This window comes from Mycobacterium sp. IDR2000157661 (genome assembly GCF_022317005.1).
In the GTDB taxonomy this organism is placed as follows: domain Bacteria; phylum Actinomycetota; class Actinomycetes; order Mycobacteriales; family Mycobacteriaceae; genus Mycobacterium.
Map to the genome: position 1 here is coordinate 57,672 of NZ_CP081005.1, position 57,671 is coordinate 115,342.

Genomic DNA, 57,671 nt, shown 5'->3' on the forward strand with positions numbered 1-57,671 from the left:
CGCCGCCCAGGTGTCGGCCACCTCGCTGGAGCGCGAAACCGTCGACCCGCGCCGCCGGATGTCGGCCGCCGCACACATGTACAACCACGCCGTCGCGGCCGCCGCAGAACAGCTCCTCACCCCCGCCGAGCACGCCGCGCTCGACCGTCGCGCCGAGGAAACACTGCCCGGCCTCACCTCGGCCGCGGCGTGGCCGGTGCTGCGCCAGCACCTGGCGCTGATCGCCGCCAACGGCTACAACCCGCTCAAGCGGCTCGCCGCTGTCGTGCGCGCAGGAGACTTCGACGACGCCGCCGACCCCGCCGCGGTGATCGACTGGCGACTCGATCCGTCGGGCTCGCATTCCGGCGGCACAGGTCCGCTGCCGTGGCTGCCCGCCATCCCCTCACGGCTGCGCGACGACCCGCACTGGGGTCCGTACCTGAGCCGCCGCGCCCACCTGATCCGCGAACTCGACACCGCCGTGCGGGCCGAAGTCGCGACGTGGACGACGGCCACCGCACCCCGATGGGCGCGCCCCATCGTCGGCTCCGACGCCACGCTGGCCGCCGATCTCGCCGTCTACCGGGCAGCCACCGACATCGATGACGCCGACACCCGCATCGCCGGAACCGAGCAGTATCCCGCCCGCCTCCGCGCCGCCCAACGCGGCCTGGAGAAGCGGGCCGCCGCCGTCGTCGGCGCCCAGATCGGCCACCGCCGCTACAACACTCTGGTCGACTCCATCAACCCGCACATCCGCAAAGACCCGTTCTGGCCCCAATTAGCCACCCACCTCGCCGAGGCCTCCCGCACCGGCGTCAACATCCGACAGCTCGTCCTCAAAACGGCCGCCGAGCGCCCACTGCCCGACGAACTTCCCGCCGCAGCCCTGTGGTGGCGACTGTGCGGAACACTGTCGCCGGCCATCGTCGAAACCGCCCACAACGGGCTGCGCCCAGACTGGCTACCCGACCTGCACACCATGTTCGGCAGCGCCCTGGCCGAGACGATCGCCGCCGACCCGGCATTCCCCGCGCTGGTGTCGGCCATCGCCACCGCAGACCCCCAGCGATGGCAACCACTGGAGCTGCTGCAGGTCGCCGCCGAGCACCTGGCCGACGCTGACGCACACCTGACACACCACCTACGCCCCGACGAGTACGCCCGCCTGCTCACCTACTCCATCGACCTGTTCACCACCGACGCCCCCTACGACCACGACATCCCAACACCCGAGCAGCCGCCGCTGACCGACGAGGAATACGAAGAACTCCAGCACCTGCACCCCGACCCCCAGCGCCCCCATCCGGTGTCCGACCCACTCGTTCTCACCGACGCGCTGGCCGACTCAGACGTGCTCGCCGCCGCGCTCGGCTTTCACGACGATCTGCCCGCCGACCCCGGCGAGGACCTGTGGCTGACCCCGCCCGAGGACCAACACGTCGTCGCCGAGGACTACCTCGACTTCGATTCCCTGTCCGCCACGCGACCCGCCCCGGCTGCCGCGCTGGCCGCCGCCCAGGCCGACGTACGCGCCCTGCGGCAGCGCTACGAGGCCGCCCAGGCCGACTACGAGAGACTCGCCACCCAGGTGCAGTCCACCCTCGGCGGCCCCGCCGTCGCGGCCGCCGGCCCCCGGATCGTGGAGCTGCGCGCCCGCGCCGACGCCGACCGCCCCTACCTTGCCGAGATCGAATCCGTCATCGACCGCTGGCACGACGACGACGAGACCTACACCAGCAACCTGGCCCTCATCGACGCCGCCCAACAGGAATACGACACACTGCGCGCCAACCCCGACAGCGACCCACTCGACGTCGCGTCAGCCGCCCGGCACCTCAACTGGCTCAAGGAGATGGTGCTGCCCATGCAGACACCCGCCGAACGCTGGTACCCGGCACTGCGGGAAGCCACCGAGCGCCGCGAAGCCGCCGCCGGGGGCCCAGAGCACGTCGTCACCCACGCCGATGTGGACGCGCTACTGACGCAATGCCGCGCCGAGGACACCAGGCTCCTCAGCGCCCGCCGTGCCGAACTACGCCGCCTGCTCGACCAACTGCTCACCGCCGAATCCGCCGCCGCCCGCGCCTTCGCCGAGGCCCAGCTGCGCACCGCCGATCACATCATCGAACAGCTCCCCACGATGACGACCGAACTGCGGGTACTCGCCGCCGCCGGCCACAACACCTTCCAGCCCCCGCTGCACCTCAACCCCGAGGCGCTGGCCCAGCTGTCCCCCTTCGCGGCGTCGGCGCTGGAATCCGTGGCGGCCAACCCCTTCGCCATCACTCCCGTAACCGCCAGCGACCGCGCCGAACTCATCGCGCAGATGGCGGCGCTCGCCGACGCCGCCACGGCCAGCGACCGCCGCATCGTCTGGTCAACTGCCGCCGACGCCCCCAACGACCCCGACACCGCAGCACTGCACGCCGAGATGGTCGACGCCGCCACACTTCGCCTCGACCCCGCCACCACAACACCAGGCACCATCGTCGTGGTCGATCACGCCCAGCGGTTGACTCCCACCGAGATCGCCGCGCTCGCCGACAACGCGGTGAGTACAGACGCCCGCCTGGTGCTCATCGACACCGACACCCGCCAATGGACGCCCGCACCGTCGGCGCCGCTGCTGCGACTGCTCAACAAAGACCTGCCCTGGTCGCGCACGCTCAGCGTCGACTCCACCGTCCGCAGCCACACCGGTCCCCCGTCGCAGCCCCCCGACCTGCAGGCCGCACTCACCCAAGCCAGCGACCTCGACCCACAACAGCGCACCCCCGAAATCACCGCCGCCCTCGCCGAATATGAACGCCTCATCCAGAACCACCGCAGCGCCCACGGTGTCCACGACCGGCTGCAGAACATGAGCGGCGACGCCGACCGCTCCCTCAGCGACCGACACGCCGAGTGAACACGTTGGAGGGTGACGTTGGGATGTGGGAGAACCACTTGGCTTTCGCACTCGGCAACACACGGTCCTAGTCGACGCGCAGGTCGTCCTTCGGCCCGAAATGCAGCAATTATGTCGCAGAATTGACTGCACATGCGTCGCTTGGACCAGCACACCACGCCCGGCGGGTTCATACGGCCCGAAATCCTCGCTCCACCACCCCGAGCGGTGTTTGATAACCGGTAATCAGGGAATGCAGCCGCCGCGCGGCACGAGCAAGATGTGAGGGACGAGTTTGCCTGGGCAATGGCTCATCGACGCGACCGCCGCCCTGGGCGACACTTGCAAGAAGAAACTCGCCGGCCCCGGTGAACCGGAAGCGGCCATTCGCGCACCGATCGAAGAACTCCTAGCCGCCGCTGGCCAGCACCTGTCTCTGACCGTCGTCCCACACGACGAGGTTCGCGACAACGACCGCGGAGTGCGACCCGACTACGCGATCAGTGTCAACGGCGCCATCACCGGCTATGTCGAAATAAAGAAGCCCGGCGCCAACCTCGACCCCGAATCGTTCACCGGGCACAACCTCACACAATGGCAACGTCAACGCGACTTGCCCAACCTCATCTACACCAACGGCACCGAATGGCGCCTCTACCGCGACAACGAACAGGTCGGCGACCCCGTCCACCTCACCGGAGGCACCTTACGCGCTGCCGGATCCAAACTGACCTGCGGCGACAACTTCGAACACCTCCTCAACGATTTCCTGCGGTGGAAACCCGCACCGATCACCGGCGTCATCGCGCTCGTCAAGGCCGTCGCTCCACTGTGCCGCCTCCTGCGCGGCGAGGTGCTCGACCAGTTGGACGACGAGAAACGTGCGATCGCTGCAGGTGCCCGCGAAAGCGAACAACCGTTCCATGGCCTCGCCCGCGACTGGCGCGCCCTCCTGTTCCCAACCGCTGGCGACGAGGTATTCGCCGACGGCTACGCGCAGGCCGTCACCTTCGCGTTATTGCTGGCCAGAACCGAAAACATTGACCTGGAAAACGCCGGCGGCCTACACAACGTCGGCGTTAAACTCGCCGGCCAGCACTCCCTGATGTCACGCGCACTGCAGCTGCTCACCGACTACGTTGCAGCCGATTTCAAAGTCACCCTCGACCTGCTCGTGCGCGTGGTCGGTGCCGTCGACTGGCCTAAGGTCCGTGCCGGAAACCGCGACACCTACCTGCACCTGTACGAACGTTTCCTCGAGGAGTACGACCCGGACCTACGCCGACTGTCAGGCTCCTACTACACACCTCACCAGGTCATTGAGCAGATGGTGCGCCTCGCCGAAGACGTACTCGTCGAACGCCTCCACCGACCCGACGGATTCGCCGATCCCACCGTAGTCGTGGCCGATCCTGCCGCAGGCACCGGCGGATACCTTCAGCAGGTCATCGAGCACGTGGCCAAACGAGTCGAACACCGCGACGGCCAGGGCGCGGTCGCAGGAGCCGTCAGCGACCTCGCGGCACGTCTTTACGGATTCGAACTCCAAATGGGACCGTTCGCCGTTGCAGAACTACGCGTCACTGACCTGCTCGCCGACGTCGGCGCCAGCCTCCCCGAGCGCGGCCTCGGCCTGTTCGTCACCGACACTCTCGATGACCCCTACGCCGAGCAGACCCAGCTCGGCTCCGGTCTGGAGTTGATCAGCCGCTCCCGTTCGCGGGCAGCCAAGGTCAAGGCCAAGACGCAAGTGACTGTTGTTATCGGCAATCCGCCGTACCGCGAACGTGCCGAAGGAATGGGCCGCTGGATCGAAAACGGCAGCGGCGCAGACCCATATAAGCCGCTCGACGACTTCCGCGCGCCCGGCAACGGCCGCGCCGAATTCGTTCTGAAAAATCTTTACGTCTACTTCTGGCGCTGGGGAACATGGAAAGTGTTCGACGCCAACGCAAATCTTCCCGGCGGCGACGTCGGAATCGTCTGCTACATCTCCACGTCCGGATACCTGCGCGGTCCGGGCTTCAAAGGCATGCGAGAGTACCTGCGCCGCAACACCTCCGAAGGCTGGATCATCGATGTGTCCCCCGAAGGGCAACGGCCTGAGGTCGCTACGCGCATCTTCCCCGGCGTTCAACAGCCTCTGGCCATCGCGCTATTCACTAGGACACCCGACTGCGACGGTGACATCCCAGCCACCATCCACTACACGGCAGTTCACGGCCGTCGAGCCGACAAGTACCAAGCGCTCGCCGACCTCACACTGACCGGACTGCACTGGCGCCAAGCCCGCACCAACTGGCAGGCCCCCTTCACCCCTTCTGCCGACACCGACTGGGACGACTACCCAGCCCTCAACGACCTCTTCCCGTGGACAGCCCCCGGTGTCAAACCGAACCGAAAATGGATCTACGCGCCCGACCAAGGAACACTGCGCCAACGACTCAAGACCCTCATCGCCGAAACCGACCCGCGCCGCAAGGCCGAACTGTTCAAGGAAACCGACACCTCACACCTCGACACTCGCACTCAGCCCCTCGGCCCCGACTCCGAACCTCATACCGACCGGCCATTCGCATCCGAGAAGGTCAGTCATGCCGCGAAAGCGGTCATCCTGCGTAGCGGCTACCGATTCCTTGATCGGCAATGGATTATCGCCGATCGGCGGCTTATCGACCGCTCCCGCCCCGAACTCTGGGCTGCGCGCCTGCCCAACCAAATCTTCACCATCGAACTCCACTCGAAACCAATCACCAACGGCCCCGGCGTGGTTTTCAGCTCACTCATCCCCGACAACGACCACTTCCGAGGTAGCCACGGCGGCCGCACTCTGCCGCTCTACCACCCAGGCGGCCGGCCCAATCTCGCCAGTGGACTTCTCGGCGCCCTCTCAACGATCACGGGTGCGGTCGTCACGGCAGAAGACCTGATCGCCTACGTCGCCGGCGTCGCCGCGCATCCCGCCTACACCGATGAGTTCGTCGACGAACTCACCACGCCAGGTATCCGGATTCCAATTACCACCGACGCCAGCCTTTTTCAGCGTGCTATCGAGCTGGGTCGCGAAATCGTCTGGCTTCACACCTACGGCGACCGATTCGCCGAAGGCCGCCGTGGAATCCGCTATGCGTCCGGCGACCCCCGCCGCATCACGAACCAGACCGCCGTTTCCACCATCCCGACGACCATCACCTACGACGCCGAAACCGCCACCGTGCACATCGGATCAGGAACATTCGGCCCTGTCCCACAAGAGGTGTGGGATTACACAATCGACGATAAGCCAGTCGTCAACGCATGGTTCAACTACCGCAAAGCCAACCCGACCGGCCGTAGAACCAGCCCGCTCGATGAAATCAACGCGACGACTTGGCCCGCTGAATGGAACGGCGAGCTCATCGACCTGCTTACCGTGCTCGCCCGGCTTGTGGAACTGCATCCCGCCCAGGCCGAACTGCTGCACGACATTCTCGATCGCCCCGTCGCCAGCTACGCCGACCTCGCCTCCGCCGGTGTCACTTGGCCCACCACCAGCACGGACGCGCAACGCAGACCCGACTACACCACCAAAACCGATCACGAAGAAACCGGACCAGGACAACTCGGCTTCACATTCGGTACCGGGGAATAATGCGTCAGTCTGATCGGCGATCTCGGGTAGCCCCGCTCGCTCTTAAAGCGCAGCTCGCCCCAGCTCGAGGCATCTTAGGCTAGCAAGGTGGGATGTACTCCCACTCCACGCGGCGCGGCCCCAGGCTGATGGCCCGCACCGTGCCTTCGCGGGCGAGGCTTCGTAGATGGCGGTAGATGCCCGCGCCCGAGTCCTGAGAGGAGCGTGGGCGGCGCACGACGTGCCAGGTGCCGTGGCACTCCAGCACTTCCAGACTGCGGTTGCGGCGTGGGGCCAGACAGACCAGCTCGCAGCCGAGGTCCAGTCGCTCGGTGTGCCACGGCAGCATTCTGGCCAGCGTCGCGCTGCTGATCGGGTGGCCGGCCTGCCGGAGCAGCTCCAGCAGCTGAGCCCGCAGTTGGTAGGTCTCGGCCCTGGTCACGGTGTCTGCGTCCCTGCTGTGGCGGCATCGACGTCGAACAGGGGCTGTTGCACCGGCAGTGGCCGGTTCGACCACACCACAACCGCAGGTCCGGCCTGCACAGTCAGCGTGGCCTGTGCCCAACCGGGCGGGGCCGTCATGTCGCCTTCGGTGTGGTCCACTCGGACCACCGCCGCCGCTTTGGTTTTGGTCAACGCCGACAGCACCACGTCGGGGCCGGGGCGAAAGGCCGCACCCGGGTCGGCACCCTGGGCTCCGAACAGGTTCGCCCGCAGATCGGCGTAGAAGCACACGCCGCGATGGCCGCCGTGAGCTTCGACGACCTTGACCGCAGGCAGGCATTCCAGCGTGATCTCCCTCAGGCGCTGCGCCAGCGACTCCATCTGCTCGATGTCAGTGCCCGGTTCAGTGTGCTGGCGGCGACGTCGCGTCCCTCGCCATTGTGGGCGCAGCCGTGCAGGTCCGTCGGCGCTTTGGCTCAGCACCACCCACACCCGGCGGGCCGCCTCCAGCTCATCGGCGCCGAGGTGGGAACCGCTACCGCGGGCGGTGTCGAACTCGATGCGGCTGAGCGGGGTCAACGCGCACACACGGCGCAGCTCATGGGGTCGGTCGCGCAGCACCCTCCAGAAGGTCACGATGTCCCGGCTGGTGTCGTTGATGGTTTCGGCCTGGCTGGGGGGCTTGTGCAGCAGCACCTCCAGGCCCCCGGACTGCAGCTGCACATAGTGGGTGTGTGCGGGCAGCATTCCGGCGATCCGGGCGGCGGCCTCCTGAGCACCGGCTGTGCGCTCAGCCAGCGGGGAGACCACTGCGGTGTCTAATCTCATTGGGCCACGGCACTATCGGCGGTGGACTCGCAGCCCAGTGCGGCTCCGGGTCGGGGCTGGCGCCGCTCGTCGGTGCTCTGCCGCACCGGTATCAGTAGCGCCAGGCCACGGCGAATGCTGCCGTCCTTGCGCTTGCCGGTGGGGGTGCTGAGCCCCTTCAGCCACCCGCCCGGGCTCGCCTTGTCGTAGTCGATGAGCGCAGCAAGGGCCACCACCAGCGCCATCAGTTCGTAGCGGTCGGTCTGCTGCAGGCTGTGCCACAGCTCATCCGGGCTCAGATCGTGAACATCTCCGACCACCCCAAGGGCTTGGCGGTACAACCGCTGGCATTCGTTGACCCGCGCCTCGCTGAGTGAGTACACCAGCGGCAGTGTCCCCTCCCCCAGAAGGTGACGCAGTTGATCGGCCACTGCCGAGCGCTCCAGCAGCAGCCCCGCCCGCACCACCGCCTCGTCGGGCCAGTAGTCGCCGACGCGGCGGTGCGGATCGCTTTCGCGCCAACCGTCGGATTCGAACTCCTCACGGTGGCGGCCCAGCACGGTCAGCACGGCGCGCGGATGCACACCGTAGAAGCTGGCGACATCGGCCAAGTGATGTGGGCGTGGACGGCGTTGGGGGGCAACGTCATCGAGGACGTCCACGATCCGGCTCAACGCGTTGCGCTTGCGCCGCTCGCGCTCCTTCTGGTGGTACTTGGCCTGCAGCAGGCGGTCGGCTTCGGTGCGCAGCGGACCGCCGCGGCCGGAGCCGTAGTCGCTGTCGTCGTCCATCACACCTGCCCCTCTCGTGCGCCGCGATACACCTTCGGATTGATCAGTGCAGACCAGGAAACCGGTTGCAGGCCAACGAAACCGCGTGCGCCTCCGCGCCACGGTCGGCGCGCCAACCGAACGGGTGATTCGAACACCCAGTGATACAGCTGCTGGGTCTTGCGGGTGTTGCCCCACGGTGCGCAGCACCCACGGGCGCGGTGAACGTCAACGAGCACCGCGGCACCCAGCCAGCCCTGCTGGGCGGTATGGAAGTCCATGCAGTGCAGGCCTTGTCGCCTGCCCAGCGCGACGCCGGCGCGGTCGAGGCGAGCACCGGCGTAGATCAGGACCGGGCCCCGGTAGGTCGTGGTGTCGGTGCGGTTCTCCACGTTCTTGCCGCCGGCCTCGGTCGGCACCATCAGCATCGACGCCCACGGTCGGCGCAGCGTCAGCCCCATCGCATGACCCGGCTGAGCCACCGGATCCTGGGGGGCTTGCGCGTAATCGCAGAGCACACTGCCGATGCCGCCGGGGTCCAGTGTCGCGCAGGAGCATTCAGGCCCGTGACCCGCGCAGCGATCGCGAAGGCTCAGCAATTCCTCGCTGCGGCCCGCCAGACGCACCGCGAAGTGCACGGCGGCCGACCACCGCTGCCGGTCGGTGCGCTGGCCGCCCTGCGCCGTGTCACCGAATACGTCGTCAGCGTCGAGCGCGTGGGCGATCTGGCGAAACGCCGCAGTGTAGTCGTGCGGCCAGGCGGTGTCGCCGAGTCGGTGAGCAGCCAGGGCCGGGGCGGTCACCGCGGTTCCCCGATCGGCTGCAGGCAGGCTGTGCGCCGCGTCGCCTGATGCGCCGAGACCAGTGCAGCCAATTCCGTGACGTGCCCGCTCATCGCGGGCAGCAGACGCGCCAGTGCGTCCGCGGTCGTGTCCGTGCCCCGCCGCCGTCGGCGAAACACCGTCGGGCCGGTGGCGCCCGGGGTGACAGCCTCGAAGCCGTCGGCGTGGACGTTGGTGATCTGCCAGCCGTAGTCGTCGGTCAAGGTCATCGCCGACCAGTACGCGCGCCGCACCTCGGCGCAGGGCTGCTCACCCACCACCGACGGCAGGTGCCAGGGCTGGCGTGCATCGTCGGGATGCGCTCTGCCAGCGGGCATGTGCAGCCGCAGCCTCGCGTCGACGCGGCGCAGGACGGCGGCGCGGTCCTCGGGGCACAGGTCGCCCAGCTCGGCCAACAGTCGGCCGACGTGGACCTGTAAGACGGGTTCGGTACCGCCGTCACATCCGGCTCGCACGGTGTGCCGCCGGCCCGCGCCATCGCGGACAGACCATCCCTGCGGGCCGAACTGCTCGATCACCCATCCGTGATTAACCAGCCTCGACATCGCCCAGTACAGGCGGTCTGCGAGACGGTTCGGCTCGCCCGTCGCAGTGGCGTCGCGGTCGATGATCTGCGCGGTGTGCGTCGTCACGGTGGTCTCCTCTGTCTCGCGCTGTGGTGTTCTCAGGACGTCGGTGACGGCAGATCGGGCATGTCCTCGTCGGTCCGCCAGTTCCACACCGGCAGTCCGGCGATCGGGGGCGCATCACCATCGGATTCGCCGGCAGGGCGGTCGATGAATGCGGCTATCGCCGGGGTGGTGTCGGTGAAAATCAGGGAGGCCAGCGCTATCGCGCTCCCGTTGTAGGACAACACTTTCCGAAACGATCGCTGTTCGTCGATGGCGGTGCTGAGCAGGGTGCGGTCGGCGTCGCCGGTGAACGGTAGCCAGTTGCGGTCGGTCGTCATCAGCGACAGCTGTTCGACGTTGGCATGTCCGGCCCGCGAAACCCAGAAGGTGCAGATCGCCAGTAGCCGCACCTCGCCCGCTTCGGCCATGTGCCAGACTTCGAGTTCGGTGGCGAAGCGTCTGGTGAGCCTGCGGTACAGGTGTTCATCGAGGAACCAGGGGTGCCCCGGCTGGTGGCGTACCTGCATTTTGAATCCATGACCGGCTGGCTCGATTGCTTTGATTTCGCCCACCCCGATCAGCAGTCTGGTGGTCTTTCCCGGCTGACGTCGCGCCGGAGCCCACGCCCTGATCCGGCGTTGCTCGATTTCGGTCTTGCGGTCGGCCGAGAACGGTTCGGGCACAAACAAAGACGTGGACAGTGGGTTCTTGCGGACGAGTTTGCCGTCCACAGCCGCCAGCAGACGGCGGTGAACGACCGCCCAGGACCGGTGCCCGGCGAAAGCCGGATGCCAACTGGTCAGTTCCGCCTCGTCCCACAAGTAGTGCAACACACCACGCAGCGATAGCTTGCTGCCGTCAGTCGCGACCGTGTTCGGCTGCGAATCAGAAGGTTCAGGGGCAGCACGACTTCCGGCCTTCGACAGTGAAAACCCCAGCCGCAGTGCCGTTGTCCCGTCGGCAGGGTTGTCGACGATTGACCGCTCGGCAACAACTGCGTAACCGGAAAGCTCGCCGGGAGGCAGCCAGGAACGACACCGATGGTCATGCGCGGCCCCGGTTCCGGGCATCCGTTTGACGATGAGGTCGTGTCCGGCGGCGGCGATGTACATCTCAACCCCGGGGGACCGGCACAAGCACAGCGGCCGCAGCCGCGCAGCTTTGGCCCGACTGAGTACCTGCTGGGCCGCCGCAGCGTGCACATCCTCAACCCGGCTGCCGGCGACCTCAAACACGCGCGGTATCGGCATGCTCATCGCCGCTCACCTGCCTGTCGAAATACATTGCTGCCTAACCACTCTCATGCGATAGCCCCTTCTAGCCCTGCGGTGGGTTCCCGCGACGCCCGGCAGACGGGGGCGGCTCATCCGAGCGGCCCCGACCGTCGGCAGAGCCTCGACTGGGTGAGGCGTCACGCCCCGGTGCGGGCGCGCTGCCGCCCGCCCGTCGCGGGCTCGAGGGGGCAGGGCGCGAGCCCGATCCCGCGCCCGACGACGGTCCCGATCCCCCGCCCGACGACGGTGTTGGCGGCGGCGTTGACCGGCGCCCGGATGCGTTGTCGTCGCGCGTGTTCCGTTGATTGGCCACCGCTTTGGAGGCCACGACCGCCCCAGCGACGGCCGGGGCTGCCGGCCCCGCCAGGGCCCCAGCTGTCCCGGCCGCCGTGGCGGCGGCACCGCCGCCCGCTGCGCCGGCCCCTGCGCTGGCGGCCGGGGCGGCGGTCGCCACCCGGGCCCCGGCGGCACCCGCCCCGCTGGCCGTGCTGGTCGCCGCGGCCGGGACGGGACTGCTGGCCGGAGTCGATGCCGGTGTCGGAGCGCCGCGTGCCGCCGCGCCGTTGCCCGGCCGAGGCGCCGGCCCGCGTGATCCCGCATCACCGGAGGGTGCCGGTGGGTGCGGACGTCGACCCGGACCTGCCTGCGGTCCACAGCTTCCTGCATCGCTGGTCTGCTGAGAACGGGGCCAGCGGGTGTCGTCGCGGCTCATGCGGCGGAGATCGCGGGAGGTGGCCCGCATCGCCGCGGCTTGCCCTACCGGGCCCATCCCGAGCTGCATGGTGCGTTTGGCGATCGTCATCGGGCCGGGAAGCCCCTGGTCGCCGAATCCCCGCAGCAGCGCCCGGAATCCGAACACCGCGGCGGCGGTGATCAGCAGCATCACGATCATCTTCATGATCGGATGCTCGATGTTCATGCCCGGCAACGAGTTTCCGGTGACATGAGACATGATCACCAGCACGACCCCGAAGGCCGCTGTGGCGAACAACATCTCCACGCCGTGCACCAGAAGTTTGACCGCGGTGCGTTTGGCGTACTGCCGCTGCGGGCCCGGAGCCACCGCCACGGCCGAGGCCGGGATCAGCACCAGGATGTGCCAGAAGGTCAGGAATCCGATGCGGATGACCTCACATCCCATGTAGCACAACAACAGCAGCAGCACCAGCACGATGCAGTTCATGAAGAACATCAGCCCGACTGTTTCGCCGCTGAGCTGGCGGGCGTGGGCCACGGCCTCCAGGCGGCCGCACTGCTCCATGGCCTGCACCGGCCCGCTGGCGGCACCTGCGACCGCGGCCGCCGGTCCGCCGACTGCGCTGCCGCGATTCAGTGCGGCGTTCCAGGCCTCGGCGCATCCGGTGTAGTTGTCGATGACCTCACCGAAGTTGGCGATCTGGATGGGATGGCGCACCAACACCGTGGCCATCCACTGCGACAGCACCGTGGTCTGGGAATCGACGTTGCCGCCGCCCAGTGACCCGTTGTTGCCGACGCCGAGGGAAATCTGGAATCCCAGCGACCGTGCGACGGCCAGCAGGCCGTGCTCGCCCACCAGCTCGTCGATCGGGTCGCGCAGGAACACCCAGATCAACAACAGCACCAGATAGGCGCTGACCATCACCGCAGCCCCGGTGGCGAAACCCTTCCAGTAGCAGAGGATTCCGCCGACGACCAGACACAGCACCACGGCCAGCGGGAAGATGTTGTAGGTCTGCACGAAATGTGCCAGGGCTGCGGCGATCGGCGCGGCCAGTGCCCCCAGCCAGCCCAGCCACACTGAACCCAGCGCGAACTTGATGAACCAGATGCCCAGTGCGCACACCACGACCAGGAAGCCGCAGCACAGACCCAGAAGTGTCGCTAGTTGGCTGTAGGTCAGTGCGATCTGCACGCGGTCGGCCAGCCCCGGCACCCACGACGACGGGTCGAGCATGCTCACGTCGCTGCCCTGCTCCTTGACCGCATCGAGCATGGACACGGTGCCGATGAAGTACGAGCCGATGGGCTGACCGGTGGTGTCGGTGATCCCGGTCCAGCCCACGGCGTTGGCGAACCCTGCGGCACTGGCCCGCGGCGCGGTCACCAGGGCGGTCAGCGCCGCGGCCCACAGCATCTGCACCATCAGCCACGCCCGGCGCAGGCCGGGACGGGTGTAGCGCCAGGCGACGTACGCGGTCAGCATGGCAGGGTGTCCGCGGCCGGGGACAGAGCTCTGGTGTCGAACGCGGCCACCCGCTGCTGCTGCACCGGGGGCAGCATGTCCACCAGTCCGGCCCGGCCGAACTCATCGATCATGTAGGCGTAGCCGTGGCCCTCGACCGTGCGCAGATCGAGCACCTCGGGATACTCCTCGGGGTCGATGCCGATGGCCTTGAACTCCGCCCGAGCCTGGTCACGTTCGATGGGTTTGAACGGGGTGATGATCCGCGTCGGCAGGTCTTTGGTGGGGATGCCGGCGAAGTGCTCGACATGCTGTGAGATCGCGATCAGCCCGTAGCGTTCTTTGCGGCCCTGGGTGATCAGCCGCACCGCGTCCTCCTGCCCGACTGGGGAGGAAAAGTAGGTGCGGGCCTCCTCCGCGACGAACCAGCCGAACCCTCCCGGCCGCCGGTTGGGCCCGGTGTAGGCCTCGCGGGTGACTGCGGCGATCATTCCGTAAATGGCGAAACCAGCTCTGGCACGCGCACTTTGGCGCCGGTACTGATGCAGGTCCTCGGTCTGGGCGGTGGTCGGCAGCTCCAGCTCGGAGGTCAGCCACACGACCGCATCCTTTTCCGCGATCGGCGGCACGGGAAGGGACTCATCGAACATCGCCCGCAGGTAGTCGATGTTGGCCCACATGTCGAGCTTGGCGGTCAACTCGCTGTACTCGCGAGCCTGTTGGCCCCGCAGATCGTTGAGGTAGCGCACCAGCCCGCCCATGCTTTCGGCCACCCGCTGGTCGGGGCGCAGCAAAAACCTGAACTGGCGGGCGATTTCGCCGTCGGGCTCAACACCCATCATCGGCAGCAGGTGATCCAGCGTCCGCTCGACGGCGATCTCGCGACGAAAGATTCGCAGACCGTCCATCGACACATCACCGCGGGTCGGGTTGATGTAGACCACCCGATCCCCCAGATGCGCCAGGGCGGGCTCCCATTCCCGATTGGTGCCGGGGTCAACGATCGAGCACTGGCTGTTGCGGGCGATCAGCTCGGTGACCACTCGCTTGGCGCCCTGCGACTTTCCGCCCCCGGGCGGGCCGAAGAACAGCACCCCGGGCGCACCGCGACGCTGCGCAGCGCCCTCCGGATCCAGCAGCACTGGACTCGGCCGACGGGTAGCCATGTTGCGGGCGAACAGGATTCCGGTCTCGTTGCCCAACTCGTTGGACACCAGAGGAGAGAACCGCGCCCACTCCGTGGTGGTGGTGGGCTGGTCGAACTGACTGCGGGGGCAGCGTTCCTCACTGCCGGGCAGACCGGTCTGCCACAGCCCGATCTGGGCGCCGCCGCCCCAGCGGCTCAACGTGGTGTCGAGCTCCTCGGCGAAGTGCGTTTGCATCTGCTGGGCGGCATGATCGAGCGCGGCCCGATTGTTGGCGCCCACGGCGACAACCGTCGACGCGCAGACCTCGCGCTCCAGCTTGCTGGCCCGCAGTTTGGCGTTGTATTCCTCGCCGGCGGCGTACCGCTCGGCCAGGTCGGTGTTGCTGGCCCGCACCGACCCTCGCTGGAAGGCCTGGTCATCGAGATTGCGTTGGGCGCGGTCGATGCGGTTGAGCGCCCGTTCAGCCGAGCGGGTGGTGATGTGCTGAAACCAGTCGACCTCGACGTCGCTGTCGACATCGACGTCGTAGAGCGACAGCAGATACTCCGCACGCGGATACACCAGACCCGCTCGAGGAAGCTGGGCCACAGCGAGCATGCTCTGATAGCTCGCTGGTTGACGGTGGCGCCGGATGACCACCACCGCCGCCAGAGACGGCACGATGCGCCGCCACCAAGACCGATGCTGACGACGGGCGAGCTGGTCGCCGCAGTCGAACTCGGCGGGCATCAACGCCTCAAAGTCGGTGCGAGTCAACCGATCCGGGCCACCCGGCTCGTGGGGGAACGGCTCAGACACCGCCCCCAGCGACCAGCGGCGGCGATACCACCAGTGAATCTGGCGTGGCGTGGCAGGTCGGGCGTTGAACTGTCGCGGGATCTTCGTCAGCAGCTTGTCGACCATCTCGCGGTAGCCGGCCAGCGACTGCGGATCGTCGGGGTCGCGCCCGGCGACCACCGTCGCCACCTTGGCCAAACCACCCACCCCGCTGCGGCCTTCCATCCCGGCATCGACCGGGATCCGCAATCCGAAGACCTGCTCGTAGAACGGTTCGATCTGAACGAACTGCTCCCAGTCACGCACCTCCTGAATCCAGCCCGGATGGCTGTCGTATCCAGCGAGCATGCGCCGCAACAGTTGTCGCGGATTGATGCGCACATTGGCGCCCCACAGCAGCATGCCCGACGGCAGCTGGCGCACCAGAGGACGATGTCCTCGCGAGACGGCGTCCTTGCGGTCGTAGGACATCATGCCGCCTGGCTGACCATCGACCAGGAACTCCGCATACACGCCGCCGGGGGTGAAGATCAGGTTGTCGATCACCTCATCCGGTGGAGACAGCCACGCATCGCGTCGACCGTCGACACCGGCGGTGTGGTGGGTGTGCACCAGTCCCTCCAGCATCCACACGATGCGGTAGAGCGGGCTGGGCCGCGACACCGGCATCTGCCGAGCCAGGAAGGTGAGCCCGGCGGTCAGCGCCGCGCCGAACAGGAAGATCGCGACCGCGTGCCCGGAGTCCAGCCAGTGGCGGGTGGCCCACACCGTCGCCGCCGACCCGAGCAGGAACGTCGCCCCATCCCAGATGCGCCACGGCGCGAACCACAGCCGGGTGTTGTCGTCGATGTGCGACAGGTAGATGGGAAAGTCGCGCACATCGGCGTAGACCCGCGCTCGGCGTGGCCTGTCTGCGTCCTCAGACACCGGGGCTCCTCGGGGATTGCTGCGGTCAGCGGCGATCTCGTCAGCCGAACTGGCCGGAGGTGATTCCGCCGCCGTGCTTGTCGACGGTGCCCTTCAGGCTCACCGCCAGGCCGACACCGCCGAGAATGATGGCCGCGATGGCGATACCGCCGAGCACCTTGCCCGCCGCCGCACCGAACCCGCGGGCCAGGGAGAACGCTCCCGCCACACCCCCGACACAGATGGCGATGATCGCCAACGGCACCTGCAGGGCCTGCCACAGCGAGGGAATGGCGGTGATGAGGTCACCGGCCGCCAATGCCGTCTCGGTCATGATGTGTGTTCCTTCCAGTTGTGTGGATGTTTCAGTTCGGGGTCTGGGCGCTGCGCCAGTCGGTGTCCACCGTGGCCGGCACCAGCGCGTCGTCGGTGGACACCGCCGGAGCGAAATCGATCGCCGCCACCAACCAGCGGCCACCCACCCCGGTCAGCGTCAGCGGATAGCTCAATTCCGTTGGGGCGTACTGCGAAGTCACCGCCGTGACCGAGGCCAGCACGCGCACCGTCTGCCCGTCGGCCGGTGTCGTCGGCGGCGGTGAGACGGCGGTGATCGCCGACACCGTGATGCTCTGATAGGCCCCCGGAACGCCCAGCAGCTTCGACTCAGCGGTCACATAGCGCTCCACCTGCCCGTCGCCGGTCAGGTAGGCGGTCAGGAACCCCGAGGCCACCGAGTAGGCCGGGTCGGATTCACTCAGTGTGGTCGGATAGCTCAGCGGCAAGTCCGCGCCGGCGCCGGGCCCGCTGATGCGGGCGGGCAGCGACGCCGCCCGCGGACCGTAACGGGACCACAGCACCGGCACCCGGTACAGCGCCCGCTGCGGGCTGGCCGACTCGTAGGGCCGCTGCGTGACACCGACTACCACCGAGAACACTTCTGCGTCAGCGTCTTTGCCCGCCAGGCCCGCATACGTGACCGCCACCACCGTGGGGGTGTTGATCACCACCGCCGGGGTGGACGGAAGCTGCAGGTTGGCGTGGTCGACCGTGACGAACTGGTTCAGGCTGGCCACATCGGACTGGCTGGCCGTCAGCCACACCGACACATAGTCCTGGGCGAAGGCGCTGACCACCGCCGACTTGTTCACCACTTCCCGCGACGGGGTGACCAGATCAGGTGGTGACCCGAACAGGAACTGCCACACCAGATTCAGGCCCGCCAGCGCCGCCAGGCCCAGCACCAGCGGCTTGCCCGCGGCGCTCACCGCCTGCTTGGCGCGCTGCAGCCGCCGCTGCCACGTCCTGCTCATCTGCATTGCGGGTCGTCCCTTCGATTCACAGCGGCTCGTGGCCGATGATCTTCAACCTCTTGATCGCGAACGCGGCATCGACCGGATCGGACTCCGGTTGACCGCCCAGCGGGGAACCCGGCAGCGGCGCCAGCGTCAGCGGAGGCGCAGGGAGGTTGACGCCCCCCGGCGTCGGCGTGGGAGGTGTCCCCGGCTCGGGCTGGGCCGGTGGCCGTGAGGTCTGCCGGATCAAAATCTTGATCTTGGAGGCCAGCACCCGCTTGATCGGCTGCACCGCCTCACCGTGGACGTTCTTGGTCTCCTGCGTCACCAGCGTTCTGTCGGTGTCGTTGAACAGGTATTGGACAGTGGTCACCACCCGGTACTGCTCCCACTGCGACGCCCCGCTGGCGTCCTTGCCGACCCATCCGGGGGTGAGCGAGATCGCGGTGATCATGTAGGTCTTCGACAGATCGATCTCGATCACCTGACCGTCGGCGCCGCCGCGCACGCACACGAACGCGCTGTGCGGATCGGACCCGGCCATCGTCTGCGCCGACGTGGATCCCGCCGCGCACGATCCCGCCGCGTCGGCGCTGTAGAGCAGCGGACGATCCGTCGACTCGGCGGCCACCGGCTTCGGTGTCGCGGTGCGCGGCGGCGGCGCGGCACCCGGGTCGGTGACCGAGGCGGCGGTCGGCCGGTCGGGTTTCTCGGAGCCATAGACGGCCACCGCGCCGACGATCGCCACCAGGACCGCGACCAACCCGGCAGCGGCGAAGCCCATCGCGACCTTGCCGTCGAACCGGCGTGGACGCTGCGGTTCGTCGGGCTCGTCGCTGTCGAGCGGAACGTCTACCAGGTCGCGCGGTGGGCCCTGCTGCCCATCCTCGTCGGGATCGGCGTAATCATCGAAAGGCTCACCGTCGCTGCCGTATTCGTCGTCCTCGTCGCCGTACTCATCGTCGTACTGCTCGGCGTCGGCGGCCTCGTAGTCGGCCTGAGCGCCCTCGGGCAAGTCGAATGCGGGCGCATCCGGGTACAGGCTGGCGGGGTCCTCGCTAGCCGCCAGCTGCTGAGTCCACTGCTCGTTGGTCAACGTCATGACTGGCCTCCGTGAGGGTTGACGCGGTGATGCAGGCTCGCCGCACCGGGGGAACTGATCCGTCGGCGCTGTCGGGGACCGGCCAACCAGCTCCGTCGGCGACCCGCGGTGTCGGCGGGGACCGTCGGCGGCCCCACCAGCGTCGACGGCCACAGCGCCGAACCTCCGACAGCGCGGAACCCGGCCGCTGTCGACGTGTTCACCAATGACTGACCTGGGTGGGCACCTCCGCGCCCCGGGACCGGAACGCCCGCACCGCCGTGGCGGCGCCGAATCCTGCCCACTAATGCGTGAATTGCGCTGATTACAAACACAAAAGTGGCAGCGGCCAGCGTTGCCCCCGTCAAGAGGGAGACATTTGCCAGTCCCAGAGCTACGCTGTCCAACATGTTTTTTATGGTGACAGACGAGACATAGAAAGACAACACGTAAACAAATGTTGTTCAAGCCGAGTGTGGACCGATACGACGAGTTGCGCCGCGAGTGGATCGCCGAGCACTCCGGAATCTTCACGATGCAGATACGCCGGGCCGAACTGCTGAACCGGCGCATCCGCCGACGCCACCGCGAGACCGCCGGCGCCCGCCCCAACCCCTACGACGACCACGCCACCCACCCGTTGCTGAGCCGGGGCGCCAAGACGCTTGAAGCCAAGCTCGAGCTGGCCATCGTGATCGTCGTCGCCCTCGCGGCACCACTGGGTTGGCCCGCGGGCCGGTTCATCTACCAGCGCATCGAGACGTTGATCCCCGACCGGTTGCGCTCCTACCCCATCCCGGCGCTGCTGATTGCCGCAGCGGTGCTCGGTGCGGTGACGACCCTGCTGTATGACCCCGGCCGGGGACTCACGAGCGCGGTCCTGGCGCCCTGGCTGATGGCGCAGCTTCCGGCCGCCGCCCTGACCGCAGCTGTCTACGGCATCCTCAACGGCTGGCTGGCCATCGACGGCTCCACCGCGTGGTGGCCACTGACCCCCCCAGCGCCGTCGGTGGAGCTACCGGCCACGCTGCTGCCCGACGACCTGACCGCACCCTCACTGTTCGAGACCGGCCCCGTGGCCGACCCCATCGACCGCACCCCACCCGGCGCCGGATCGGTGCGTTCGCTGCCGCGATCCTCGCGGCTGCTCACCACTGCGCTGGTGGTCAATGTGGCGGGCATCATCTGGACCCTGGCAGCCGTCGGTGTCGGCGTGAAAACCGCTGTCGTGGAATCGCTGACGCCATCGAGCACCATCGGCGCCACCCACTCGGGCTGAGCCCTCACCCACTGCGGGTGCCGGTCGTCACCGTTTGTCGGCGGTCGACTCGGGTTGTCGCTGAACGGAACTCACAGCTCGCTGTCGTAGCGGGTGTCCGACCACAGCCGCCGCACCAGTCCCGCCGCACGCGAATACTGTTTGGCGCCAGGACGTTCCTGCTCACTGGTGCGTGCCAGGATTTCCCTGATCGCCATGTCGTAGCGATGCAGGAACTCCGACCAGTCCGGAATCTCCACGCACGTGCCCACGCCACCGCGCACCAGCAGGCGGGCGTGCTCGCGATCGGGGGGCAGCAGCTCCTGCCAGCGCAGCGTCGCCCCCAGGTCGCTGCTGAGGTTCTTGTGGGCGTCGGCCTGCGCGAAGCCCTGACTGCGCCGGTTGGTCAGACCCGACCAGTTCTCGGCGGCCGTCAACAGCTCCTCCTCACGGGCACCGAACATGATGACCGCGGCCCCGAAGATGTCGCGTAACTCGTTGGCATAGGTCTGCCCGTACACGGTGTCCAGAGATGAGGACGCCTGCACCGCGGCCATGAAGTTGATCCCCAGGCCACGACCCTCCCCGACGATCCTGCGCAGCGAGGGAATCGGAGCGGTGTTCGGTAACTCGTCGACGATCATCAACAGCCGGTGCATCGGCTCGCGCGCCGAGGTCTTCTCCCGCCACCGCCGCACCAGCGAATCCAGCAGGGTGACCGCCGAGCCGGCCACCGTGCCGTCGGCGGGGGCCAGCACATACAGCGTGGCCTGCGGATCATCGAGAAAATCCGGGGTGAACGGCTGCGCGCCCGGGCGCTGCACCAGTGAGGTCCGCAGCCACGGCGTGATCGCCTTACGCATGGTGATGGCCACCGAATCCCGTTGCCGGGGGTCCATTTCCATGATCCGCAGCATGCCCATCGACAGGGTGGGGTACTGATGGCAGATCGCGGCGGCCTGCGCCCAGCCCGGTTCGCTGGTGTTCTTCGGGTCAATGTTGTCCACCCCGGTCAGCACCCAGTCCATGCCCTTGCGGTTGCCCTGCGGGCTGGCCGCGAACAGAAACGCCGCCAGCGGACCGGCCGCCTGCGACTCCCACACCCCGCCGTCGGAGACCTGATCGGCGCCGGAGCCCAGGCCCACGGTGGCCATCTGCATGATCGTCTCGGCCACCGTCAACGCCTCGTAGGGGCTGTCGATGGTCACCGTCGGGTCATAGACGTTGGCCACAATGCCGTCGGGATACACCGGGGAACTCAGCGGCCGCAGATCCAGCAGTGCCCGCGGTCCCCACCGGCGCTGCATCACGTTCTGCATCAGATCGTCCTTGGACGACACCACCACCGCCGGTCCGCCCCACAGCACCGCCGCCGGCGCCAGGATGCGCCGCGACTTACCGGTGTCCGACGGGGCCGACACCAAAACCATTGGGGCACTGCGTGGCACGAACAACTGCTCCTGCTTGCCGACCATCCGGCGGCCGAAGCCGCAGTAGGTGGTGGGCGTGGGGGTGAACGTGGAAGCCTCACGCACCGCAGGGCTAGCCACAGCGCCGCCCCTCCGCCGGCCCGTCGGTGTCGACCGCGGTGCGAACCGCCGCCACGACCGCATCACGATGACCGGCGTCGCAGGTCAGTGTGCGCACGACCGAGCGGCCAAGGACCCCTGCTGACGCCGCACACCGCAGCGCCGCCTGCGCCCAGCCCGGGCGCTGCACGTCCTCGGGGTCGTCGTTGTCCAGCGCCGCCCGCACCCATGCGATCCCCCGCCCATTGCCCAGTGGAGACGCCGCGAACAGCAGCGCGGCCAGCGGACGGACCGCCTGCACTTGCCAGTAATCAGCGGGCCGGTCACGGCCCAGGCCGGGCCGGCCCACCCCGAGCAGGACTTCCGCCGCGACGATCGCCGCGTATGCACTGTCCACATCGACGGTCGGGTCACCGGAACACATGCCCGAATCCTGGCAGACCAATACAGCGCCAGTCAATACGTGAACACTGACAGAACACCGTCACACGTGGGGTTGGGCCCGCCGCCGTTCCTCGGATTCGCGCAGCCAGTCCGACGCCCGCGCAGCGTTGGCCCGCATTTCTGGCGGCAACGCCTGCTGATGCCCGTAGTGCACGTCCTCAGCGGTCAGCAGGGTCAACATGTCCGCGTCGAGGTCGGTGCCCAGATCGGGGTCGGACAGGTCGGCGCCGCTGAGGCCCAGCGAGCTCACGATGCGGCTGTTGCGGTTCAACTGCGCCTTCTCCACCACCGTGCGCACGAATCGCCCGTTGCCCAGCCCGTCGATCACCCGGATCACATCACCTTCGGTGCTGGTGATCTGGGCGTTGTAGTACTGCGCAAAACTGGGCCGCAGCGACTGCAGCGCATCCGGTGCGAAGGTGTCACCGTTTTTGGCGGCGATCCCTTCCATGATCGCAATCAGCTGATCCGGGCTGTATGAGGTGTACTCGATGAGGGTGGCGAAACGCGACCGTAGACCGTCGTTGGCGGCCAGCACGCGCTGACTGGCCATCGGATAGCCGGCCGCGATGACCACCATGTCGTCGCGGTGGTTCTCCATGAACGGGACCAGGGTGCTGATGATGGCCTGACCGTAGGGGTCACCCGATCCGTAGCCGGTGTGGATGAGATCACCGAACTCGTCGATGAACACCGTGGCGCCCACACCGGTTTCGAGCTGCTCGCGGGTGTTGTTCTCGGTGTCGCCGACGTGGCGGCCGATCAGCTTGTCACGGCGGGTCTCATAGACGTCGGGTCGGCGCAGCAGCCCCAGTCCGCAGAAGATGTGGGCGATCACCCGCGCCGAGACCGTCTTGCCGACGCCGGGCGGACCCATCATCAGCAGGTGCCGCGACACCGGGGACGTCGGTAACCCCTTGCGCTGCCGGAGGACTCGTGCGATGGAGTCGTGGCGCAGTTCGGCGATGCGGGTCTTGACCTCCTCGAGGCCGACCATCGCCTCCAACTCCGCTTCGGCTTCAGCCAGCAGGGTCTTCGCCGAACGGGCCGACTCCTGGGCGGCCCGTTCCTCGGGGCTGGTCTCGGTGGAGGGGTCCCAGCGATCGGTGCGTGTCTCGATCGTCTGCGGGTCGGTGATCTGCAGTCCGAACGTGGGGTCCGACAGCGCGGTCTGGGCACGCTCGAAGTCGGGCCACTGCACGCGGATGTTGGTCAGCAGTGTTCGGGCTTCCTCGTCCTCGCCCTGATGGCGCAGCACCAGTGCCCGACAGAATAGCGCGTCGCGGGTCAGGTCGTCGCTGGCCTGCTGGGCACTGGGCTTCCACCCCGTGGCCGTGTCGTCGGCGGGAGGGTTGACCACCCGCTCGACGGCTTCCAGGGCCCGGTCGGTCAGCCCCAACGACGCCGCCGCCCACGCCTCCTGCAGGCTCGCGGCCCGACGCAGATGCGGATCGCCATGCCACTGTCGGCAGTTGCTCACCGCGACCAGGACATCAGGCCAGCGCTTGGTGGCCGTGGCCAGCACCGACCGCACATAGCCCACCGCAGGTGTCGTCGGAAGCGGGCGCAGCGTGTCGTCGGCGCCTTGCCAGTTCTGCTGCCGAAGCAGTGCCGCGGCGTAGGCCAACCGGGCGGTGGTGGCGTCCACAATCGGCATCCGCACATAGTCGATGTCGAAGTGCGCTCCCAGATCGGCGGGCCGGTGCTGAATCCGCAGCAGCCCGTCACCGAGGCGGTCGGCGTGGGTGGCCAGTCGCTGCAGCACCTGCATCGAGCGCTCCCCCGTGGCATAGCGGCCCAGCCAGGCGTCGGCCAGCTCCGGGTTGTCCCCGGTGGCCAGCACGAACACCTGCGCAGCCCGTTCCGGCGAACTGTTGAGCACCTTCATCGCGGCCCGCAGCGCCTGCAGTGAACGGTCATCGATCACGGCTGAAGCGCTCCCGTCCGCAGATGTGTCAAGAACTGCGCTTCATTGCGCGGGCGCATCACCGACAGCCGCACCCCGCGCACCGCCGGAGTTCCGATCACCAGTTCATCCGGGGATTCCTGCACGATCGTCACATCAGCGTCGGAGTCCACCGACCCCACCGTCACCAGACTGTGCCCCCGCTCACCGGCCGTCAACGCCAGCCCCTCGCCGTCGGCAACGATGACCGTCGGCGCCCGCACCGGGTCACGGTCACCGGCCAGGCTGATCCGATAGTCGTTGTCGCACAACGGTCGCCACACATCGGGACGATCACTGTGGATCAGGATCACCGCGCCGGCGGCGCTGGTCCGCAGCAGCAGCGGAATCACCACCGACAAGTCGGCGTTGATCGACACCCGGGTCGCGCGCAGCGGATCGGTCAGCGGCATCAGGAACGGGACTCCGGTGACGGTCATGCCGAACATCGGCCCCGACGGACCCACCGGAATCTTGAGGTCGGCGCCGTCGCCCAGCAGACGCGGCGACATCTGCAGATGCAACGCCCTGTCTCCCAACGGCAACGACGCCAGCAGGGAATCGAGGGCCTGACCCGACACCGGCTGCAGCGCCAGCAGCGGAGGGTGGGGCAACGGGGCGTCGGTGTGGAACCGCACCAGCCCGGCCACGCGGGAGTTGCCAGCGGAGTCACCGAACAACCGCACGGTGGTGACGGTGCGGTGTGCCCGCACCGTCCACAGGTCGTTGAGCATCTTGGTGTTCAGGTCACGCCCGGCGATGCGGTAGGTGGTCACGTAGTCGGCGTCGGCGTCCAGATTCGACCAATTCTCCTGCACGCGAGCGAGATCGGTCTCGTTGAGCAGGGCAGTGATCGCTGCGCTCATCTGCGGCGCGGTGCAGGTGACCGCGCGGCAGCCCGCCCGCAGCACCGCCTGGCGCACCCGCTCGGTGGCCGCCGCGGCGGCCGCAGCGGCATCGCCGCGATACAGCATCGCCGCCAGGCAAGCCTGCGGGCACAGCCGCAGCACCAGCCAGGAGCGGCGGTCACCTACAGCGGCGCGGTCGCCGACGATCTCGGCGTACTTGGGGGTGTAGCTGCCGTCGGCGGCCACCCGGCTGCCCACCTGCACCACGTCCACCGAGTGCAGCTCCAGACCAGCGAACTGGCTCAGCCGCGACTGGATCGCCTCCAACGGGATCGTGTCGATGGTCGCTGCTCCCGTCGGCACCAGCACCGTGGGCGAAAACGCGCGACCGCGCAGGGCGATCATGGTGACCGCGTACTGGCCGTCCCAGATCATCCCCACCGGCCCCGCACCGGGCATGTCCACGGTGAACGGTTCGGGGATACGGGTGCGGGCCCGCCGCGCACTCTCGCGGCGCCGGAAGTACACGAACCGCCCCCACCGGGCCAGCCAGCCGGCCACCGTCGCACCGTTGTAACTGACCGTCACCACCAGCAGCACCACAACCAGGACCAGTGCAATCAGCCACCACGTCACCGGCGAGGCCGCGACCAGGATCGCCGCGGCGATCAGTTCGGCGATCACCACCAGCTTCAACCGCAAATCCAGCCGCCAGCGTCGAATCTGCTCACCGAATCCCGGGTGTGGGCCGGGGATTTGCTCATCGAGTACGGTCACGATCGCCCCTACTGTCCTCGTCGCGATTTCGACATCGACGTCACCAGCAGCACCACACCCAGCACCAGCAGCAGTGCGGTGGTTCCGGCCACCGTCACGATCATCGGCCGATGATCAGGCGGCGGCGGGGGCAGCGGAGGTCCCAGCGGTCGAGTCAGGTTCTCCCGCGGTGGCGGGACTTCGGGGACATCGAAGTTCAGCGCCGCCAGCGGGTCGATCACCCCGTAGCCGACCCTGTTGTCCACCACCGCCGCCGGTGAGTGCGCCGTCTGCTTGATCCGGTTGATCACCTGTGCGGCAGGCAGATCGGGGTACTTGGCGCGGATTAGCACCGCCAGCCCCGACACATACGCCGCGGCGAAGCTCGTGCCACTCATCGGCTTCAGCTGCGAGGTCTGCGGATCGACGGTGGCGTTGATGATGCCCCCGGCGGGGTTGACCCCCTCCACGAACAAACCCGGAGCACCCACGCCGACCCACGGCCCGGCCAGGCTGATGTCGGCGCCCTCCTGGGTCTGCGCGGGCTGACCCCGGTCATCGGTCGCGCTGACCGACAGCACATAGTCGGAAAACCACGACGGCGTACTGATCGTCACGACCCCACCCCAGTTGCGGGGATCACCGACATTGGTGGCGTCGATGTTCGGGTTCTGCGAACACCCTGTGCCCATAGGCATTCCGGCGCTGGCGGCGTTGGCGTTGCCTGCGGCGGCCACCAGCACGACATCCTTTTCCATCGCCGCATACCGCACCGCGGCTCCCAGCGTGGTCTGGTCCACCGGCTTGGTCACCGGCACACAGGACACGATGGACATGTTGATCACCCGGGCACCGGCGTTGGCGGCGTGCACGATCGCACGAGCCAACGTGCTCACCGTGCCCGCTCGTGCGTCATCCTCGTTGCCGCCGCGTTCGCGCACGAACATGCCCGAGGACTGCCGGATCGAGATGATCCCGGCCTCCGGGGCGACCCCGACTAGGCCGTCGCCCTCAGCCGGGCTGGCGCCGATGATGCTGGCGACCACGCTGCCGTGGGTGTCGCAGTCCGACAGGCCGTCCCCACCCATCACGTAGTCGCCGCCGCCGCGCAGGTGCGGCAGACGCGGAGACGGCCACACACCCGTGTCGATCACCGCGACCGTCACCCCGGCCCCACGACCGGCCGACTTCCACAGCTCCGGCAGATTCATGAATGTCTGCGCTGCCGGCGGCACGGCCACATCGGTGCCCGGCATCAGCGCGTTGCCCGGGCATTCGTACCGCTGCTTCATCGGCTCGTCAGGGCCGGGTTCACCATCGGCGGGAACAGCGGCCGGATCGATCGCCGGAGGGGTGATCGCCGTGGCGGTGCCCGACGGCCACATCAGCGCCAGCATCGCGGCCAGGCCCGCGACCGCCAGACGCCGGCCGATCCCCACAGGGCCGGCCATCACATGTTCCTCGCCAGGGCCAGCAGGTTCAGCAGCCATACCGCGATCGGTGGGACCGCCACGATCAACAGGTACTCACACCACTCCACGACCTTGCGGAAAACCGGGGAGAACACCTTGGCCGGGACCACGGCCGCGGCCCCCATCCCCGCGATGCCCAGCGCAATGATCACCGCCGCCGCCGCGTAGGCCGCCACCGGGTTCGGCCAGGCCAGCGCGTACTTCACGGTCGTGACCATCACCATCAGCACCGCAGCCGCCACCACGGTGATCGCCTGCCCACGAGCGGCGAACGCCCTGCCGCGCAACAGCAGCACCGTCGCCAGCAGCCCGACGAACACCGTCGCCAGCCACCAGCGGCCCTGCCCCGGTTCCACGACGAACACCGATGCGCCCACGAAGACGATCGCCACCGCGATCAGCAACGCGCTCAAGTACACGTTGGCCGCCTGCGCGCCGCGGCGCAGATCCTCCACACTGGGTGTGCCCTGATGCTCGGCGGCCACCAGCGCCTCCTTGGCGATGGCGTCGGCGTCATCAAAGGTGTCCTTGCCGGTGACCGTGGGAAACGGCGGCACCGGGATACCGGCCATGCGGGCCGCGATCTTCGGCGCCCCGGTCAACACGAACAGCGCCAGCACCATCACCGCCACCGACAAGTTCTGCAATGTCGCCCCGGTCAACGCATGGATGACGGCCAGCGCCGCCACAGCGGTGCCGACGATCACGATGGTGGCCATCAGGCCGCGTGGAGCCGGACTCAGCCGCCACAACAGCGCCGCCAAAACCACCGCCACCATCACCGCGAAAATCAGATGCCAGGGCCCAACGCTTCCCGGAGCCGCCATCAGCGCGGCCGCCGGACACGCGATCAACGCCCCGGGCAGCCACAGCGCATTGGCGGTCACCGAATCCCGCTGCTGCCGCCACACCAGGGCCCCACCGACGATCAGCAGCAGTCCCAGCCCCGCCGCGCCGGCGGTCGGGACCAGGTTCCACTCCTGGCCTGCGCCGCGGTTGCGCGACCAGGCCAGCATCAGCAGCGCCGTCGTCACGGTCACCGACACCGCCACGATGATTCCGGCCACCAGCCGCGCCGTCGCCGCAGTCACCACGGGGGTGCGGGCCTTGTTCAGCACCGCCACCGCCGACGACGGAGACTCGATCACCGGGGTGAACTCGACCTCGGCGTCGATCACCTCCAGCACCAGTAGATCGCCGTCGACCACGCCCTGCTGGCCCAATGTCTGCGTCCGGTTCAGCGGCCGTCCGTCGATGTGGGTCAGGTTCACCAGGCCGGGGCTGACCATGCCGTTCTCGTCGGGGCTGCGTAGCCCCTCCTCACCGCTGTCGTCGTCGTCGGCCTGCAACCGGCGCGCCAGGGCATCGACCACCGCCGCCACCGGGGAGCTGGCCGGAAGCGTCACGTCGTGCTGGCGGCCGTTGAACAGCACCGCCACGTTGACCTGTTCGGCCAGACGGACCTGACGCGCCGGGACCGCCCCCTGCGCGCCCTTCTCCGTCGCTGTCGTCATCGCCGCCCCTCGCCTTGCTCGGGCCACCGCGGCCGATACCCCGGGTCCTTGTCAGCGGCCTTGACGAACCCGTCGGCCACCGACGCCGCAGCCTCGATGAACGCCCGCCGCGTCGCTGGTGCCAAACGGTTGAAATCAACAGCGGTGGCGTCGCTGAGGTGGCTGTCGTAGGGGATGTCGTGCACCGCACGCACCACCCGTTCAAACCCCTCATGCAGATTGCGCACCGCCTTGGTCGGCGTGATCTTGTTGACGTTGCTGATCACCATCACCGCCTCCCGTACCAGGCCCGGATAGCCGTGGGAGATCAGCCAATTCAGCGTCTGCTGGGCAGCCTCAGCGCCGTCGTAGCGGGTCGTGGAGACCACCACCACCGCGTCGGCCATCGACAGCACCGCCGCGGTGATGTCGTCACGCATCTGGTTACCGCAGTCCAGCAGCGCCACCGGGTACACGCGGGCCAGCCGCTGCCAGGCCATCACCAACTGACGCCCGGTCAGCACCGCATCGCCGGGATCACCGGCGAGCACCTCCAGCCCAGACGAGGAGTCCATGCCCAGGTGGTGCCGAAAATCGCTGTAGGAGTGAAGATTCGGATCAGCCAGCAGGGTGCGCCAGGTGCCCGTGCTCGGTTCGTTGATGCGTTTGGACAGGTTGCCCGAGGCCGGGTTGGCGTCGATGGCCACCACCTTGTCGCTGCGGTAATGGGCCAGCGCCGCACCGATACCCAACGTGGCCGTGGTCTTGGAGACCCCGCCCTTCTGCTGCAGCACCGCAATGACGTACGTGCCGCGAAGGTTGACCTTCAGCCGACGACGCAGATCATTCCACTCCCGCTCGCTCGCGCCCGGCCCCAGATTGATCCGCGTGGTCTTGTACAACCTTTTGCGCCAACCCGATTCCGGTGTCGGCTTGTACGGGCGCACCAGGTCGGCTTGACGCACCTGAGCCTGCATCGGCCCCACCGACTCCCCACGCCGGGCAGGCCAAGCCGGAGGTTCGGGCGGTCGCGGCACCCACCCCGCCGGGGGCTGCGGTGCGCCCGCCGGCGGCGGCTGATGTGCGCCGGGACGTGATTGCCCTGTAGGCCTACCCGCGTGCGGGGGAAGAACCACGCCCGTGTCGCCCGGCGCACCACCCAAAGCGTGGCGACCTGCACCCGACGGTGGGGCCGCAGGATCATCCGGTGCAGCCGGGGGATACCCCACCGGCGGCCACCCCGGCGCTGCAGGCGGGGGCGCCACCGCGTGCGGATCGACCACCGGCATCCGCGGATCGGTGTGCGCGTCACTGGGATCTACACCGTTGTGCGGCTGATCGGGCGTGCCGGTCGGCTCCACCGGCGCCGCGGCGGTCTGCGGTGCGGCGGGCTCCAGCGGCTCCTCGGGCTCCAGTGGCTCTTCGGGCTTGAGGTACTGGCTGTAAAAGTCTTGTTCGCTCACAGTGACTCGATCCTGTTGCGCCTCACGGGCCTGCCTCCTAGCACTGCCTTAGTATTGCACACACCAGACATATTCAGACAGTACGTGAACACAATTTTTGTTTGATTTCGGGGGGGTGGGTGGATGGGCGGACCCCATTCTCGGCGATGGGCGCTGTCGTTGCGCGACGGCCCTACCGGCGATGAGGCGTCCCGCCGCTCCACTCGCGGACGCCGACCATCGCCAGCACCGCCGACACCGACGACTTGATCGCCGCCGTGGTACCCGGTGTGATCAGCGTCCACCACGAGCCGTTGTCACTGCGGATCGGCCCGGTCAGCAGACGCCCCAGCGCCGTGTCGGTGACGGTGGCCGCGGTCCTGCTCACCTCGATGCGCCCGGCGTCGTTGGGAGTCATCGCGGTCATCGACAGTTCCATGATCGGGTTGTCGGCGGCCATGGTGACCACCCGGTACTGATCGCTGTCCATCCCCATGCTGCCGAACACCGTCGCCGCGCTGTGCTCGCCTCTGGCCACCTGCCCCAGCGCTTCGAGCAGGTCGGCCGTCGGCACCGACACCGCGTCGAACTGTGCGGGCTCCACAGCCGGCCCGCACACCGGAAGCAGACGGTCGACCAGACTCGACACCGTCGCCGAATGACCCAGGTACTCCACCGTCAGGTCATCCTCATGCTGGATCGCCGACACCGTGATCTCACCACGGCGGGCGATGGCCACCCGAAGATGACGGCCGCCGCGACGAATCATGGCCGCCAGCACCACATCTGATGCGCCCAGGGTCTCCAGCCATAGCCGCACCTGCGGGTGCACCTCGTCGCCGAACACCAGGCCCTTCTCGCGCAGCACCTCCACACCGGGATGCCCCCACGGACGTTCTGCCGGATCGCCGGTGTCGGTGAAGGGTCGAGTCACCAGCACCGCCGGCATCCGTTCCACCCCGCACAGCGCCTGCAGCAGCCAGAGCGCTTCTCGGCTCACTTCCATGGAGGTGGCAGGCTGCGGTCCGGCCGTTGTCGGCGCCGGACGCTTCACGAATGTCGGTCGCACCGCCACCGTAGGACTCCTCTGTCGCTCAATTCCCACACCTGTTCGGTCACGACGACGGCCCGGCCTGCCGGTAGTGCAGGGCCGGGCCGTGTCATGCTCGCGGAGCTTTCCTGGCGCACGCGCCAACGCAGGCTGTTAACCGCCGATGTACTGCGCCTTGATCGCTGCGTCCTTCTGGACCACCCCATCCAAGCCCATGCCCAGCGCCACCTTGGCGGCGTTGAGCTTCTCGCGCAGCCCGTCGACATAGGTCAGTACGCGGGTGTAGTCCTCCTGGAAGCCCTCACCGCCGCCGCCCCTGAAGTGGTGCTCGGTGTTGGCCTTCATCGACAGGGCGTCGCTGTGCACTTCGGCCGTCAGCAGCTCGCAGGCACCGATCATCTCCTTGCATTCCTCGACGATCGGGACGTTGTATTGAATCGTCATCTTTTCGCTCGCTTTCTCAGTTGGTCTTGATGACTTGGTTCAAATTGGTCGGGCCGATCACACCGGCATGGTGTCGATGGCGTTGAGGTAGCCAGCGGCGTCCTCATCGCCCTCGGTCAGGTGCGACGCGGAGATGTTCATCTTCTCCGAGTGTTCGGCCTGCATGCTGGCCTGCTGGGTGCCGTAGGTCTGCAGGTCCTCGCCCGCACGCTGCAGCGCGGCCCGGCCCGCGCCCTGCATGCCGGTGGAGGCGTGCTCCAGCATCGAGCCGAGCTGCTGGACCATCGACCGCAGCCGGTCCTCTTTCTCCGTCATCGCCGAAGAGTCGCCATGCATGGCGTCAACATCGCCGTAAATATCCATTTGAGGGTTCCTTCCTTCAATTGCCTTGTCCCCGAACCGGATCGCCGGCGTGGGATTACTGCCTACCCGTTGGCGGTTGCCCGCTCAGCTGTCAGACCGGCGCCTCCTTGCCTCCAGGTGCGGAGGCCCGCGTCAGGCCCCCTCCCCCGGTGATCACCGGCATGGCGTCGGATGATCGGAACAGATCGGCCGTCGAGACCAGCACCTGCCCTGGCTCCGTCTGTGCCTTCTTCTCGTCGTTGTTGTTCTGCGCCCCCCCGGCAGCACCATGGGCCAACGGCGCCATCGCCCCGCCCATGCCGCCACCGGCCGAGGCCGGAGCCGTGGTGGCCTGAGCCCGCACCTCGTTGAACCGTGACGTGCTCTCCCCGGTGGCCGGCGCTGCCGCGCTCACCGCCGACGCCCAGGAGCCCGGACTGCGCAGCGCCGAAGCCGCCGACATCGTGCCCGCCCCGCCGAAACCACCACCAGCACCGCCGCCACCACCACCGGCCAGCGAAGCGTTCACCGCACCGCCAGCCAACGGCGTGGACGTCACCCAGTCCGACGCGGCGACATCATCCAGCCCCGCCTCAGGACTCAGGTTCGCCGCCGAGGCCAGCGATCCCATCTGACCGAGAACCTGCTGCGGCACCTCGGTCAGGCTCTTGAGCGGGCCACCGCTGCCCAACGACTGAACAGCCGACATCGGCATCTGCCCGATAGCGGGCAACATGCCAGTCAACTGCTGGAAGAAGCTGTCCATCGGCGCGCCCGCCTCCCCAGACGCCTGATCCAGCCCCGGGGTCCCCGACCCGGCACCGCCACCGCCGACGGTCGACGGCGGCGGCGGCGGCACCGGCGGCACCGTCTGCAACGGCACCGACCCCGCCTCATAGGCGTACTTGTTGGTCACGCCCTGCATCCACATGCGGCCGTAGTCGACACGGTTGGCGATGATCAGCGGTGTCAGGAGCCCCAAGAAGTTGGCGTTGTTCAGTGCCACATGTTCAGACTGATTCGCCGCCACCTCACTGGGGTGCGGGGTGGCGAACTTCGACGTCTCAAACGACGCGGCCGTGGCGTCGATCGCCATGCCGGCCTCAGCGACCATCGCGCCCGCCGTGGCCAGCCACCCCAAATGGGGTACGTGCGCCAGGCGGGCGATCTCCCCACTCAGAGCCGGCCAACTGGCCGCCATGGCAGCCTCGGTCGAGACGTGCCCGCCGAGCATGCCGATGATCGCCGCCGCCAACGCCTTGAGGTTGGCGGCCGAGGCGAAAAATGAACCCGCCCCAGGACCGAGCCAGAACTGCGCCGAGGTCGCCTCGGGCGGCTCGGCCTGGTAAGCCCCGGGTGGCATGACGGTGCAGCTTCCTAGATCACCGCGCCGATGACCGCACCGGCCGCCTCGTCAGCGACGGTGGTCATCACGCTCGCAGCGCCGTTGGCCACACCATAGAGCGCCTGCTGGCCCGCCGCCGCCGCCAGAATCGCGGCGATATCGGCCGAGATAGAGGCGATCTTGGCGACATTGGCCGCCGAGATCTCATCGAGCCCAGGCGGCACGACCGCAGAAGCGGCCGCCGCCTGCGCGGTGTGACCGGCGGCCTCGGCCGACAGCGCGGCGGTCGCGGCCGACGCCGCGGCGACCCCGGCGGGTTCCATAAACACTGACAGTCCCGACATGATCGTGCTCCTTACTGCTCCCGTAGATGCAACCTAACACATTGTCAGTCACTTCGTACACACTTAATACACAACGGTTTGTGTTCGGGATCAACCCTCATGTATTTGCTCTCTGTTACTCCACCATGACCTGCTGACGTTGTCATTACAGTTCACCACGAATCAGCTGAGTGCGGATGCAGAGATTTCCCGGCCGGCGGCAACGCCACCTGCATGAGCTGGCGCCCCAGCTTGCGATACACCAGTTCGCCTCGCCCAGGTGCCCGCGGCGCAGCACGCACCCCATCGACAATGACCCCGTCGGCGCGGGTGCCGTCGAGCACGAGCACCCCCGCCCCGGCACGATCCATCGCGGTCACCACCTTGTTGTGGGCGCTCGTTGCCGCCCACCCGGTGCCGTTGAGGCTCGCCATGACGTGCACCCCCATCTGCCGGCCGCGTTCGATCACCGGCTCCAACGCCGGCATCAGCCGCGACGACATCGTGGAGCCCGGCGCATTGAACAGGTGCAGATCATCGATCACGATGAAGTAGCGAGGACCGCTGAAGCGCCACCGCGCCCGCTCATGGGCCGTGGCGTTCTCCGGCGGCCGACGTTCGCTGGTGAACCTCTTGGCCAGATGAGCCGCGATAGCGCCGACGTCCACCGACGGGTTGTCGACATGCACAGCCAGGTACTGCTCGTCGATGTAGGAGGCCAGCTTCAGGTCGGGATCGAAGGCGACGATCTGGGCCTGCGCCGGGGAGAACGCGTCCTGGATCGCGGTCACCAGCGTGCGCAACACCGTCGTGCGGCCCGACCCGCTACTGCCCACCACATAGAAGTTGGTGGCCGCGGTCAGGTCCACCCCGACGGTGTCGAGGGCCACCTCCCCGACACCGAGCTTCAGGGTGCCCGCAGGCACCGGCCCCAGCTCGTGCCAGTGCAGCTCGGTCGGCAGTTCCGGCAGCGGGGGCGCCGAAGCAACTCCGCGCCGCTGCCAGGACTGCGCGATCAGCCGGCACGTCGCCTCCACCGAGGACTGCTCATAGGTCACAGTGCCGTGAGCGCCCGTCAGCGTCGGTGTGGCCACCGGAGCGCTCATCAGGAAATGCAGGCCGCCGCGCTTGAGTCCGCGCCCCGGCTGATCCGGAACGGTCTTGGCGCGTTCGCGATCGCCCATCTCCGATTCGCGGTAATCGGTCATCCGCAATTCGATGCGGGTGCCGAACTTGGGGTTGAGGTTGTACGGCAGGCTGACCCACTGGTCGTTGCTGACCACCAGATGGATGCCGTAGTTCAGCGCCGACGACGACCCCAGTTCGCTGATCCGGGTGTAGAGCTCCTGGTCTTTGATCTTGAGCGCCGCCATGTTGTCCACGAACAGGAACACATCGCCGTAGCCGTCCTCGGGCACCTCACCGGGCTTGCCGGCGAACTTGCGGGCACGGAACTCCGTCAGGTCGATCCCGGCCAACTCCCAGCTGCGCACCCGGCTGGCCAGCAGCCGCTCGACCTCGCTGAGAATCCGGGTGAGCCGCTCCTCGTTGCCCTGCCCGGCGACACCGCTGACATGCGGCAGAGCCGACATGTTCTGCAGCTTTCCGCCGCCGAGGTCGATGCAGTAGAACTGGACCCGCTGCGGGCTGTGCGAGACCGCGAGATTCGTCATGATCGTCTGCAGCGCAGTGGATTTCCCGCTCTGAGTGGCCCCGATGACGGCCGCGTTGCCCTTGCTGCCCGAAAGGTCGACACTCAGCAGCTTCTGACTGTGGTCAAACGGGTCATCTTCACGGGCGTAGGGAATCGTCAGACCCGAGTCGTCGCTGACATCAAGCCAGTCGCGTCCCCAGAACTCCCGTGCCACCTCATCGACGGCCACCACCGGAGTCTCATCCAGCGGCGGCAGGTACAGCCTGTGCATCGGACGGCAGGTGCGCCCAGCCTCGGCCAGCCGCTGCACCAGCACCGACACCACGGTGTCGGCGTCCACGCTCATCTGCTCCAGCGAAATCTCGTCGGCCAGATCGTCGTCGTCTTCGTCCTCGCCGACCTCGATGTCCAGCGGCAGGGGCTCAACCGCGGCACCGAAACGGTGCGGATCGATGTACTGGCCCTCCTGGCGGCGCCGCTGCTGGCGGCCCGCCACCGGCGCGATGAACGGCGCGGAGACGTAGTAGGACCGAAACAGGGTGTGATCGTCGTCGAAGACGAGGAACCCGGTGCCCTGCGGGGCGCCCTTGAGGTCCTCGTAGGCTCGTGTCGAGCCGATCGCGGCCCGAGACTGGCTGGCGTCCTTGAGCTTCAAGCCGATCGAGTACGTCTGCTGGGCGATCATGCCTGCCATTCGGCCGGTCTCCACCCGCTGCGAGGCATTGAGGATGTGCATCCACAGACCGCGGCCTTTGCGGGCCACCACGTCGAAGGTCTCGGCCAGCCGAGGCCGAATCCGCAGCAACTCGCTGAACTCGTCCAGCACGATCAGCAGCGTCCCCAGCGGCTCCAGATCGGGGCGGGTCGTGGCCCTGGCCCGCTCGTAGTCGCGCACGTCCTTGTAACCCGTGGCGCTCAGGATCGCCTCGCGCCGCGCGGTCTCGCCGTTGATCATGTCCTCGAAACGATCCAGCCGGGCGGCGGACTCGGCCAGGTTCGACACCACACCCTGGCAGTGCGGAATGTCGGCCAGCTTCATCATCGCCGTCTCACCCTTGAAGTCACCCAGGATCATCTGCAGCGTTTCCGGCGGATGCAGCATGGCGATAGCCAGGCAGAACGACACCAGCGTTTCCGACTTACCCGAGCCGATCTGGCCGGTCAGCATGCCGTGCGGCCCCATACCGCCCTCGGCGCCCTCCTTGAGGTCCAACCACACTGTCTTGCCGGTAGTCGGATTCTTGCCCAACGGGGCGCGCAGCCGCGTCGTCGTCGTCAACTGCGACCACAGTGTGGTCGGATCCCACACGCGGGCATCCTCGATCTGGAACAGGTCGAGGAAATCCTGGCCCGCTCGCGCGTCGGCAGCCCGCTCGGCCACAAACCGGGTGGCGGCGTCCTGCGGCTCCCAGGCGGCCACCGCGCGGGCCAACACCTCGGCCTCCACCAGCGGCATCACGTCCGGTGTGGCCGCGAAGGCAAGCCCGTCCTCGGCCAAAGGCGAAACCCGAACCATTTACACAACCTCTCTGGCGCGCAGCAGATTTCCCACCGCGTCGAACTTCATCGCCGTCGCCGACGTCGCCAGCGGCGAGTAGTAGTCGTTGGTGGCCTCCAGCACCGCCACCCCGGCATACCCGGTGCTGCCCAACAACGGGGCACAGTTGGCGCCCGGCATGTCCACCACGATCACCCAGTGATCCTCGGCGCGGGGCTGCCCTTCCATCGGTGGTGACCACGGTGGCCGACTGCGCCACTGCTCCCCGAAGCGCTCCATGAACTCCCCCACATCGCTGTAGATCATCCGCACCGGCCCGCAGGCGTCGACCAGCTCAGGGTCGGCGACATGGGGCCACCACTTGGCCCACTCCCACGACGCGGGGTCGTCGCTGATGATCGCCAATCGCACCACGTCGGGCCCGTGGAACACGCACAGCTGGCACACCAGCGCCCGCAGGGTGCCCTGCACCAGTGGGCGCTGCTGCTCCTCGGCGAAAAACGCCCACCCCATCTGGTCGAACAGATGCAGCGGCCGGGCCACATCGTGAACCACGTTCTGCGCCAACAGGAAATCCCGCGCCGCGATCGCCGTCGAGGTCTCCCGGTACTCCGGGGGCGGCACCTTCTGCGGTGGGTTGATGATGGTGCGCAACCGCGTCACCCCCAGCCCGAGACGCACATGCCCGAAATTGCGGTCGGTGGGTCGGCGCTCCCACATTCGGCCCGTGCCGACCATGGTCAGCAGCGAACCGTTGCAGGGATTGGGATGGTGATAGGCGATCTCGGCGGCCTGCTCCTGAGCCCCGTCGGTCACGTCCTTGCGCAGTTCATCGAGGCTGCGCAGATAGTCGACCCTGGTCTGGTTGAGCGCTGCCGGTTTGGTCTTCTCGTTGGTGCCGCCACGGTTACGCAGCATCATCAGCATCGACACCAGCATGATCGGCATGATGAACATGCCGCCCAGGCCGATGGAGCGGGCGCCGGTACGAATCATGATCACCAGCAGCACGATCACGGCGACCACGAAGATCAGCACCCACACCCACACCGGGGGTCGCTGCTGCGGCGGTCGCGTGATCTCGCCGATCTCGGGCATCGTGGCGGTGCGTTCCGGCAGGATCGGCGCAGCCGGCTTTTCCTTGTCGAAACCCTTCTTCGTCGTCACCGGGTCCCCTTCTCTTCGCTCATCGGCGCGGCCGCCGAGTTGGCCCCCAAGGTGTCGTGCTCGACCATCGCGGACTGCCGCGACAACGCCGGGCCGGCCGGAAGCCAACGCACCACCGCCCACGGTGCCGGCGTCGGCGTCACACCCGCCAACCCCAGTGCCCGCAACGGATCGTGTTCTCGCTGTGAGGTTTCGATGCCGAAACGCACACCGCTGTGGCCGATCCACCACACCGATTCGCTGCGCCCGGAATCAGGTTCGACGCCGGTGACCTGAACGAAGTTCGCGCTGCCCGGCCCCAGGTACACCTCGTCGGCGGACTGCTGGCCCGCCTGCGCCGACACCATCTTGATCACCCGCGACTCCTCGCCCTGCGCGATCGGCAGGCGCCGACCCGACACCGTGGTCACCGTGGCCTGCGGAGCACCCGAATCCTTGCGCCACATCACACAGGTGACCGGTTCGGCGGCCTTGTCCAACAGCTTCACCGGCCCGTTGGGATACATCGACACATCGAAGCCCACGGCCTGCGGAGCCGCCGCGACCATCGGAGCCTCCACGTCGAGCACCCGCCCCTGCCGCGACACGTTGGCGTTGTGCAGCATCAGCGCCACCGTCTCCGGAATCATCTGCAGCCCTGCGGGCAATGCCACGAAGAACTGGTCGTCGCCGGTAGCGCCCCGCGACTTGATCACCGACCCCGACACCACCGGCAGCCCCGGCGCGGCATACCCGAGCGGGCCCCCCGGCGAGGGCACGTCGGGCACCCGCAGCGGCGCGGTGGGAATCAACGCCTCATACAGTGCCCGTGACATCGGAGTGGGCCGAAGGTTGCCCGCCTGCAGCCCCAGCGCCAGCATCACCGGCTTGTCGGCCAGATCGAGCTGGGACCGGTGCCCGTCGGTGACCAGGAAGACGTTGCCGCCGTAGGTCATCAACACCGCCTCCGGGGAAACCATCTCGTGCGCCCAATCCCCCAGCTCGGCCCGCCCGGTCAGTGCGGTGACCCGAGGAGTCGCCAACGTGCCCGCAGCACCGGCCTTGTCGCACAACCCCCACCCGGTATCGGTGGGCGTGCGCGGCGTCAGATCATTGGGGGCGCCGACGATGCCGACCGTGGGACCGATCGGCCGCTTCTCGATCTGGGCCATCGGCACCAGCGTCGGGGAGGCGTCCTGGCCCAGGATCAGCCGCGCCGACGCCAGGTTCAACGCCGGGTGCATCGTTCCGTTGACGTCAACGAACAATGCGCCGCTGCCCCGGTCGGCCACCAGCTTGGAGTCTCCGATCTGACCCACCGGCCGCAGCCAGGACAACACGAAGCACACCCCCAGCGCCAGTGCGGCGATCACCACCCCGACGGTGGCCGCCGCGCCGTAGTTCTTCGACGGGTCATGCACCAGCCGCACAGAATGGCGAGCGACTGCCACCGCCATGCGATGCCACAGAAACCGCCACGCCGCAACCTGTTCCAGCGAGGCGTAAGTCAATCCGGTGCCGCCGCGGCGCCGCTCGGCCCGATGGGTGCGCTTCGGTTCCTGCACGCTCAATACCCTCCGCCCAATGACGCCACGTGAACGTGGTCGAAGTGGTTCTGTGTGGCGCTGCCTCGATCCTCCATCCTCGAGGAGCTGCCGTCCGGCTGGATCATCTGCTGGCGCCAGATGATGTGGTCCAGGCCCAGCGGCTTCTGGTTGCGGATCAAGAAGTTGACCACCCGATCACCGAGCGCCCGCCCCTCGGGGGTGTCCCAGTTGGGGATCATCACATCCAGGGCCAGCCCGTTGGGATGCCACTTGAGGCTGTCGGGGCGGACCCCGCCGATCTCCTTGATCTCTGGGAACGCATTCGAAATCGCCCGGTTCATCAACTTGGTGTACTTCTGCAGACCCCGCTCATCGGCCTTCCCGGGCCCGGTGGTGTCCAGCCCACGACTCGCCGCGGAGGCAAGCCTGGCGGTGCTGTCGCCGCCGGTGAGTCGGCTGGCTTGGGTGAAGGGGGCGCTCAGTCCGCTCAAGGCTGACATCGGGGCGCCGAAGCCGGGCATTCCGCCGCCCGTCGGCATCCCGCCACCCATCGGCATACCACCACCCATTGGCATGGCGCCCAACGGATTTGCGCCCATCCCCGCAGGGCGGGTCTGGCCCGCGACCTCGCCGTAGCCGGCGGCGTTGGCATTGGCCGAGGCCGCGTGCGTTCCCGCCTCGGCCGCGCCGGTCTCCACCGTGCCGCGAGTCTCCTCCAGCCGGGTCTTGATCGCGGCGATCAACGCCCCCTTACCCTCCGGGGTGTTGGTGCTCAACCCCAGCGCCTGCACATCGGCCACCGCCTTGGCGATGATCGACTCCATGTTCACCCGGCCACCCGACGCCGAGGCTGCCGCCGCATCGACCTCGGCGCGGCCGGTGTCATCCAGCGAGCCCAGCGCGGCCGTCGAATTGTGGTGCTGCGACGCCGCATCCTGCTGGCCATCGGCGGCCTGACCCTGCCCCGGCGTGATCGACGGCGGCGGCGCCGGAGCCAACGGCGGCGGCGGCAACAACACCCCCACCCCAGTGCCGAAACCATCCCGCGCTTGCCCCATCACCCCACCGGCAGCACGCACAAACCCCTCCACCGACATCAGTAACCACCGCCTGCAGCGTTCGGGTTGAACTGCGCAACCTTCGACAGATTGGACCCGCTGGGATCAACCCCGTACCGGCTCATCACATAATTCATCGACGCACACAGATTGGCCACCGGCTCATAGATATTCGTCGACGTGCCAGGCTGGTGGAAGCTCGCAAACGTCTCCGGAATCGTCTGCACCCCACCGCGTGACGAACCCGCCGGGAACCCGTCCGGACCGGAGCCGGCCAGCCGCGTGGCGTTCATGTCATACGTGTTGACCGCCAGCGGATTGAAGCTGGACTCCCGCGCTGCAGCGGTCATCAACCCGGTCGTCCATCGTGCCCGCGCCCGCGGGTCGTCCACGCCCATCACGTCGAGCGCTTCGCTGATGTATCTCCGATAGGCCTGCTTGCCCGCCGCGAAGTTCTGCCGGTCGTACCGGACAGCGCTGAGCGGGATTTTCGCGGCCTGCGACACCGCTGACTTCGACGAGCCACTGCCCCCGGAGGCGCTGTCCTGTCCGGTGTGTCGGCTGGCTTGGGTGAAGGGGGCGCTCAGTCCGCTCAAGGCTGACATCGGGGCGCCGAAGCCGGGCATTCCGCCGCCCGTCGGCAACCCGCCACCCATCGGCATACCACCACCCATTGGCATGGCGCCCAACGGATTTGCGCCCATCCCCGCAGGGCGGGTCTGGCCCGCGACCTCGCCGTAGCCGGCGGCGTTGGCATTGGCCGAGGCCGCGTGCGTTCCCGCCTCGGCCGCGCCGGTCTCCACCGTGCCGCGAGTCTCCTCCAGCCGGGTCTTGATCGCGGCGATCAACGCCCGCTTACCCTCCGGGGTGTTGGTGCTCAACCCCAGCGCCTGCACATCGGCCACCGCCTTGGCGATGATCGACTCCATGTTCACCCGGCCACCCGACGCCGAGGCTGCCGCCGCATCGACCTCGGCGCGGCCGGTGTCATCCAGCGAGCCCAGCGCGGCCGTCGAATTGTGGTGCTGCGACGCCGCATCCTGCTGGCCATCGGCGGCCTGACCCTGCCCCGGCGTGATCGACGGCGGCGGCGCCGGAGCCAACGGCGGCGGCGGCAACAACACCCCCACCCCAGTGCCGAAACCATCCCGCGCTTGCCCCATCACCCCACCGGCAGCACGCACAAACCCCTCCACCGACAGTCCCACCGCACACCCGTTCCCACACATCTCAGCGTGCCTTCGGCGGGATCAACATCGTGGCCACCACGTTCGCTCACTCAGCCGGCGGTGCCGGCGGTGCCGGTGGGGCCGCAGAGCCGCCCTTCGTCGCGGTCGGATCCATCCAGCCCAGGAAGTCCGGGCCTGAACTCACGCTCTCCAGCGGCTGCACCTGCCCGGACACCAGCACCTTGCCGTTGCCCAACGCCATCACCAGGTGGTCCTTCCACACGCCCACATCCCCGGCCTTCAGCTGCGTCGGCGGCACCGGATCGGTGACCGGGGTACCAGGCGGCGGCAGCGTTACACCCGCTGCCTGCTGCCACGCCTCGGCCACCGGAGTGCCGTTGAGCGCCGACCGCACCACTTCCGCGGACTGTGTGGTCCGCGCCTCAGTCACCGAGTTGTCGGGCAACGCCACATCAGTGGACTTCGTCGGTGGCCCCACCGTCTCGGCCTGTGGACCAGCCTGCTCGGCCCCGGCCGCCTGAGTCTGCGCCGACTCCTCCTCGCCCTCCGCGGAGCCACTCTCACCCTCACCCTCGGCCTCGGCCTCGGTGCTGCCCTCGGCGTCCTTGAACTCCGGTGCCGCCTCAGCCTCATCGGCTTGGCCGCCGGCCTGGTCGTCGGTGAACTCCGGTGCAGCGTCACCGGGAGGCTTTTGATCGTTGAACCCCGCCAGCGTCGAAGCCAGCGGGTCCATGAACCCATTGGGCAGCCCACCACCGCCGCCGCCGAAGCCCGGCAACCCGCCGCCACCACCGCCGAACCCGGGAAGCCCACCACCCATCGGCATCCCACCGCCCAGCGGCATGCCCATCCCCAAGCCGGGCTGCCCCAGCACCCCGGCCGGGCTGGTCTGCGCCTCCTCGGCTGAATCCGCTTCCGCCGCAGCATCTTCGGCGCCTGCACTGTCCGGGCCGCCAGCCCCAGTGCTGTCCGGGCCGCCGGCGCCGTCGGGGGTGGTGCCCACACCGCTGTACTTGGTGGCGTTGTCCTGCGACACCGCCGCCTTGTCCTCGGAATCGGCCGCGGCCTTCTCGATGATCGTGCGGGCCTCCTCGAGGCGGGTCTTGACGAAATCCATCAGCGTCTTCTGGCCCTCGGTGGTGTACAGCGACCCGTCAGCCTTCATCTGCTCGATCTTGGCCGTCACATCGGCGCGGATATCCTCCAACTCCTGGCGCCCGACCTCACCCGCAGCGGCCACCTCCTCGGCGCTGATCCCCGCGCTATCGAGTTCCACGAGCTGCTCCAGCATCTCGCCCACCCGCCGCGCTTCCTCTTTAGCGGCTTCAGCGGCTGGCCCCTCAGCCTCCTGCGGGGGCATCGGAGGTGCCGGCGGAGCCGGCGGGGGACCTGCAGGAGGCTCGCCGGGACCAGGCGGCGGTGTCGCAGGCCCTGCCGGAGGAGCACCCGGACCTGGAGGCGGCGGCGACGGTTGACCCGGCCCCTCGGGCGCTGGCGAGGCAGGCGAACCCCCACCTCCATCAGGCTCAACGTCGGGCACAGGTGAGTTCGGGAGCAGCGGCGCCAGGCGGCCGATCCCGAGGATGGCGTTGGTGAGGACCGTCTCGACGGCTTTGCTGACAATGTCCCACGACATGCAACTCTCCCTATGAACTAGAAGGTCAATGCACGCTCGTCGGCTGCCACCGCGTCAAGCGTCGGATACGTCCCATCAATGCCCAAATTGGCTAGATACCGGTCATGAGCCACCGCGGCGACCTTGCGCACACGGTTGTTCAGCGTCACCGAATCCCACTTGCGAGCTTCGGGCTTCAACACCACACCGCAGACAAAGCCGAGCGCATTGACCTGCACAAATACTGTCCGCTTCACAGAGATCGCCGTCGCCACAACCCGCTCGGCAAGATCACCGGCTGTCTCAGCAGCCTCCTGCTCTGTCACGGTTCCCCTTCCGGCAACACACCCACGTCCTGACCCGCACGTTGATGGACATATTACACATATTCATGCAATGAGTGAACATGTCAGGCACAATTGCGGCAGATGGTTCGTCGCCGGTCAGCTCGGCGCAGTCTGCGGCCGTGGCGCCAACACCGCATCGACAACATGGCCGAACCCGGCAATCTTGGCGCAGTAGACCAGATCGGGCAGCGACGGCGGCTGATCACGCCAACACCTCAGCAGCTCGATCATCAGGCCCGCCCGATAGAAATGCACGTACACCTGCTGCGACGCCCGCGACACCTCGGAGTCGTCGGCGTCGAGCACCGCTCCGGCCATGCTCGGATGCAAAACCGCAGAATTATGTCGCTCAATCACGTTGCGGTAGTGGGCATCCCAGTCCACCGGGGTATGGCTGCGCAACGGCTCCAACACATGATCCACGTCGTACTGCTCGATCAGCCGCATCTGCTGACCGTCCACCCCCGACATTGGACTCGGCGTCTGCGCAGCAGCAGCCAGCACAGCCTCGGTGATCGATCCAGCGGCCTGCAGCCCCAGACCTTGCTGCAAGATGGCCTGCACCTTCGCCCAGGCCGGCCGGTCCACCGTCATCAACCGGTGGACGTATCCACCACCAACGCTCGGAGCCTCGCCAGGGGCGTGCAGGATCTCGACAGCACGGACAGACTCGAAATCAGGCCACCCAACCGGTCGAGCAACCCCCAGCTCGGTGGTCACCAACGCAGACCGGCGGGCCCCGGGCACATACCGCGACAATTCCTCGGCGTGAGCTGCAAGCAAAGTTGTCGGCTGCTCAACCCCCATGAACCGGGTAGCCCAGTTCAGAGGAAGCAGCTCATCGAACACCGCCAGGTGCGCCGAGTTCGGAATGAACACCCCAGGCGGCAAGTAGGCACCGCCACCCACACTCGACGCGATCGACACCGACGGACCCGACGGCAGCTGCACCACCGACACAGCCCACTGCACGAAGCCGCCGTTGAGTAGGTCCTCCCGAACCTCGGTACCGCGGACCAGTCCATCCAGAACCCGCCGAGCCAGCAGCAGATCGGCACTCGGCTCCGAATCCGTCAGTGCCGCACCAGCACCGGCACCCCCGCTGCCGGCGACCAACGGAGCGCCCGCACCGCCGCCGCCCTGCTGCGGCGTGGGGCCGACCGGAGGGGACGGCTGAGCCGACGCCGGCACCGTCCCCGCACCAGGCGGTGCCACCGGCCCCCCACCGCCACCGGGCGGAACATACGGCGCCAAACCGCCGCCGCCACCGCTCGGGGGCACCATCGGCGCCACACCACCACCGCCGCCGCCAACAGGAGGCGGTGGGCTCGGTGCGGCCGCAGTCGTTCCCTGAGCGGGAACCACCGGGCCCTGCGGCCCGGCAGGCGCGACCGGAGTCGCCGAAGGATGCTGCGCCGCAAACTTTTCCAGCGGCGGCGCCGGTGTCGGAGACACCGCACCCGAAGCGCCCATACCCGACGCCAACCCCGACTGGAAACTACTCGCCACACTCGACAACGGATTTGGATTACTCACCGGATTACTCGACAGCGCATCCGACATCGACGACGCCGGTGCCGTCGCCACATCCTTTAACGGATTCCCGCTCAATCCACTCAGACCCGACGACGGCACCTGCGGCGGCCGTATCGAGCCCATGCCACTCCCAGCGGACGGTGCTCCTCCCGTCGGCAGGCTCGTCGGCATACCGGGTGAGCCGGTCGTGGGCGTACCTACCGCCGGCGACACTGCAGCGGTACCGGGATCAGAAACAGCCTGAGCAGGTGCTTCCGTTATCGGCGCATCGGATTGCCCAGTGCCCTCTATGGCAGGTGCATTCCCGTCCAGCGCAGAGGCCTCGGAGTTGTTCTTGTCAACCTGTTCCCCCGCTTCGCTGTCTTTGGCGACCGGCGCATTCGCATTCTCCTCGACACCAGTGTCTTCACTTTCGGTGGTTCGTTCGTCCTTCTGTGTCTTGTGATCGCCCGGTGTGGCGGAGCCATCCTCTCCAGGCATAGGAAGTGGTGGCGGAGCAGCCGCGATGTCTCCGAGCGCGGTGCTGACCGCCGTGGCGGCCTCCGCTTTGAAAGGGGCAACGGAAAACGGTGTCCTGGTCTGTCGTGCTGTCTCCCAAGCTGTTTGAGCGGCGTCCCCGATCCGGGTGAGGTCCATTTTCAGGCCGACGACGGTGCTCTTGTAGGACTCCGCGGTCGCGACTTTGGAGCCGAGATGATCGGCCGTGTCGTAGGCGTGATTGCGCATCTCGGTGAGCCGTTCGCCCCGCGCGATGCCAGCCTGCCCTTGAAGGAGGTCCGGGCTCGTTGTGAGCTTGCGCTTCAAGGTATCGCCGTAGCTGGAGAACCTGGTCTCAGCCGCTCGGTGCTCGTCGGCGACACTCTGAATGTCGCTCTCGCTGATACTCGGCCAGAACTCACCAATCGCCATGTGAGCGCCAACACCGGGCGGACGCTGAACATCGCCCGCCCCGCCACCTACCGCAGCCATACGTCACTCCCCGCTACGTCAGCCCTCATTCGAATCCGCAGATTTCCCAGGCTTTGTCGTACGCGGCCTGCGCTGCCTGCTTGTCATCGGGAGGCGGCTCAGCCAAGCCTCGCTCCCGGACGCCGCCGAATACCGCGATTCGCGCGTAGTACGCCGACACGACGTCTGACATCGCCTGCCGTATCGGTTCGCTCGCCCCCGGGTAGTCCTCCAGCGACGCCTGCAGCGCAGCCGCAGCCGGCAGAATGTCCATCGCATTGTCGTATGGCTTCGGAATGGCACTGTTGATGGCCGCGTAGCGAGTGCACAACCCCACGTCCTGTTCGTGGGTGTCCCCGGTGGCCGGTGCAGCTGCAGTATTCGTTGGCGTAGGTGTTTGAGCAGCACCGTCGCTCGACGAGGCCGAATTGGTAACGACGGTTCCGACTGCGGCGCCCAACCCGGCAGAGATCAGGGCAGTGGCAGCGATCGCCGCGATGAGGCCGACTCGGCGTGGGCGCTTGGGCGCCACAGTAGGTGGACCAAAAGGTCCGGGAGCAGGTGCTGGTTGGTAGCCGGTCCCCTCGGGCGTGGGCGGCTGATGGGCCGTCCCCTCCGCGGATGGCTGGTAGCCCCACCCCGAAGGGGCGGGTTGATAGCCGGTCCCGTATGCGCGTCCTGTGCCGGGCCCGGTTGTGATGGGGTGGCTCATCATGTCTCCCTGCGTATCGGGTGGATGGTTAGAGCCTACCGCTCATGACCAACACCTTGCCCGGAAAAACCGGTCAGACTGCGGCCCCCGGTCCAGGCACAGCAGCGCTGATGGCGGCGGCCGCCTGACCATCCGCGGCTTCCAACGTGCCCGCGCAGGTGCCGTCGGTCGCAGCCGTTTCGCTTGCCAGCGCAGTAGCCTGGGCTTGACATGCGGCCAGTTCCGCAGCCCAGGGACTCATGGCGGCGGTGATCGCCGCACTCACCGGATCTGGTCCCGCTCCAGCAGCCGTCGCCGCGGCGGCTCCAGCCGCCCCGCCCGCCCCGGCGGCGGCAACGCTGGCAGCCTCGGCCGCCGTGTCCGCGCCATCGGCGATGAGCGCCATCGGCTTGACCTCGATGTTGTCGGCTGACTGTCCCGATGGTGTGACTGCGGGCATTACTACTGCCTCCGTTGGTTGTTCGGGCTGTGCAGTGCTTGGGCGAGCTGATTAGCCACAGGATGCTGGCGTAGCTCGGGTGAGGCGATCTTCGCGCACTCGTCAAACAGCTTCTGTGAGATCGCATCGAGCCCATCGGCGGCCTTGCGGGCGTTCTGCGCCAACGCATCGCTGATGCGCTCGTTGAGTTCGCCGATGGTCAACTCCTGCTGGAGCCCCTCCCGAACATCGAGGTCGAGCAGCCGTCCTCGAGAGTCGTGCACGACGATGATGTCGTCGTCGTCGCTGGTGCTGGAAAGGAACGCGTCGGTCTCCTCGTCCCAGGCGTAGATCGCATCCAGCATCCTGTTCAGCGGTGCCAGCGCCGCCTCGGCGGCAGGGTTAAGGGGTGGTGTGGCCATCGGTCTCCTCCTGAGTCTTGGACGACGTACGCCGGCCAGGACGCTTCCTCACTTGTTCCAACTCCCCGAACACCGGCTCGGTGTTCGCATGGTCGCGATGCACGACACGCTTGTCGGGGAACAGGTCTTTATCCCTTTCGGGCGTGTTGTTGCCGCCCATGCCGCCCATCACCGGCGGATACATGGCCCCCATCCCCATCCCACCGGCCCGGCCAGTGGACGGAACCGCCGCGGCAGGCGGTGCGCTGGCCGGTGGGATGATCGCAGCGCCGGGTGCGGCCGCCGACACCGAACTTGATGGGCCGCCAGCAGACAACCCGCCGCCGCCACCACCACCACCGCTGCTGGCCGGGGTGGTGGCGCCTGGATCACCCGCGCCGAGGTCGTCAAAGCCCATGTCCTCCGGGGGCGGCAAGCCCTCACCGCCGGTGCCGGGCATACCACCGAGGCTTGGGAGGCTCGGGATCCCCGACAGCGCCGACAGCGGAGAGGCTCCCCCACCGGGCATCATCCCCGAAGCGCCGCCCGCAGACTGGGTCACCGCACCCAGAATCGAGCCCAGGACGGCGCCCGCGGCGCCGGCGCTGGCATCGGTGGCCGGAGTCAGGGGCGGCTGGGCCGCAGTCGGCGCACCGGGAACCTCCCCCTGCTCCACGGCCGCGATATCGCCCGACGCCTGCGCTGTCGGATCGAGCTCGCTGTTGGTCGCCGAATCACCCTCGGCGCCAGGATCGCCAGACCCGGGGCCGTCCTTGACGTCCTTGCCGGTGGGCTCCGGTTCGTCCTTCTTTTCGGCAGCCTCGGCGGTCGGCTCTTTGTACTGTGCCTTCTCGCTGCCAGGGGTGTTGCCCACGATTGGCGGTGGCGCCGGTGGTGGTGCCGGCACGCTCACGGTGTCGGTGTTGGCGGCCAGCGCGTAGCTGGCCTGTGCGGCGACGGCCTGGGCCTGCGCGGTGGAGATGTTGGACTTGGCCACCACCAGTGGCTCACTGATCACACCCGCGCTGGAGGTGAACTTCTGCAGCGCGGTGCGGTACTCCTCGCGCAATGTCTTGAACGTCTCCGGCGTCGGTGTGGCGGTGCGGGTGTTGTCGACGGTGTTGGCCGCCGACTCCGCTGAGGAGGCCAGCGTCCGGGCGTAGTTCGCGGCATCGGCCAACCACGAGGCGTGCTCGGAAATGTTGCGGCCGGCGGGTTGATTCCCCTCATTCCAGTTCGCGTCGACCCCGTGTGCCGTCCGCTTGGTATCCCCGGCTTGCTTGTCCAACTCCGTTGCCAGCGTGCGGAATTGAGTCGCCAACGTGCGCAGCGGCTCTGAACCCGGCCCGCCGTGGATGAGTGCTGACCAGGTTTCAGCGGGCATGGGTGTGGGCGCGGCGGGAACCGCCGGGGCGGCGGGCAACGACGGCAGCTGGCCCGGCCCGGTGGGCAGCACGGGCACCGCCGAGGTCGGCCGGGCCTGTCCATAGCTGGAAATCACCGTGGCCGCCTCGACGTCACTTTCCTCGAGTGCCGCCGCGGTAGTGGCCACGGCCATTCCGCCGGCGGCCCGCTGGGCGATCGAATGCGCGAGCAGCTGTTCCAGGCCTGTGGCCCAAGCGGTGAACGACGCGGCCACGGCGGTCGACACCTCGTCGGGGGCCGCCGGCTGGCACAGCGAACAGGAGGGTGCGTGCCCGGCCGCATCGTCGGCCAACTCGCGACCATGGGCGGCAAGGGCGGCCGGTTCGAACGAAATATTAACCACGCCAGCCCCTTTCCCGGTTCAACTCCGAACCCACCCGATGACCATTGAGGTCAGTTCGATACCGCGGCGTCGATGGCGCGGGCGGTCTCGTCGTCAGCGACCTCGAATCCAGTCCGATGATTGCGCAGTTTCTGCGCGTGCCCGCGAGCCCAGGCGATGACACGCTCGTAGCTCAGACCGCGTTCGGTCGTCTCCAGCGCCTTGGCCTGGATGAACGCCGTATAAATCGGGCCCAGCTGGTTGCTCAACTGCGCGATGTCGGGCTGAGTCGCCGCGACGTACTGCTGCAGTTCGTCGGCGTAGGCGTCCCAACGGTCGGCCAGCGCTGCCGCGGCCGCCGGGTCCAAACTGATCTGATCAGCGCTCATAACGATTCAGCCTCTCTCACCCCGTCCGATGTGCCTAACATGTTCACGAACTGTCCTATTGTGTACCGTACGTAAGGGAAGTGTGCAATACGCCGGGAACTCTCTTACAGACTAAGTCGGTTCCGAGATGAAGGGGTGGGCCGTTATGGATTTGCACCGTCGCCATCGCAGCACCTACCAGGGGGCGCGCCAGCGAGGCCACAACTCACGAGCGGCGCGGTTTAACCGTAGGTCGGCGTGTCAACCTCAGTTTTCACTTTTGCACCGTCATGCTGAACCCATGTCAGCCGCTTTGCGCCCGCACACGCGAAGCCACACCCGGCGGTTAAACCGCCGCAGGGGCAGATTGCTGCTGGCGGCATCGCCTAGCCGAAACCTCGACCAAGGAGGGCTGCACAACAACTAACTAGCGGCAGCCCCCGGGCCGCTGCTACTCGCAACTAAATAGGCGCAACACCCTACGCCACAAAGCACTTCGGCCCCCGGTAGCTGCCGGGAGCCGAGTGCGGTGAGTCGAGTTGGCGCTCGACTCGGGTGCTTGCGCACCTACCCCGAAGGGATTGTCTGTGAAGGACAGATTCCACGGTAGCGCATGCCCTGGCGCGGTGCCAGAGGTGTTGGCGAACCGTGATAAATCAACACCCACGGTTGTACTGCCCTACCGCGGGTGCACAAGATCCGCACCCCGGTCGGGCACAGCGCGCACGGCGCCCACATGGATTCTTCGAGCCGCCGGCCACGACCACTCCCCCAATGTTCGCACCCTCATCAAGCTCGACCTCGGCGAGAAGGCATGGGCAGGTGTCCCGTGCTGGTCAGGAGGCCCAGAGCGGTGGGCTCACAAGACCGTAGCCGAGGCCTACAAGCGGCGCTACGAGACGCACGTGCGGCCCGCCATGCCGGGCAACCCGATCAGCCTCACGACGCTGATCCAGGTCGCTGAAGCGCGTGCAGCCTTCGCCGATTACCGCACAGGCCGCGACTGCCGCCCCACCAACGCCACCCTGGCCGCCCGGGCCGGAGTCAGCATTCGCACCGTCCAGCGGGCCACGACGGCACTTCGTTTACTCGGGGTCGCCACCGAAGTGCTCCGCGGTCGACAGCGCACAAAGCACGAGCGCATGGCCAGCTGGAGAGTGGGCGACCGTGGCCGCGGCTGGGCCTCGGTGTGGGTCCTGCACGACGACCGCACTCGGGTTCTGTCACCCCATCCCGGAGGGTCTCTTCTTTACGAAAAACCTTCTGTTAAGAAAGAACTCACTACCCGCAGCCGGCGCCAAGCCGCCGGTCGGCGCACCGCTTCGCGGCGCGAAAGCCCAGAGGCGGGGGGCCGCCTGGCCCGTGAATGGGTTACGAGCCCGCACAGCCCACCGTGGGTCCGCCGCTATCGCACGACCAAGCCCTGGGCGAAGCTTCTGGCCGCCGCCGAAACGCATTCATGGACCGCACGCGACATCAACCAGCTCATCAGGGATTACATCGGCGTCGGCAACTGGGTCCCCGACAGCCCGCACAAGCCCGCCGGCCTACTCGGCCACATCCTGAAATGGCACGGGAATCTCGAGGAGCGGCCTGCCGCGCTCGACGAGGCTCGCGAAGCCGAGCAGCTGGCCGCCGACCGCGCGCGTATCGCCAAGAACGCCGCGGCGCGAGAGGAGCACCGCCGCGGTCGGGAGATCGGGCGCGCGGCGCTTAACGGGCCCGGGCGCGCGGCGGCCCGCAGAGAGCTCGAAGATGCCCTCCGCCGCATGCGGCAGCGGCGTCTCGCACCTAAGCCGGGGCTGGACCCGTCATGAACGCCGCGCGTTCGCAACTACAGCCGGCTTGCGCGACCGACCCCGAACGCTGGTTCGACAAGTCGGACACCGTGCACGCGCTTCTGAACTGCCTGGCGTGCCCCATGAGACGGTGGTGCGCAGCTGAGGCTGTGCGCGTCAGGGCCTCATTTGGCATGTGGGCAGGAATCTTCATCGACAAAAACCCGACCGAAGTCGCCTCGCAACTGCTTGCCATCGCCCGCATGCCCGACGCCCCGTTGAGTGAGGCGAGCCAGCTGCCGGCGGCGCAAGCGCCCAAGCGCCCCTTGGCGACCGTACCGACCACCCCCGGTCGGCAGAACGCTGTTCTGCGCACCATCGCGGCGCGATCCTCGGGACATTGCGAGATCATGACCCGAGACTGCCGCCTAACCTTCGACACGCTGGGCAGCCGGGTGGCTGACCAAGACCCGTGGACCGCTCAACGTGCCAGCGACGTCTACGCCGTCTGCCGGCCCTGCGCGGCCGCCATCGGCAACGCCGAACCGCAGTTCGTCGAGCGCCTCGGCTACATCGTGCCCGCACCATACGATCCGGCCTACACCAAATTCTTCTGGCGCCAGGCCCACTGGGTGTATCTCGACGGCGGAAATCGAATCTGCCCCGCACGTGACGCCGAGAACGTGCGCGCAGCCCTTTGACGTGGCCCTAACCAAGGGGACAGCACAGCCCGTTTCGTCACTGTGACGCTTCGACATCTCCCCGCCGTGCCGACGCCCCACTGCCCCAGGCCGAAATCCGTAACCCCGCCCATCACCTGCTACACGACCTCGTCCACGACTGGCCTTGGCGCAACGCTACCCGATGTCGTTCGCGGCTTCGACACGTACTGCCATCCGAGCAACTCGGAAGGCTCGCGGTCCCATCAACGCCACCACACCGCCGCCCATTGGCTGGCGGCTGCCGCAATACATTGCGCCCCAGGCATCGGCCTTACCCTCCACGGCGATTGCTGCGAGTACGTCCGTGCATGCTCCGAGGACGGTACAGCGCTGTGCACAGGCATACGGGGTATCTGGACTGAACACCGCTGCGCCGCGATAGATTTCGCGCCTGGCGCGAAACGCTGTTCTGACAGATGCGCTCCACTTCATTGTGGGAGCAACCCGGTTCGGTGTTCGGGCCGCGATCGCGTACTCGGCCTGGATGAACACCCCGGACTCGATATACGCAGAAACGGGGTCCGCGACACGCCGAAAGGCATCGGCAACAATTTGTGTGCGGGCATAGGGCACATGCCGCTTGCCACCGGGCGAGCCGTGCGTTTGCTGCCGACACCCTTTATCCCGATACGCATCCTGTCCTTGACGAAGACAGCAGGTCTGCGATCTGTCGCGCTCACAACCTTCTGCGCACCCGCGACTGCGATTTACGGTCAAATTGAGAGCGCGGTATCGTGTCAGGTATTCAGTCAGGTATTCACCTAGGTGTCGCTCGACACTGAAGGGCCTGCTGATCGGCCTATTCGCAGCACCGGGACCGCAGCGGCTGCGCCGAGAATCGTCAACCACGCTGTCATCACCGGGTCGTTGCCCACGTTGAGTATCGCCCACGTCGCCATCCGGAGCGAAGCCTTTGGGGGCGTGACGACGAGTGCTTGCACCTCCGTGGAACGCATCGGGCCTGTGGCTGCAGCCGCGCCCACGGGGGCAGTCACAACGTTTGCCGGGACCGTTGCGTCGACCATCTCGATACCGCGCGCCACTGTCTGCGGCGGGTCGGTCGCGGCGAGTTGTGCAATGGCGAGTCGCCTTGACCCCACTACACTTCGGAAGCCATGAACAACTACGCGCCTCACCGCATCGCGAGATGCGCTGCCCGGTGCAGAAATACGGCGCCGCGGCTGCAGGTGAGGCACACATGACTCACAGCCTATCGACATGGGACGAACCGGCAGCGACTATCGACTGGGCGCGTCTCGGCCACGTGTACGTGGTCGGGAACGGCAAAGGTGGCGTCGGAAAAACCACCACCAGCGCACACCTAAGCGCTCTCGTCGCCTCCGACGGCGCGCGGACCCTGCTTATCGACCTCAACGGACAAGGCAACTGCGCCCTGCTACTCGGCTTCGCCAACACCGAGCGCGACGACAAGGGGCGCAACCTCTTCAGCGCGGTCACCACCGGCGCACCACTGACACCCGTGCGCAATGTCCGGCCGAACCTCGACGTCGTTCCCGGAGGCGCCTACGTTCGCCGAATTGTGTCGGTGCTGTCGGCGGAGATGTCGACGAAAGAGGATGCCCACCGGGTACACCTCGCCCTGGCGCAATGCCTTCAACGCATCGCCGGGGGCTACCAGTTGATCATCATTGACACACCGCCCGAGAACCCACTGCTTTCGAACATCGCTTTGTGCGCCGGCCGATTTGTCATCGTCCCGATGAGAACCGACGAGTACTCGCGCTCAGGACTGCGCGATATCGCCGCCGATATTCGGGGTATGCGGGAGCACAACCCGTATCTGATGCTGCTAGCTGTGTTCGTCTTCGGGTCGGGCACCGGATCGAAGAAGATCCGCCGCGACATCGCGCAAAGCGTCTCGGCAGACCTCGGCCAAAGCTCCGACATGCTGCTCGACAGCTTTGTGCGCCACGCGGAATCGGTAGCCAACGAGATGGTCAAATACGGTCTGCTTGCCCACGAACTCGAGCAAGAGATTCAGAACAATCCGAAGTATTGGGAACTACGTAAAGGCAGCGCGAAGAACGCCACCACCGTGAGCGAAACATCGCGACTGGTAGCCGAAGACTTCGCCAAACTTGCCGCCGAAGTCCTGACCCGCGCAGCCAAGCGGCGAGGCGAAATGATCGAACAAGGAGTGTGGCCATGAGCAACTTGCGTCAACAAGGAATGCCCAACGAGGATCTGTCTGACCTGGGAGCGCCGGCGAAGCCGCGAGGAGCGGGCCTGGCCGATCTGGTGGGGGAGACCGCACCACCAGCAGCGCCCACACGATCCCACGAACCAACCCCACAACCAGAATCGCTCGCCCCACCCACGCCGATCCGACCGGCCGCCGAATCACCCGACGGTGCGATAACCGCCGTGCGTGGCCGCCGCCCAGGGCGACCCCGTACCCGCAGTAAGCCCGTCACAGCGGTGTACGTCAGCCCCGGTGTGAAGGCCCGATTCGAGGCCTACCGGCACAAGCAGAAGGCCACCAATCTGCAGGTAGTCCTCGAGGCCATCAGCGCCAAGCACGCCGAGCTGGCCGAGATCATCAAGGATTCGACAGTCAGCACCGCCCCGGTGAATCCACTGTTTCCCGCCGATCCCAACGCCGTGCGCTACCTCGGCGGTGGAAGCGTGCAGATCGGCTTCAGCCCGACACCTGAACAGGAAGAAGTCATCGACCGTATCGGCGCTGAGCTGGGGTTTGACACACGCAGCACTTGGATCGCGCCCGTATTGAACGCCTTCCTGCCCGGACGCCGCGACGTCGCTTGAGCGCGCACAGCCAGGACGCGGCGGCGGGGGAGGGGAGCGGGTCACAGGCCCCGCTCACGGCCCTTCGGTCAGCTCTCCGACGTGCCCGGGCGTCATGTACTGCACCAACGCCTGTCGATACTTGTCTGCGGCCGCGGCTAGATCGGCGTGCGCGGCCACAAGTAGCAGATTGGCTGCCTCCGCCCGCACCACACGAGCACGCAAATCAGCGATAGCGCTGTGCTCGCCGTCACGGTCCCCGTCGCCGTCCCGAGCGGCGTGCAGATCGGCAATCTCGGCCCGCAGCCGCGCGTTTTCGGCTTCCAGCCTGGTAATCGTGCTGCTGACGTCGTCGCCGGCCTGCCCCGGCAGAGCATCCTCGTAGACGTACCACCGCAGGTGCCCAGGGCCCGGTCTGGCCCATCCGGCCAGGTGCCCCTTCTTGATGGCTGCCAGCAACGTACGCCGATCGGCCCCCACACGCTCAGCGGCCTCACTCAACGGAATCGACGCGCGGCCCGGCTCCGGCTCTGACGGCACACCTTCGGGCGGGTACTTCCACCCTTGCACAGCAGCCACAACCGACTCCCGAGACCAAAACGATGTCGACAACGCTCAAATTGCCTCATAAGGCTACCGCGCAAAGGCGACACGGCCACGGCCAGAATAGGCAAAAGCAGCAGCGCTTTGTACAATTTGGTCAACCGAACGGCGCTGAGCACCGGGCGAAGGGACGAGTCAGTGGGTGTTTCACAGAAGCCGCGCTCAGAAAAGCGGCAGCGAACCAAGCTCCTGGGCGTGCGACTCCTGCCCGAAGAACATTCCGGCTTCAAAGAGTTCGCCGATGAGCGGGACGCCGACATGGCCGAGCTCGCCTTCGAGGCTTTGCGCGAGAAGTACCCACAGATCTTCAGCCGCACCGTTCAAGTCGCATAACGGACGACGACTGCGCTGAAACGTTCGTGTCCACAAGGATTTTCGAGTTGCCAGCACCATTGGCGCGCGGCGCCACACCTGAAACGCCATGATCAGACCAGGTGGCTGCAGAGCACCGCGCACAAGGCCGCAGCTGATGTTGCATCGCATGTCATAGGGGATGTTGCAGTCACGGCTGTGGGGGAGTGACGTGCACGTGATCGGGTGTAGACCATCCTGTTGCAGAAGGCGGCTGACGATTGCGCGATGTTGCCCTATCTGTATGCGTGTCAGGCATGTAATATCGGGGGACCGATCAGGGCTTTTGTGGTCCTGTTGAGCAGCGGACCAAGGAGGCGATCATCGCGGCCGTTGAGCCCGACGTGGACTCCGACGGGCAACCCGACGTCGCACGGCTGTCCCAGCAGATGCAGATCCGTCTGCGGGAGCTGGGCTTCAGCCTGCTCGGCGCCTCCAAGCTCGGAATCCTATCGCGCTCAACCCTGACTAGCTTGCGTGACGCGGACCGTGTCCCGAACTTGCAGACCCTCACTAAACTCGATGACCTGCTGGTGTGGGAACCTGGGTCAGCCAAGGCTGTTCTGTATGGCCGCGACCCGGTGCCGCGTGAGCACGGCGTGTACAGCCACCTGCCGAAGTCGAATCTGCCCGAGGAAGAGGCTCGGACGGGGGTCACCCTTGACACCCTGTTCAACCCGAACGAAGACCCAGCCCAGTGGGATTACAACGCGCTGGTCAGCGCGATCGAGCGTCGGCTGCGTGAACTGAACATGACGAAGTCGAAGTTCGCCGCGATCGGCGGCCCGGGCCGCTCGACGCTGGCGACACTGGGCCGGCGCGGGTACGTGCCGACCGCCGAGACACTGGACCGCATCGACCGGTTCCTGATGTGGGAACGCGGATCGGCGCTGACAGTGCTGCGCGGGGGAGCCCCGGTGCGGATCGGCGCCGCGGTCGCCCATCCCGCGCTGGTGCCGCTCAACGCGGTCCGCGACACCCTAAAGGCCGTCAAGATCAGACTCAATCGCCAGGCCCAGAGCGTGGCGCAGCTTCAGTCCGACGTAGACGAGGCTTTGACCCGTGTCAACGTCGCGATAGCAGAAGTGGGAGACCCGGCACGGCGAGCCGTGCTGGACCCAGATTCGGGCAGCCCCGATGAGGGCGATGCCGCAGGTAAGGGAGAAATCCATGACTAGCGGTATGGCCGTAGGGAGGCTGCTATGGGCGACCAGCAGCAACCGGATCTGTTCAGCATCAACGCATCGGAGAATGAAGACCGTGAGCAGCCAATGGATGCGCGAGGCGGTCGAGGCCGCCTACCGTCAGCTCGGCCTGCCGACGGGCTGGTCCAGCGAGCAGACCGAGAGGTTTCTCAGCCTGGTGACCGAGCGGCTGGACGCCAAGGCCGCCCAGTTGTCGATGGACCTGGCCGAGGACGCGATCAGTCGGTGGCGCACGGCCCATCCAGGCCAGGACCCCGACCATCAGACCACGGTCGGTCTGCACGAGACAGCGCTGGAGAACGCCCGGGAGGCGGTCGTGCGGGAGGAGCTGTACGCGCTGATGGCGGCACCGGCACAGGATCAGGCGGAGACGGCCAGCCGGCCAAGTCCCGAGGTGAGCTGGGAGGACCGGTGGCGCGACATCCGCTACCGGACCGAACCCAGCGAAGCGGTGGAGGATCTGGTCGACAGGGTATGGCCACAACGGTCGGCGATGTTCCGGGTCAAGGCCGCCTACCTGCTAGCGACCCGCGCGGAGGAAGGCCGCCCCGTGCCCACCAGCCCCCGCCACCACCTGGTGCCCCGACTCACGGCGCTGGTGGAGGAGGAGTTGCGGGCCGACGGGTACCCGATCGAGTAACCCGCACGAAGAAGACGCGCCGGCGCGACGAGCACGACGACCCGCAGCTGGCGCTGTTCGCCGAGGACAGCTTCGACCTGCCCACCGATCCCCGGGTCATCGACCCCGGCGGCGCCCCGTTACCCCCGCTG

Annotated in this window: 48 protein-coding genes and 1 pseudogene (2 of these 49 cut by a window edge); 11 read left to right on the forward strand and 38 right to left on the reverse strand. The window is 67.5% G+C overall.

The genetic code is table 11. From position 1 onward, the window contains the following. Nucleotides 1–2,893 carry the 3' portion of a MobF family relaxase gene (gene mobF / locus K3G64_RS00340; RefSeq protein WP_238884842.1) on the forward strand. 2,999 nt of this gene lie to the left of the window's left edge, so 2,893 of the gene's 5,892 nt are visible here — the last part of the coding sequence; its start codon lies off the left edge, out of view; its stop codon occupies nt 2,891–2,893. 274 nt (nt 2,894–3,167) lie between these two features. Beyond that, nucleotides 3,168–6,503, forward strand: coding sequence for a type ISP restriction/modification enzyme (locus tag K3G64_RS00345; protein WP_238884843.1), 3,336 nt, complete (start codon nt 3,168–3,170; stop codon nt 6,501–6,503). A gap of 79 nt (nt 6,504–6,582) precedes the next feature. Here the strand turns inward: K3G64_RS00345 and K3G64_RS00350 are convergent, their stop codons facing one another. From K3G64_RS00350 to K3G64_RS00400, 11 genes are all read right to left on the reverse strand, one after another. Further along, nucleotides 6,583–6,924: a hypothetical protein gene (locus K3G64_RS00350; protein ID WP_238884844.1), complete on the reverse strand. Its 342-nt coding sequence runs from the start codon at nt 6,922–6,924 to the stop codon at nt 6,583–6,585. Then, nucleotides 6,921–7,754: a DNA adenine methylase gene (locus K3G64_RS00355; protein ID WP_238884845.1), complete on the reverse strand. Its 834-nt coding sequence runs from the start codon at nt 7,752–7,754 to the stop codon at nt 6,921–6,923. The genes K3G64_RS00350 and K3G64_RS00355 overlap by 4 nt, the downstream gene beginning before the upstream one ends. Beyond that, nucleotides 7,751–8,524 carry a hypothetical protein gene (locus K3G64_RS00360; protein ID WP_238884846.1) on the reverse strand — a complete coding sequence of 258 codons (774 nt, stop codon included), beginning with the start codon at nt 8,522–8,524 and terminating at the stop codon, nt 7,751–7,753. Before K3G64_RS00360 ends, K3G64_RS00355 begins: the two co-directional genes overlap by 4 nt. After that, nucleotides 8,524–9,306 (reverse strand): hypothetical protein, encoded by a 783-nt coding sequence (locus tag K3G64_RS00365; RefSeq protein WP_238884847.1) that lies wholly within the window; start codon nt 9,304–9,306, stop codon nt 8,524–8,526. Before K3G64_RS00365 ends, K3G64_RS00360 begins: the two co-directional genes overlap by 1 nt. Further along, nucleotides 9,303–9,977 (reverse strand): hypothetical protein, encoded by a 675-nt coding sequence (locus K3G64_RS00370; RefSeq protein ID WP_238884848.1) that lies wholly within the window; start codon nt 9,975–9,977, stop codon nt 9,303–9,305. Before K3G64_RS00370 ends, K3G64_RS00365 begins: the two co-directional genes overlap by 4 nt. A 32-nt stretch (nt 9,978–10,009) precedes the next feature. Continuing rightward, the gene (locus K3G64_RS00375) at nt 10,010–11,212 is read right to left on the reverse strand and encodes a DUF1173 family protein (protein WP_370646921.1); all 1,203 of its coding nucleotides are present in this window, start codon (nt 11,210–11,212) and stop codon (nt 10,010–10,012) included. A gap of 61 nt (nt 11,213–11,273) precedes the next feature. After that, the gene (locus K3G64_RS00380; RefSeq protein WP_238884849.1) at nt 11,274–13,415 is read right to left on the reverse strand and encodes a hypothetical protein; all 2,142 of its coding nucleotides are present in this window, start codon (nt 13,413–13,415) and stop codon (nt 11,274–11,276) included. Then, nucleotides 13,409–16,246, reverse strand: a complete 2,838-nt coding sequence (locus K3G64_RS00385; RefSeq protein ID WP_238884850.1) for an ATP-binding protein — start codon at nt 16,244–16,246, stop codon at nt 13,409–13,411. Before K3G64_RS00385 ends, K3G64_RS00380 begins: the two co-directional genes overlap by 7 nt. A 40-nt stretch (nt 16,247–16,286) precedes the next feature. Further along, the gene (locus K3G64_RS00390) at nt 16,287–16,559 is read right to left on the reverse strand and encodes a hypothetical protein (protein ID WP_238884851.1); all 273 of its coding nucleotides are present in this window, start codon (nt 16,557–16,559) and stop codon (nt 16,287–16,289) included. Nucleotides 16,560–16,590: 31 nt separating this feature from the next. Further along, complete coding sequence (locus K3G64_RS00395) at nt 16,591–17,535, reverse strand: conjugal transfer protein (protein WP_238884852.1); 945 nt, start codon at nt 17,533–17,535, stop codon at nt 16,591–16,593. A 25-nt stretch (nt 17,536–17,560) separates the two neighbouring features. Beyond that, nucleotides 17,561–18,619, reverse strand: a complete 1,059-nt coding sequence (locus K3G64_RS00400) for a hypothetical protein (protein ID WP_238884853.1) — start codon at nt 18,617–18,619, stop codon at nt 17,561–17,563. Between the two features lie 454 nt (nt 18,620–19,073). On the opposite strand from K3G64_RS00400, the gene K3G64_RS00405 reads away from it, so the two are divergent. Next, a complete protein-coding gene (locus tag K3G64_RS00405) occupies nt 19,074–19,877 on the forward strand; it encodes a hypothetical protein (RefSeq protein WP_238884854.1) in 804 nt (267 codons plus the stop codon). Between the two features lie 71 nt (nt 19,878–19,948). On the opposite strand, the gene K3G64_RS00410 is transcribed toward K3G64_RS00405, so the two are convergent. The 25 genes from K3G64_RS00410 to K3G64_RS00530 all read right to left on the reverse strand — a co-directional run bounded on the left by K3G64_RS00410 (nt 19,949) and on the right by K3G64_RS00530 (nt 49,496). Next, complete coding sequence (locus K3G64_RS00410) at nt 19,949–21,406, reverse strand: type IV secretory system conjugative DNA transfer family protein (RefSeq protein WP_238884855.1); 1,458 nt, start codon at nt 21,404–21,406, stop codon at nt 19,949–19,951. Beyond that, on the reverse strand, nt 21,399–21,809 hold the full coding sequence (locus K3G64_RS00415; RefSeq protein ID WP_238884856.1) for a type IV secretion system protein VirD4: 411 nt from the start codon (nt 21,807–21,809) through the stop codon (nt 21,399–21,401). Before K3G64_RS00415 ends, K3G64_RS00410 begins: the two co-directional genes overlap by 8 nt. 60 nt (nt 21,810–21,869) lie before the next feature. Beyond that, nucleotides 21,870–23,756 carry a type VII secretion AAA-ATPase EccA gene (gene eccA / locus K3G64_RS00420; RefSeq protein ID WP_238884858.1) on the reverse strand — a complete coding sequence of 629 codons (1,887 nt, stop codon included), beginning with the start codon at nt 23,754–23,756 and terminating at the stop codon, nt 21,870–21,872. Then, entirely contained in the window at nt 23,753–25,399 is a 1,647-nt protein-coding gene (eccE, locus tag K3G64_RS00425; RefSeq protein ID WP_238884859.1) for a type VII secretion protein EccE, read from the reverse strand. The genes eccA and eccE overlap by 4 nt, the downstream gene beginning before the upstream one ends. An 8-nt stretch (nt 25,400–25,407) precedes the next feature. Beyond that, nucleotides 25,408–26,829: a type VII secretion-associated serine protease mycosin gene (gene mycP, locus K3G64_RS00430; RefSeq protein WP_238884861.1), complete on the reverse strand. Its 1,422-nt coding sequence runs from the start codon at nt 26,827–26,829 to the stop codon at nt 25,408–25,410. Beyond that, the gene (gene eccD / locus K3G64_RS00435; RefSeq protein WP_238884863.1) at nt 26,829–28,364 is read right to left on the reverse strand and encodes a type VII secretion integral membrane protein EccD; all 1,536 of its coding nucleotides are present in this window, start codon (nt 28,362–28,364) and stop codon (nt 26,829–26,831) included. Before eccD ends, mycP begins: the two co-directional genes overlap by 1 nt. Next, nucleotides 28,361–29,806, reverse strand: a complete 1,446-nt coding sequence (locus tag K3G64_RS00440) for a MinD/ParA family ATP-binding protein (protein ID WP_238884865.1) — start codon at nt 29,804–29,806, stop codon at nt 28,361–28,363. Before K3G64_RS00440 ends, eccD begins: the two co-directional genes overlap by 4 nt. A gap of 172 nt (nt 29,807–29,978) precedes the next feature. Beyond that, entirely contained in the window at nt 29,979–30,860 is an 882-nt protein-coding gene (locus K3G64_RS00445; protein WP_238884867.1) for an ESX secretion-associated protein EspG, read from the reverse strand. Between the two features lie 129 nt (nt 30,861–30,989). Next, the gene (locus tag K3G64_RS00450) at nt 30,990–31,280 is read right to left on the reverse strand and encodes a hypothetical protein (RefSeq protein ID WP_238884869.1); all 291 of its coding nucleotides are present in this window, start codon (nt 31,278–31,280) and stop codon (nt 30,990–30,992) included. Nucleotides 31,281–31,337: 57 nt separating this feature from the next. Continuing rightward, a complete protein-coding gene (locus K3G64_RS00455) occupies nt 31,338–31,595 on the reverse strand; it encodes a hypothetical protein (protein ID WP_238884870.1) in 258 nt (85 codons plus the stop codon). A 139-nt stretch (nt 31,596–31,734) separates the two neighbouring features. Further along, nucleotides 31,735–32,985, reverse strand: a complete 1,251-nt coding sequence (locus tag K3G64_RS00460; RefSeq protein WP_238884871.1) for a PPE domain-containing protein — start codon at nt 32,983–32,985, stop codon at nt 31,735–31,737. Nucleotides 32,986–32,999: 14 nt separating this feature from the next. Beyond that, nucleotides 33,000–33,311 carry a hypothetical protein gene (locus K3G64_RS00465; RefSeq protein ID WP_238884872.1) on the reverse strand — a complete coding sequence of 104 codons (312 nt, stop codon included), beginning with the start codon at nt 33,309–33,311 and terminating at the stop codon, nt 33,000–33,002. Between the two features lie 152 nt (nt 33,312–33,463). Next, a complete protein-coding gene (eccCb, locus tag K3G64_RS00470) occupies nt 33,464–36,460 on the reverse strand; it encodes a type VII secretion protein EccCb (protein WP_238884873.1) in 2,997 nt (998 codons plus the stop codon). Next, the gene (locus K3G64_RS00475; RefSeq protein ID WP_238884874.1) at nt 36,461–37,609 is read right to left on the reverse strand and encodes a cell division protein FtsK; all 1,149 of its coding nucleotides are present in this window, start codon (nt 37,607–37,609) and stop codon (nt 36,461–36,463) included. It lies immediately after the preceding gene. Beyond that, on the reverse strand, nt 37,606–39,153 hold the full coding sequence (eccB, locus tag K3G64_RS00480) for a type VII secretion protein EccB (RefSeq protein WP_238884875.1): 1,548 nt from the start codon (nt 39,151–39,153) through the stop codon (nt 37,606–37,608). The genes K3G64_RS00475 and eccB overlap by 4 nt, the downstream gene beginning before the upstream one ends. A 2-nt stretch (nt 39,154–39,155) precedes the next feature. After that, on the reverse strand, nt 39,156–40,214 hold the full coding sequence (locus K3G64_RS00485) for a hypothetical protein (protein ID WP_238884694.1): 1,059 nt from the start codon (nt 40,212–40,214) through the stop codon (nt 39,156–39,158). Nucleotides 40,215–40,231: 17 nt separating this feature from the next. Further along, entirely contained in the window at nt 40,232–41,377 is a 1,146-nt protein-coding gene (locus K3G64_RS00490; protein WP_238884695.1) for a transglycosylase SLT domain-containing protein, read from the reverse strand. A 91-nt stretch (nt 41,378–41,468) separates the two neighbouring features. Next, on the reverse strand, nt 41,469–42,683 hold the full coding sequence (locus tag K3G64_RS00495) for a DUF4226 domain-containing protein (RefSeq protein ID WP_238884697.1): 1,215 nt from the start codon (nt 42,681–42,683) through the stop codon (nt 41,469–41,471). A gap of 353 nt (nt 42,684–43,036) precedes the next feature. Continuing rightward, nucleotides 43,037–43,324 carry a hypothetical protein gene (locus K3G64_RS00500; protein WP_238884698.1) on the reverse strand — a complete coding sequence of 96 codons (288 nt, stop codon included), beginning with the start codon at nt 43,322–43,324 and terminating at the stop codon, nt 43,037–43,039. A 117-nt stretch (nt 43,325–43,441) separates the two neighbouring features. After that, nucleotides 43,442–45,790: a hypothetical protein gene (locus K3G64_RS25565; RefSeq protein ID WP_238884699.1), complete on the reverse strand. Its 2,349-nt coding sequence runs from the start codon at nt 45,788–45,790 to the stop codon at nt 43,442–43,444. 85 nt (nt 45,791–45,875) lie between these two features. Next, nucleotides 45,876–46,103 carry a hypothetical protein gene (locus tag K3G64_RS00510; RefSeq protein ID WP_238884700.1) on the reverse strand — a complete coding sequence of 76 codons (228 nt, stop codon included), beginning with the start codon at nt 46,101–46,103 and terminating at the stop codon, nt 45,876–45,878. 511 nt (nt 46,104–46,614) lie between these two features. Then, nucleotides 46,615–46,980, reverse strand: coding sequence for a hypothetical protein (locus K3G64_RS00515; RefSeq protein WP_238884701.1), 366 nt, complete (start codon nt 46,978–46,980; stop codon nt 46,615–46,617). Between the two features lie 2 nt (nt 46,981–46,982). After that, complete coding sequence (locus K3G64_RS00520) at nt 46,983–47,381, reverse strand: hypothetical protein (protein ID WP_238884703.1); 399 nt, start codon at nt 47,379–47,381, stop codon at nt 46,983–46,985. After that, nucleotides 47,362–49,128 (reverse strand): PPE domain-containing protein, encoded by a 1,767-nt coding sequence (locus K3G64_RS00525; RefSeq protein WP_238884704.1) that lies wholly within the window; start codon nt 49,126–49,128, stop codon nt 47,362–47,364. The genes K3G64_RS00520 and K3G64_RS00525 overlap by 20 nt, the downstream gene beginning before the upstream one ends. Nucleotides 49,129–49,178: 50 nt before the next feature. Continuing rightward, on the reverse strand, nt 49,179–49,496 hold the full coding sequence (locus K3G64_RS00530) for a type VII secretion target (RefSeq protein ID WP_238884706.1): 318 nt from the start codon (nt 49,494–49,496) through the stop codon (nt 49,179–49,181). Between the two features lie 884 nt (nt 49,497–50,380). Here K3G64_RS00530 and K3G64_RS00535 point away from each other — a divergent pair. From K3G64_RS00535 to K3G64_RS00550, 5 genes and pseudogenes are all read left to right on the forward strand, one after another. Further along, nucleotides 50,381–51,292, forward strand: coding sequence for a helix-turn-helix domain-containing protein (locus K3G64_RS00535; protein ID WP_238884708.1), 912 nt, complete (start codon nt 50,381–50,383; stop codon nt 51,290–51,292). After that, nucleotides 51,289–51,402 (forward strand): annotated as a pseudogene (locus K3G64_RS25590) (hypothetical protein); the annotation flags it as partial. The gene K3G64_RS00535 and the pseudogene K3G64_RS25590, both read left to right, overlap by 4 nt. Before the next feature lie 45 nt (nt 51,403–51,447). Next, on the forward strand, nt 51,448–51,954 hold the full coding sequence (locus K3G64_RS00540; RefSeq protein WP_238884710.1) for a hypothetical protein: 507 nt from the start codon (nt 51,448–51,450) through the stop codon (nt 51,952–51,954). Nucleotides 51,955–53,134: 1,180 nt separating this feature from the next. Next, a complete protein-coding gene (locus K3G64_RS00545) occupies nt 53,135–54,145 on the forward strand; it encodes a ParA family protein (protein WP_238884711.1) in 1,011 nt (336 codons plus the stop codon). A gap of 269 nt (nt 54,146–54,414) precedes the next feature. Continuing rightward, nucleotides 54,415–54,762 carry a hypothetical protein gene (locus tag K3G64_RS00550; RefSeq protein WP_238884712.1) on the forward strand — a complete coding sequence of 116 codons (348 nt, stop codon included), beginning with the start codon at nt 54,415–54,417 and terminating at the stop codon, nt 54,760–54,762. 54 nt (nt 54,763–54,816) lie between these two features. Here the strand turns inward: K3G64_RS00550 and K3G64_RS00555 are convergent, their stop codons facing one another. Then, a complete protein-coding gene (locus K3G64_RS00555) occupies nt 54,817–55,320 on the reverse strand; it encodes a hypothetical protein (RefSeq protein ID WP_238884713.1) in 504 nt (167 codons plus the stop codon). A 186-nt stretch (nt 55,321–55,506) separates the two neighbouring features. Continuing rightward, nucleotides 55,507–55,767 carry a hypothetical protein gene (locus K3G64_RS00560; RefSeq protein ID WP_238884714.1) on the reverse strand — a complete coding sequence of 87 codons (261 nt, stop codon included), beginning with the start codon at nt 55,765–55,767 and terminating at the stop codon, nt 55,507–55,509. Between the two features lie 317 nt (nt 55,768–56,084). On the opposite strand from K3G64_RS00560, the gene K3G64_RS00565 reads away from it, so the two are divergent. From K3G64_RS00565 to K3G64_RS00575, 3 genes are all read left to right on the forward strand, one after another. Beyond that, nucleotides 56,085–56,873, forward strand: a complete 789-nt coding sequence (locus K3G64_RS00565) for a hypothetical protein (RefSeq protein WP_238884715.1) — start codon at nt 56,085–56,087, stop codon at nt 56,871–56,873. A gap of 73 nt (nt 56,874–56,946) precedes the next feature. Continuing rightward, nucleotides 56,947–57,540, forward strand: coding sequence for a hypothetical protein (locus tag K3G64_RS00570; protein ID WP_238884717.1), 594 nt, complete (start codon nt 56,947–56,949; stop codon nt 57,538–57,540). 98 nt (nt 57,541–57,638) lie between these two features. After that, nucleotides 57,639–57,671: the start of a helicase-related protein gene (locus K3G64_RS00575; RefSeq protein ID WP_370646923.1), read on the forward strand. Its footprint extends 5,634 nt past the window's final position; 33 of the gene's 5,667 nt are visible here — the first part of the coding sequence; it begins with the start codon at nt 57,639–57,641; the stop codon falls past the right edge of the window.

What these genes read in the sequence shown, in the direction of transcription:
- K3G64_RS00355 (WP_238884845.1), bottom strand. Translation starts at nt 7,754, where the DNA reads ATGAGATTAGACACCGCAGTGGTCTCCCCGCTGGCTGAGCGCACAGCC.
- K3G64_RS00360 (WP_238884846.1), bottom strand. Translation starts at nt 8,524, where the DNA reads ATGGACGACGACAGCGACTACGGCTCCGGCCGCGGCGGTCCGCTGCGC.
- K3G64_RS00375 (WP_370646921.1), bottom strand. Translation starts at nt 11,212, where the DNA reads ATGAGCATGCCGATACCGCGCGTGTTTGAGGTCGCCGGCAGCCGGGTT.
- K3G64_RS00380 (WP_238884849.1), bottom strand. Translation starts at nt 13,415, where the DNA reads ATGCTGACCGCGTACGTCGCCTGGCGCTACACCCGTCCCGGCCTGCGC.
- K3G64_RS00390 (WP_238884851.1), bottom strand. Translation starts at nt 16,559, where the DNA reads ATGACCGAGACGGCATTGGCGGCCGGTGACCTCATCACCGCCATTCCC.
- K3G64_RS00395 (WP_238884852.1), bottom strand. Translation starts at nt 17,535, where the DNA reads ATGAGCAGGACGTGGCAGCGGCGGCTGCAGCGCGCCAAGCAGGCGGTG.
- K3G64_RS00400 (WP_238884853.1), bottom strand. Translation starts at nt 18,619, where the DNA reads ATGACGTTGACCAACGAGCAGTGGACTCAGCAGCTGGCGGCTAGCGAG.
- K3G64_RS00415 (WP_238884856.1), bottom strand. Translation starts at nt 21,809, where the DNA reads ATGTGTTCCGGTGACCCGACCGTCGATGTGGACAGTGCATACGCGGCG.
- mycP (WP_238884861.1), bottom strand. Translation starts at nt 26,829, where the DNA reads ATGGCCGGCCCTGTGGGGATCGGCCGGCGTCTGGCGGTCGCGGGCCTG.
- eccD (WP_238884863.1), bottom strand. Translation starts at nt 28,364, where the DNA reads ATGACGACAGCGACGGAGAAGGGCGCGCAGGGGGCGGTCCCGGCGCGT.
- K3G64_RS00450 (WP_238884869.1), bottom strand. Translation starts at nt 31,280, where the DNA reads ATGACGATTCAATACAACGTCCCGATCGTCGAGGAATGCAAGGAGATG.
- K3G64_RS00455 (WP_238884870.1), bottom strand. Translation starts at nt 31,595, where the DNA reads ATGACGGAGAAAGAGGACCGGCTGCGGTCGATGGTCCAGCAGCTCGGC.
- K3G64_RS00460 (WP_238884871.1), bottom strand. Translation starts at nt 32,985, where the DNA reads ATGCCACCCGGGGCTTACCAGGCCGAGCCGCCCGAGGCGACCTCGGCG.
- K3G64_RS00465 (WP_238884872.1), bottom strand. Translation starts at nt 33,311, where the DNA reads ATGTCGGGACTGTCAGTGTTTATGGAACCCGCCGGGGTCGCCGCGGCG.
- eccCb (WP_238884873.1), bottom strand. Translation starts at nt 36,460, where the DNA reads ATGGTTCGGGTTTCGCCTTTGGCCGAGGACGGGCTTGCCTTCGCGGCC.
- K3G64_RS25565 (WP_238884699.1), bottom strand. Translation starts at nt 45,790, where the DNA reads ATGGCGATTGGTGAGTTCTGGCCGAGTATCAGCGAGAGCGACATTCAG.
- K3G64_RS00510 (WP_238884700.1), bottom strand. Translation starts at nt 46,103, where the DNA reads ATGGACATTCTGCCGGCTGCGGCTGCGCTGCAGGCGTCGCTGGAGGAC.
- K3G64_RS00515 (WP_238884701.1), bottom strand. Translation starts at nt 46,980, where the DNA reads ATGCCCGCAGTCACACCATCGGGACAGTCAGCCGACAACATCGAGGTC.
- K3G64_RS00520 (WP_238884703.1), bottom strand. Translation starts at nt 47,381, where the DNA reads ATGGCCACACCACCCCTTAACCCTGCCGCCGAGGCGGCGCTGGCACCG.
- K3G64_RS00530 (WP_238884706.1), bottom strand. Translation starts at nt 49,496, where the DNA reads ATGAGCGCTGATCAGATCAGTTTGGACCCGGCGGCCGCGGCAGCGCTG.
- K3G64_RS00540 (WP_238884710.1), top strand. Translation starts at nt 51,448, where the DNA reads ATGTGGGCAGGAATCTTCATCGACAAAAACCCGACCGAAGTCGCCTCG.
- K3G64_RS00560 (WP_238884714.1), bottom strand. Translation starts at nt 55,767, where the DNA reads ATGGCGTTTCAGGTGTGGCGCCGCGCGCCAATGGTGCTGGCAACTCGA.
- K3G64_RS00565 (WP_238884715.1), top strand. Translation starts at nt 56,085, where the DNA reads ATGCAGATCCGTCTGCGGGAGCTGGGCTTCAGCCTGCTCGGCGCCTCC.
- K3G64_RS00570 (WP_238884717.1), top strand. Translation starts at nt 56,947, where the DNA reads ATGAAGACCGTGAGCAGCCAATGGATGCGCGAGGCGGTCGAGGCCGCC.